The following is a 57,671-nucleotide window of genomic DNA, read 5'->3' as shown; positions in this document are numbered from 1 at the left end:
CTTCCTGTAGAGTAGGGACACAGAGGAAAGCGCAAAGGATCGCAAAGGAAATTTTTGTATTCCTCTGTAGGACTTTTGCGTTCCTTTGCGTTAAAAAAAGGATGCTATGGGTTCGCTAGATTTTATGATGTGCATTCCTGCTTCTGCAAATTTTGCAAACGCCGCATCTGCCTGTTCTGTGTAGTCCACAACACCGGGAACAACAACAGGGGAAGTGCAATCTTCTAGCAGATAAACTTTTTTAGCAAGGGCAGCATCTACCTGTTTAATTTCTGTTAATAAATCGTCGATTGTCCAGGCAACACAGTGACTTTTAGCTTGACCACCAATCATAACAGCATCAAATTCTAAAAGTTGCTTAATCAGGAGCGTGTTCTTTTGAGCAAGTGGACGTTGCTCAAAATCTTCCAACACTTCTGGACGTAAGATGGAATAGTTTTCTGTTAAGGGATTTTCACCTTTGATTTCAAATTGCGTCTGACTTTGACGAGCAATACCGTGGAAAAATATCGCTTCTTCTACCGATGGAACTAAAGCATGACCAATACCGCCCAACATAGAATGATAAGGCCAAACAGTGAGGGGATATTTCCCGTCTTGACTTAGTTGCTTAAGGTAATGGTAAGCATGTTTTTCTAATAATTCATAATCCCCATTAGTAACACTGTTAGCAACTGCTGGGTTAACTTTCCAGATACCTTGTTCAATATCTGCTGGTGTGATACTAGTCGCTGCTGGGGTGGGATGTTCTCCAGCGGCGTTTACCCAAAAGATGGGATGAAAAATTTGCGTTGCTGTGTGGGTGTCCAGGGTAGGTACAATTTTGGTAATTACTTCTAAGTTGCGATAGATAAACTCACATAACCTGACGTTATCATCTACTGCTGCATTACCGGATTTTCCACCTACAAATAATTCAAAACCAGGGATGCAGAAGGTGTTCTGGACATCAATTAATAGTAAGCAAATGCGAATTTTATCTAAAGATGCAGGTTTGATATCATGTTGTTTTGCCCAGATTTCAGCTTCAGCAGCACGTTCTTGGTAAGGTACGCGCCAGACTTCGCCCACTTCTTGAAGGTTAAAGTGTGGGGGAATTGGTAGTTGGGTTGTTGTTTGGGTGTTCATTTAAAATCTGTACTTATTTTTTAATTATTAGGCTTGCCTTAGTTAAAAATAATGGTGAATTTAGTAAACGTCATCATGAGAACCTAAAGTTAGCAACAAAATTTCTTCCTCTCGTGATTCAGGATTTGTAACAAATTTAAATAAAATTCGATTACGATAATCAATTGAGCATGAGTATCTACCTGATGAATCACATTTTAGCTTGTGACTACGTAAACTGAGTTGAAATGGGTCTTCAGCGATTTGTTGTAATATTTGCTCAATTTGAGAACGTAACTCTGGATTTTTCTTGACTAGACGCTTAAAAGCACGAACAAAAGTCGGACTCCAAACCAAATTTTTCACTCGTCTAACTCCGCCATCAAATCTGCAACTGAACCACGCCGGACATTACCTTGAGCATAATCACTCTCTGCTTGCGCGATTTCTTTTAATAAGTCATCCCGTCGCTGTTGTTTGAGGCGCTTTTGGATAATATCTACAAGAATAGCCTGAGCTTCTGGATCTAACGCTTCTACTGCTTCTATGGCTTTCTGGAATGTAGATGTTTTTTCTAGCATGGGCGTCAAAGAATTTGGTGATAAGTCTAATTTAGCTAGTAATGTATGTAATGTGTTTACTAAATAGTATATTTGTATTATGAAATAAATTTAGCGTTAGCGAAGCCTAACGTTCGCCTAGCGTCTCGCAGAGAAGTTATCGCTCTTATGAACCAAGATGAATTACTCAAACGCTATGCCGCAGGTGAGAGAGACTTTTCAGGAGTTGACCTAAGTGGTGTCAACCTAAAAGGTGTTGAGTTGTATGGTGTCAACCTCAGCAAGGCGAATCTAAGTAATGTCAAGTTAGGCTATGCTGACATCACTTGTAGCAACTTGCAAGAAGCTAACCTGAGTGGAGTAAACCTAGATCATACTCGAATTGATGAATGCAATTTAACAGGTGCTAACTTGAGAGGTATGGATGCATTTCAGTCATCTTTTTAAAATTCTAATTTAACTGGTGCTGATTTGAGTCAAGCTCTATTAACTTCAATCGGCTTGCATGGTGTAAATCTCAGTGATACTAACTGGGAAAAAGCAAATATTGATAGTTGGTTTGTAGTAAGATTTAAGCATTATTTGAAAAAAGTTTATCTTAAGCGAACTGTTTTATATGTTAATGATACCAATGAAATAAATAACTGTGGAGCAAATTTAACTGACGCTATTTACTACAATTCTGATGGTTTTAAAGACACAGCAGCAAATGATCCGCCAGGTATAATTCGCATATATCCCGGTGCTGACTTAAGTGGACTAGATTTTAGCGATTGTAATCTCAGTAATCTTGACTCTTAAGTGGACTAGATTTTAGCGATTGTAATCTCAGTAATCTTGACTTGAAAGGTGTAAATCTGAGTGGCAGTAATTTAAGAGGTGCTAACTTAATAAACACAGGCTTAAGGAATGCTAACCTCATAAATACAGACTTACGAGATACTTGTTTGAGATATAAAGACTTGCAGGGCACTATCTTCTGCAACACTATCATACCAGAAAAGAGAATTGAAGAAAATCAACAGCATGAGGTTGAAGATTATGAATTGGTTGATGAATCTATGTTAGAAATCGAGATGTTAAGTGATGACGAATTCACTGATTTTGATGATCAATAATTTATGCGTTTGACGAACGAAACCCAACATTGGATTCATGTTCATGTTGGGTTTCACTGCCCTTTAACCCAACCTACATTCATAGATTTTATTATAACTAATCACCCAAACTTGATATTACAGATATTGCAGGTTGGGTTATATAATAATTTCTAGATAGAGGTAGTATTTATAACTCAGTAAAAAAGCGATCGCTTCCTTAAGCTTTCCTGCTGAACGCTGCGCGATCGCTACTCAAACTACTCAGTTAAAAGGATTTTTAAGCAATATATCTTTACACATGAGCAAAACCTCTGAATAGCTCATTATTTATTCTGCTGCCTCATTCTCCATTTTTTTTCGACTTAATTGCCCAAAAAAGCCCTAGCTGTGGCAATCTGGGAAACAGAGATTTATCAAATCTGATATTTTAGCTACAGCAAATTTACCTGATAGGGTTATGCAAACTCTGCCGACTCTTACAACTTCTAACACCACAGTAGATCAACCCACTTTTGATACAACTATCAAGCGGCGTAAAACCCGTCCTGTAAAAGTGGGAAATGTCACCATTGGCGGCGGCTACCCTGTAGTGGTGCAGTCAATGATTAACGAAGACACTCTTGATATTGATGGTTCCGTGGCTGCTATTCGTCGTCTGCACGAAATTGGCTGCGAAATTGTCCGTGTCACAGTGCCGAGTATGGCTCATGCTAAAGCTTTAGCAGAAATTAAACAAAAATTAATTAAAACTTACCAAGACGTACCAGTTGTGGCTGATGTTCATCACAATGGGCTAAAAATCGCTCTGGAAGTCTCCAAGCATATAGAAAAAGTGCGGATTAATCCGGGCTTGTATGTCTTTGAAAAGCCAAACCTCAATCGAACTGAGTATACTAAAACCGAATTTGACGAAATTGGCGATAAAATCCGCGAAACCTTAGAACCTCTGGTAGTTTCTTTGCGAGATCAAGGAAAATCGATGCGAATTGGGGTAAATCACGGTTCCCTCGCTGAAAGGATGCTATTTACCTACGGTGACACCCCAGAGGGCATGGTGGAATCTGCCATAGAATTTATTCGCATCTGTGAATCTTTGGATTTCCACAATTTAGTTATTTCCATGAAAGCCTCACGAGTACCAGTGATGCTAGCCGCCTATCGTCTTATAGCCAAGCGCATGGATCAACTGGGTATGGATTATCCGCTACATTTAGGCGTTACAGAAGCAGGTGATGGCGAATACGGGCGAATTAAATCCACGGCTGGTATTGCTACCTTACTTGCTGATGGCATTGGCGATACAATTCGCGTGTCACTTACAGAAGCACCAGAAAAAGAAATTCCCGTCTGCTACAGCATTCTCCAAGCTTTGGGATTGCGAAAAACGATGGTGGAATACGTTGCTTGTCCTTCCTGTGGACGCACTTTGTTTAACCTAGAGGAAGTGCTGCACAAAGTTCGGGAAGCCACTAAACACTTAACTGGTCTTGATGTAGCAGTTATGGGTTGTATTGTCAATGGCCCTGGAGAAATGGCGGATGCCGACTATGGTTATGTTGGCAAAACACCTGGTTACATTTCTTTGTATCGTGGTCGAGAAGAAATTAAAAAAGTCCCAGAAGATAAAGGTGTGGAGGAATTAATTAACCTGATTAAGACAGATGGACGCTGGGTAGAACCTTAAAGGGAACAGAGGAGCAGGGCGGCAGAGGAGTAGGGGAAGCAGGGGAGATGAGGGGGACAAGGAGAATAACCAATGCCCAATTTTCAATGCCTCATACCCAATGCTCCATGCCCCATGCCCAATGCCCAAAAACTTTGTATCTTTCACCACTAAGGTTGCCGGATTGTCAAGTATTTTGTTTAAATTAGGAATACATGCTCGGTCTTTACAGTGGTAGCCTGTGTTAGATTGAGCATACTGACTATATATTTTTCCCCTGACGCAGCTGTCATTATGGTGATTACAAAAAGTAGGCTTGTTTTGGGTGCTACGGCAGTGACACTCTCCACGATCGCTGTTACTAGCCTTGGCATTCACTCGCGAGGTCAGGCTTTATTTAAAGCAAGTCCCAAAGAATTGGTAGATGAAGTTTGGCAAATTGTTCAGCGCCAATATGTAGACGGTACTTTTAATCAGGTAGATTGGCAGGCTGTTCGTAAGGAATACTTGAGCAAGTCCTACAGTAATCCGCAGGAAGCGTATAAATCCATTCGGGAAATGCTCAAAAAGCTACAAGACCCATATACCCGGTTTATGGACCCAGAGGAATTTAAGAGTATGCAAGTGGATACCTCTGGGGAACTAACAGGCATTGGGATCACGATCAGTCAGGATGAAAAAACGAAGCAACTGGTTGTAATTGCGCCAATCGAAGATACACCAGCTTTTAAAGCTGGGGTTTTAGCGAAAGATATTATCCTCAAAATCAACGGCAAAAACACCAAGGGGATGGATACCAATCAGGCAGTATCCTTGATTAGGGGTGAAGCAGGAACACAAGTCAGCCTGACTATTCAGCGCGATGCTCAGATAAAACAATTTGACATCAAACGGGCGCGGATTGAAATCCATCCAGTTAAGTTTTCCCAAAAGAAAACTCCAGCAGGTAACCTTGGCTACATTCGCTTGAACCAGTTCAGCGCTAATGCTGGTAAAGAAATGCAAACCGCCATCAAAAATTTAGAAACCAAACAGGTAGCTGGATATATTCTGGATCTGCGTGGTAATCCAGGCGGCTTACTCTTCTCAAGTGTGGATATTGCCCGGATGTGGATAGATAAAGGTAAGATTGTCTCCACCGTTGAACGCCAAGGAGAGGCAGAAAAGGAAGAGGCAAACGGACGAGCCTTGACAAATAAACCGTTGGTGGTGCTGGTAGATAAAGGTTCAGCCAGTGCAAGTGAAATCCTCTCAGGAGCTTTGCAGGATAATAAGCGTGCTACTTTGGTTGGGACTCAAACTTTTGGTAAGGGACTAGTACAATCGGTGCGTCCCTTGGAAGATGGTTCAGGATTGGCGGTAACAATTGCTCATTACTATACCCCCAACGGTACAGATATTAATCATAAAGGTATTGCTCCAGATGTGAAGGTAGATTTGACCAAAGCGCAGATGGAGGACTTGTGGCTTCATCAACGTGACAAACTCGCTACTTTAGCAGACCCCCAATTCGCGAAAGCAGTGGAAGTCATAGGTAAACAAATTGCTGCTAAGGGCACGCCTACAGCAGAAAAATGAAAAGTTAGAAGTGAATAGTGAATAGTGAGGAGTTAGAAATAAAAACGATCATTGTCAACTCATAACAGACGCGATTAATCGCGTCTCTACTCCTAACTCCTAACTTAAACTGGTTGGCACTTTCCAGCCCTAATAAGTCCGATACGCCGAGCGATCGCTTCCTCTTGCGAACTAAAAGGCCCCCACTGTTCTATAATCTTTAGATTATCGTCTCCAACTAGGTCGCTGGGAACGATTTCGCAATTTCCAATAGAATGCTTGACAATATACCAAGTTTGTGATTAATTCATAGTTGAAATAAAAACTTTGTTTTTTACATTAAGAATTTTACGGCATAGAGAAAAGATTTTCTTTTGGGTATGCAATGCCTACAGCAGGCTGCACCAAAGCGCCAAATCTGATTTAGCTATAGACTACACTCACGAACCAGTTTTGTAGAGTCATAAATCTGCTATTTGCCCTTGGCTACCCACTGATGAATTTTAATAAAAAGATAAAGTGTATTTAAACAATTAAATGAATTAATATATATAACCGACATTCCGCGCTTCAAGATGTAATACATCGATATTCAAGAATATTTCCTAATACTGCTCATTTATTAAGTATTAATATTAAGATTTATTGGTAATTTTTGATTAATATTTAACCACCATTAGCCAAATGTTGTAAACTTTCTTATATTACATAATGAAGTAAAAATGTAGGATACAATATTTTTAGTACTCAATGGATTCTTATGCGTTTACCTATTATTATCAGTGCCGGATTATTGCTATCTTTCGGTCTGAACCTACCAGTAATGTCCAAATCTCCCATAGAGATAGCACAAGCACAATCGCGAGAGAGTAATAACGGGAATTTAAGGCGATTACAAAAGCGATTAGAATTTAATCGCAGTTTCTGGAATCGGCGAAATATTTCCAACTATGAATATACATTGAGCAATAGTTGCTTTTGTATAGAGGATGCTAGAGGCCCAGTAGTCATTAAAGTACGTAATCGTCAAACAACTTCTGTCACTTCTGTAGCTACAGGTAAACCAGTTAATCCAGAATTTTTTCAAAGTTACAACACAATTCCTAAGCTGTTTGATGTGATTCAAGATGCTATCAACCGTAAAGCCTTCAGCCTGAATGTGGAGTACAGTGCTCAATTCGGCTATCCAGCCAAAATTAATATCGATTACAACAGTCAAATAGCTGATGAAGAAAAATATCTTACAATTGAGAATTTTAAGATAATTAAATAGCCACTGCTGTAACCAGAAAATTAGATATTAAGGCAATAAGTATGCTTACCTTGATCATTAGACTTCTTGCATAAATGCTTAAATTGTCATCCTGAGCGGAGCTAAACATCTGGTAAGATTCTTCTCTGCACTGCGTTCTGCTCAGAATGACATTCCTAATTTTTTGACTTTTGCAAGAGGTCTTTTCTAATCGCTGGGTATATTTGCTTTTATTTAGAAAAATTTCCAACCCGCTTACTAGCAAATAACGTATGGTGTGATGTATACATTACGTAGAATTGTGATTGTGTCAAGCGAAATTAGTAAACAAATTTATGTTTGCGATGCCTATGGTGGTTACTGAGCGGCTGGTGAACGCAATCGAACCATGTCGTAACCCTACAGGGAAGCAAGCTAGCAAGAGCGTCTCGTAGAGAAGTGCGGACTGCGCCAATGCGCCAGATTTGATTTGGCTATAGACTACACTATTGAAGCAGTTTCGCCCCTTGGAGAAGTTGATACAGCTTGGTAGCATTAACTTTATGGTGTTAAAAATTACGAATTACGGTGTCCAGTCTCTTTACTAGTTCTATCATCTCGGAATTATCATCCCCTACTTGGTTGCTGGCAATAATTTTGCGATTTCCAGTAATATGCTTGACAATAAACCTAGTTTGTGAATTTTTCATACTATAAGTAAAAATTTGGTTTTTTACAGTAAAAATTTTACGTCATACAGAAAATATCTTCGCGATCGCAAACCTGATTGCTAGGATCAGCATTAAGAATCTGCAATAAGCCAAGCTTATGCCTTCACCATTTCCAGGGATGAACCCCTATCTAGAAAATCCTGAACTGTGGCCAGAAGCTCACAGTCGATCAATTATTGCGATCGCAGATGCAATTGCTCCTCAACTACGACCCAAATATCGAGTAGCGGTTGAGAAACGGGTATATCAAATGATAGATGAAAATTCTATTCTAGTTGGTATTCCTGATGTGGTTGTCGGACGTTCTTTAACAAACACAGAAAAAGAACCGTCTAATATTGCAGTCGTCGCACCGCTTACAAAACCAATAACTGTCAATCTTCCTATTCTAGAAGAAGTGCGAGAAGGATACCTAGAAGTTCGGGAAGTGGGAACAGGAGAAGTTGTCACAGTGATTGAAATTCTGTCACCAAAAAATAAGCGGACTGGGGAAGGAAGAAAGGCATATGAAAGTAAACGTCAGCAAGTATTAGGTAGCTTGACTCATCTAATAGAAATAGACTTGTTGCGTGGCGGCGAACCCATGCCAATTTTAGGTAATCAAATTAAGTCAGACTATCGTATTTTGGTAAGTCGCACTGAATTTCGCCCCAAAGCAGAATTATATCCATTTGAACTACAAGAGCAGATTCCAGCTTTTTTGTTACCCCTACGTCGGGGTGATACAGAACCATTAGTAGACTTACAAGCATTAATACACAGCATATACGAGCGCGCCGGATTTGATTTGGCTATAGACTACACTTGTGAAGCAGTTCCGCCCCTTGGAGAAGTTTATTCAGCTTGGGTGAGCGAGTTGTTAAAAGAACAAGGGTTACATTAAGTTGGGTTGATTTGCTTTGTTACCCATTGACGAAATGCTCTAAGCGTTGGACTTCTACCTAAAGTTCGGCTCTGTTCGACAAACCGGGGAATAACTTCAACAATGGGCAAGTTGGGAAAAGTAGAACTAATTTCAGACTCAATGTATTTGCCATCCTGAAGAATATTAATTTGTAGCTTCCCATCTTCATATCGCCACAGTTCAGGAACTCTTAATGCTTCGTAAGCATCCAGTTGAGTTTTGGAAGTAACATCAACTTCAATTGCTAAGTCAGGTGGCGGATCAACTTTTAAGTCTATTCGCTCTTTACCAATCATTTGAACATGATTTTGAATGTAGAAAGAATCATCAGGCTCTACACCGAAAGCCATATCTTCACGTTTAAAGGTGGTTGAGCCAAATGTTTCACAGTCAATCTCTAACTCCTCCAGCAGAATTTTCACCAAATCGCCAATAATGACTTTGGCTTTCTCATGCTTCGGTAATGGCATTCTCATCTCCAAAGTTCCCTGGCTGTAAGCTAATCGAGCAGCTCGATGATCGCCAAGTTCTTCTAAAATCGCCTCAAATTCTTGCCAGCTAACATCGTGAAGTATTACTCTATGTCCCGGCGGAACACTTAATTGTCGCAATTGAAGTGTTACCATGTGAACCATTTATAATCTAAGGTTGAAATTTGCACAAGCCAGTATCAAACTATTGTAGCTCCCTATTTTTCAGACTATAATAAATGAAAAAACTATATGATCAATGAAAAATAATATGCCATTTGAACAATTCAACGATAGTTACTTAAAAAATAATAGATATTAAAAAATCTTGGAAAGATTTGTCAGAAAAATTCAAATGGCTTGGTATAAACCATGCACCTATTAAAGAAGAACACTTTCGTCTACTACATCGCTCTTTGTTAAAAGAAGCAGAGTCTTTCTTAGAAAAAATTTTGGAAAGATTGATCCCATAAAACCCCGTCTTCATATGGAACCACGTAAAGAGCATCTGATAAAAGCGATCGCCCAACAAGCGGGTATAAGTGAAGCAGAAATTATTCGCCAAGCCATTGACCTTCATCTTGGTGAAATAACTGCACCTCAAACCAACCTTGAAATGTGGGAAACAGAAAGAGAATTTATTGACCAAATCAAAACTCGACCTGCTCAACTTGGAGGTCGGGACTGGCAGCGTAAAGACCTCTATGAACAGTAGAGTTTTACAAATCCTTTTATAGATTGAAAAAGATCCCCGACTTCTTAAAGAAGTCGGGGATCTGAGCCTTGGAGCGATCGCAAAATTACTTGCTGTTACCGTTACCACCATTACCATTGCTGTGAATCACACGTTCAGCGAGTTTTTCCGGCACTTCCTGAAGATGGTCATATTCCCAGTGGAAGGAACCAACGCCAAGGGTGAGCGATCGCAGCTCTACAATAAAGTTTTGCATCTCTGCTTGTGGCAAGTATGCAGAGACATTATCCCAGCCTTGCCAATCGTTTTTACCCTCATAACCTAAAATTTGCCCCCGTCTACCACTCAACAGTTGCAGCACTTTGGAGGTAAATTCGCTAGGTGTGGTAACATCCACCCGCAGAATTGGTTCTAACAGCGTAGGTTCCGCTTGGGGTATCCCCGTTTGCATTGCTAATCGCGCAGCTTGCTTAAAGGCTTGTTCGGAACTATCAACGTTGTGATACGAACCATTAGTCAGAGTTACCGCCAAATCGACTATTGGGAAGCCCAAAGGCCCATGTGTTAGAAATTCCCGCACGCCCATTTCTACCCCAGGAATGTACTGTTTGGGAACCACGCCGCCGACAATGGTTTCATTGAAATTGAAACCTGTACCGCGTGGTAAAGGCTTGATATCGAGAAAAACATCACCAAACTGTCCGTGACCACCGCTTTGATGCTTGTAGCGCCCATGAACTGAAGCCACCGTTTTGCGGATGGTTTCTTTGTAAGGCACTTGCGGTAAATGGGTTGTCATCGGTAGGTTATATTTACGGCGCAGTCTGTCTAGGGTGACTTGCAAATGAATCTCGCCTTGACCCCACAAGATTACTTCGTGAGTATCGCCGTGTTGTTCCCAAGCAAGTGAGCAGTCTTCTTCCAATAACTTGGTAATGGCACCGCTGAGTTTAACTTCATCGTTGCGCTTTTCTGGTGTGATCGCCAGAGCATACACTGGTTCCAACTGTACAGCTTTGGGTAATTCTATTGCAGACTGCTGTTCTATAGAGATTGTATCCCCTGTATTGATTCCTTCTAAACGGCTCAATCCGACAATTTCACCAGCACTAACTTGGTTAACAAACTGCTGTTGTTGTCCCATGAGGCGGTAAATTCCACCAGTCCGAATCCCATTGAGGACAATACCATCAGTTAATTTGCCCCGCCAAACACGCACCAGAGAGAGTTTGCCACCTTGGGGAGTGTAGTAAGTTTTTAATACCTGCGCTAAGGCTGTATCACCTTTTAAGTTTTTTAAACGACGTTCTGCTGTGGTTTCTGGTTCGGGGGCTTCCCGTAACAAGGCTTCTAATAAAGGTCTAACACCATAATCTTGTTCTGCCACACCAAAAAAAACGGGCACTACCAAATCTGCCCCTAATTCCATTTTTAAATCTTTGAGGATTTCCTCTTGGGGTGGCTCAATGTCTTCTAAAAGTTCTTCGAGTAAGTGGTCGTCAAAATTTGCTAGAGCTTCGAGCATTTCTGCCCGTGCTATATGTTCTTCTTCTTTTAAGCTTTCGGGAAAGGGAATGGGGTCAGCTGGTGCGCCTGGATGATATTGATATGCCTGTTCACTCACCATATCAATAAAGCCGGTGAGTTGTTCCCCGTTCATGATCGGATATTGATGCGCTACCAAAGGACGGCTAGATACTGCTTTCAGGGCGTGCAATGTTTGCAAAACGTGAATATTTGCCCGATCCATTTTGTTGACAAAGACGAGGTGGGGAATTTCCCAATCGTCTAGGAATTTAAATAGAGGGGCGAGGGTGAGGACGCGTTCACGGATGGGTTCGCAAACTACAATTGCCGCATCCACTCCGATTAAAGCATTGTACGTTTCTTGGGCAAATTCTACACTTCCCGGACAGTCTATAAAAGTGAAGCGAATGCCGCTATACTCAGTGCTAGCAGCGCTGACTTCTACACTCATGTGGCGATCGCGCGACTCGGCAGCACTATCTCCCACTGTATTGCTGTCCTTAACACTCCCTTTGCGGGAAATTGCCCCTGTGACAAATAACAAGCTTTCTAGTAAAGTGGTTTTTCCACTTAAATAAGGCCCGACAATTGCAACATTCCGCGAACCCGATTTTACTTTTTCGTTCATAAAACCTCACTTGCGGTAAGTCTTTTATAACCGCATTATTCTGCTGTATATTTCAGGGATAAAAAATGGTTCTCTGAAGTCAAAATTACCCCTTCTTTAATTTGTTATTATCCTCCCTTTAATCGAAAGTTAAAAAAATTGTAGCCTGTTGTAAGATTTAGCTTAAGAAAAGTTAAGCATCACAAATTTTCCTAGCAAATTAAAAATTTTTGTAAAAAACTTTTTATAAAGTAAATTTAACTGAAAGTGTTGCGAGTCAGAAAAACAATGGGATTATCATTCTCTAAATATCGCATAGTAGGGTTAGTAAGTTTGACTTTACTGGTTGTTAGCATTTCCTCCCCTTCTCTTTCTCTATCTCCTTCTGTCCCCTCAAGGCTGGCACAATCTAATCCTAAAACTGCTATAGACTGGTTAAACCAAGGTTTACAGGCAATTCAAGCGGGAAGGGTACAAGATGCGATCGCTGCCTTTAAACAAGCAGCCCAATTAGATCCGACATTAGCACCAGCGCACTATAATTTAGGGCTAGCATTTCGACAAACGGGACAATTACAACCCTCTGCGGATGCATTTTATCAAGCGACGCAAGCCGATCCTAAATTTGCTCCAGCTTTTGCTAATTTAGGTGGAGCGTTGTTAGAAGGTAATAATTTACAGTTAGCTAACGATTATTTACAACGAGCGTTGGAACTTGATCCCAAACTAGGATTTGCCCACTATAACTTGGGATTGGTACGAGAGCAGCAACAAAATTGTGAGCAAGCGATCGCATCTTTTCAAAAAGCTATAGAATATAGCAAAAATGCACCAGAACCTCCCTATCATATGGGAATATGTTATCTCCAGCAAGGCAAAGTTGATCAAGCTAAAGATGCCTTTAGGAAGGCAGTTAAAATTAATCCAAAATATCCAGAAGCTTACTACAATCTTGGTTCGATTTGGTTCATACAACACAAATTACAAGAGGCATTAGAGGCTTTTAGAAAATCAGCCGTAGCTAACTCTAACTATCCCAACGCTTATTATGGTGCAGGGATAGTTTTTATGCAGTTACAGCAATATGGAGATGCAATACAAGTATTCCAATTTGCCAGAGATTTATACAATGCTCAGGGTAATCCCCAGTGGGCAAAAAATGCCGAACAATTGTTGCAACAGGCACAAAATTTAAATCACCAACCTCGCTGAGGCAGAAAAGCTTAATATTGCATAACATAAAACTATTGGGTTGGTTCGCTGGTGTTGTCTGAACTTGTCCTGATTGGAATGAAATGTACATGCAAAAGCGCCTGAAGAGTCGATTTTTATTTTCTGACCGCTGGCTTGATCGGCACTCAATTGTTCGCAACATGGAAGCCTTTCAAGACTTAATTGTGATTGTCTTGTGTTTGGCTTTGTTTGCCGTCATGCTGATGCAATTATGGGGGTTATTTATCGCCATTACGCAGCAGCTGGATTATAAACATGTAACTGCAAAAATTCTATTTGTATTGATTTTGGTCGAGTTATTTCGACTGTTAATGGTCTACTTGCAAGAACATAGTATCTCTGTGGGGGTAGCAGTTGAAGTAACAATTGTATCTCTATTGCGAGAAGTAGTAGTTCAGGGAGCGCTGGAAATTTCTTGGGTTAATACAGCTGCAATTTGTGGTTTGTTGTTTGTTTTGGGTGGGCTACTTGTGGTCTGTGCTAAAACACCACATATGGATTGTATGAGCGCTAACACTAAGTTGTGTCCAATTGTGTATAGAGGAGATAGAGAACGACAAAATGAGTTGGAATTGCAGTATTCACGTCAATGTGATGAAAATCAACCTCTTGGATAAACTTCTATGAAATTAAGGAGTGAGGAGTGGGAGAGCAGAGGAGAGAAAGTTGAAACCATATCGGTTTTTTGGAAGGCTGTTAAGCCAAAAGTATTAGTACCTAACTTACCCTCATCAGGTACTTCCGACGTATTGAACTATACTCTTTTTGAGAGATGAATCGCTCTTGAAGGGTGAGTATAAAGTTAATTAGAAATTCTAAAAGAGGGTCAAGCAATGACTACAAATACAGGTAACGGACAGTCTCAAGAACCAATTAGCAACTTAGAGTACGATTTTGTCACTGTGTTGCACAACAAGGCTGAAGCCGTTAAAGCTTATGATGTTTATATCAAAGATGCAGAGCAAGTAGGTTCTCAGCCTTGTGTAGAGTTGTTCCAAAAATTGCGCCAATCTGATATTGAACACGCACAAGAGGTTCGGCGACATCTACAAGAAGTACTGCAACACGGTAAGATGTAACCCAGGCGTTCAAGTGCGTAGGCGTAGCCTACGCACTTCATGTAAATAATTTTATTGATATCTTGCACACTTTGCTTAAGCAATTATACAGCAAGGTACAAGCTTCGCCGATTCTGGCAGCACTGAACAGGCAAACACCAAACAAAGTGCGTAGGCTAGCAAAAACTATAGGCATCGCGGTCGTTGTCTAAGCCATCACTGAAAATTAGCTGTATCTATTGCTGTGTAAAAATCTTGCCTCGACCGTGCCGATTAATTTTCATTGTCAGACTGGATACCCTGTATCACAGGATACATTTTAATTGTCTTAACTATCCTTGCGTCTTCGTCAAGATTTTGAGATATTAAATTGAAAAATTAATTCAGATAGAAACTTATGACAACCGAGCAAGAGCTTCAATCTCTTTTTAATAAATTAGATGGCGATCAAGACGGCAAAGTCTCCATTAATGATCTTTTTTTAAGTCCTGGCTTAAGTGCAATCATCACATCAGAAACAAATACCAGTAGTCCCCAGGAGTTACTAGTACAGTATGACTCAGACAAAGACGGTAGTATTACCTTTGAAGAGTTTAAGGAAGCAGTTGAGAAAGCAAAGAATTTGAACTAGCAGCCAAAAGATCAAAGTCACCTTCGCCCCCGACAACCCTACATAAACCCTGCTATTTCAACACTGTGTTGACCAATAGCAGGGTTTTATAAGTTATTGGATATCATTGACACTCCCCACAGATAAATTGGGAGGATTCTAGCATCACTGACGTTCTTTGTCTTTACAGAACTTGCGTCCTATAAAAGTGAAGTTTTCCAGATACCGTGAGAAATCAGGCGTCTGATTTGGCGTTAAAAAAAGCAGATGGTTGCTCCTATCTGCTTTAATAAAAAAATTCATCATTTCGTTTACTTAGATACCAACTGGTTAACTGGAGCAATCCCAGCCAAATCCAAAATTGACGCGATCGCATCTTCCCGTTTCACCGCCATCACATGGACACCCTGACACAATTGCCGTGCTATTTGCACTTGCTCGGCGGCAATTTTTATCCCTTCCTCAAAAGGGTCTTTGGCTTTTGCCAATTTATCAATAATATGTTGGGGAATATTTACACCCGGAACACATTTATTAATAAACTGGGCATTTTTTGCCGACTTCAACAGAAAAATTCCTGCCAAAATCGGTTTTTTATAGCCAGCGGCAATTGTGTCCATAAACTTTTCGAGCAGGTCAAAATCGGTAATCAACTGACTTTGAAAAAACTGCGCTCCTGCTTCAATTTTGCGTTCAAATCGACTTTGCAAACCCGACCAACTTTTACATTGTGGATCTACTGCTGCACCAACAAATAAATCTAGCGCTCCATCAGTCAGAGGTTTTTCGTTGCAATCAACGCCTTGATTCATCTTCCGAATCAGTTGCAGCAGTCGCACTGCTTCTAGGTCAAAAACTGCTTTGGCATCTGCATGATCGCCTGCTTTTACAGGGTCGCCAGTCAAAGCTAAAATATTTTGGATGCCCAAGGCATGAGCGCCCATCAAATCAGCTTGTAAACCAATGCGGTTGCGATCGCGGCAAGCAACTTGACAAATCGGCTCTATGCCGTTTTGTGACAAAATCACCGACGCCATTAATGAAGACATCCGTAACATTGCACGGCTACCATCAGTAACATTGACAGCATGAACCCTTCCCTTAAGAGTCGCCGCCATTTGAATCATGTGGGCTGGATCTCCCCCTTTCGGAGGTGCTACCTCGGCAGTAACTAGAAATTCACCTGCTTGTACAGCTCTCTTGAAGGCTGTGCGGCTATGGGTGTGATACATAAAATTAAGAATTTCCATTTATTAAATGGTATAGCAAATCACACCTGAAAGGAAAACCTATAAAGGAAGAGAGTAGCCTAAAGCAGTTTTTACTTGTGATAAAGTTTGATTTGCGATCGCTCTAGCTTTTTCCCCTCCATCCCGCAACACAGATTCCAAATAGCTTTTGTCTACCGTTATTGACTGATATTTTTCTTGGATTGGTTTTAGGGACTCAATTATCGTGTCCGTCAACAATGGCTTAAATTGTCCCCAGCCCATATCCTGACACTCAACTGCTACATCTTCTTTTCTCTTGCCAGAAAGCAATGTATAGAGCGTTAACAAGTTATTACACTCTGGACGCGCTGAATCATCAAAAGTCAGCCCACGAATCGGATCAGTTTTACAACGCTTAATCTTGTATTGAATCTGCTCTGGCGGATCTAGCAAATTAATCCGGCTTAATTCTGAAGGATCAGACTTTGACATTTTGCGTGTACCGTCCGCCAAACTCATTACCCTTGCCCCTTCCTTGCGAATCAAAGGGTCTGGTAACTTCAGAACTGGTTGATCTGGTTTACCAAATTGGTGATTTAACCGAGCTGCAATATCCCGTGTCAATTCCAAGTGTTGCTTTTGGTCTTCGCCCACTGGGACTTTATCGGCTTGGTAAAGCAAAATATCAGCCGCCATTAGCACAGGGTAATCCAATAAGCCTGCACTGACATTTTCTCCCTGCTTGAGTGCCTTTTCCTTGAACTGGATCATATCTTGCAGCCAGTTTAGAGGTGTAATGCAGTTGAGCAACCAGGTGAGTTCACTATGGGCCGAAACGTGGGATTGGACAAAGATGGTGGAGTGATTTAAATCAAGACCACAAGCTAGATAGAGCGCAGCGAGGGTGTAGGTATCAGCTGCCAACTGTTTTGGGTCGTGTGGCACTGTAATCGCGTGCAAATCAGCTACAAAAAGGTAATTTTCGTATTCGCTCTGACCTTCTACCCAGTTGCGAATTGCTCCCAAGTAGTTGCCTAGATGGTAATTGCCTGTTGGTTGAACTCCAGAAAGAACACGTTGCTTGCCCATAAATTTAAACTTAGTTATCTCAAATCCGCGCTAGTAAAGTGGCGATGTCTGGCGACAAGTCGCAACTCTTGGAGACGCTCTTGCTAGCTTGCTTCTCCGTAAAAGTATGCGCCTACGCAAAACTCATTTAATTTTGACATTTTCCTGGTCAACTCGCTGTTACAGGATTAGAGATTTTAACTCAACTGGGATTGGTCGAGAAACTCTTCATGAACAAAAACGATAACTTAGTGTGCTAACAACAGCTTGTAGGGTGAGCATTACAATCATTAGTGTAGTCTAGACAGAGCTTTGAAAGATTGCCTTGTTAAGAGCCTCAGGTCTTAATGCCTACCTACTGTGAGGCTTTGCCTTCCTTACTCGTGACACCGCAATAAGATGCATTTCCTTCTTAGACCTGGAAACAAGATTTTAAAAGCGTTTTGGTTTAAGTTGACACCAATGCATTGTAATGCCCACCCGACTGTAATCTGTAAATAAAAACTCGATACAATCGCATTGCAGGTCGATACAATCGCATTGTCAGCCAATACAATCGCATTGTCAGTCGATGCAATCGCATTGTAAATCGATGCAATCGCATTGTAAATCGATGCAATGCCATTGTAAGAGGTTGCATTTACATAGCACGGCAATACAAATACTAAGCTGCAAAACGCTGTAATAAACAGTTTTTCTCCTGATCAGAGCAGTTTATATACTTTTAATTTACAGAAATAGACAAAATTTAAGTTTTTGTCAGATAAAGTAGCAGTAACCTGGAAATTGTAAGTTAAATTTTTCACTCAGGAGAGTCTACTGATCAAAGCTTTACTACTGTGGCTGATAAAAATGCTCAATTATTTCTGGACTTACCAGGAGACGATTGATTTAGCAGTTTTTCGCTCCACAAATTCGCCATTAGGTTTTATTACAACGGCGGTAATCCTGCCAACTGACTGGAAAATCACCTTTGCAGATGCAAATGCCTGTCTAAAGACAGATAGAGGAAAAATGAAGATGGTGGGATTTTAGCATCATCTCTGCAATGATCATCCAAAACACAGATTTATCAAAAGTAAAAAATATTTCGACCAAAATTTAATTAAAGGACTACAGCAATGAAAGTACTTTTACTTTACCCGCACTTTCCCAAAACCTTTTGGTCTTACGACGAATTTATGAAAATAGCGGGACTTAAGGCAGTTATTCCGCCGCTAGGGATTCTGACTGTTGCCGCTATGCTACCAACAGACTGGGAAGTTAGGTTTTATGACCGCAATGTTAACCAAGAAACGAATGCTGATTGGCAATGGTGCGACATCGTGATTCTTTCTGCCATGCTTGCACAAAAAGAAGACTTTCTCGCCCAAATTCAGAAAGCAGCGCAACTGGGGAAAAAAGTTGCTGTGGGTGGGCCTTATCCAACCTCAGTACCAGAACCTGCTCAAAAAGCAGGAGCTAACTACTTGATTTTAGATGAAGGGGAGATTACAGTTCCACAGTTTTTAGAAGCGATCGCCAAAGGTGAAGAACAAGGAACCTTTCGCGCCCTGGAAAAACCAGATGTCAGCAAAAGCCCGATACCTCGCTTTGATTTACTCAAGCAAGATGATTACTTAATGATGGCAATCCAGTTTTCTCGCGGTTGTCCTTTTGAATGCGAATTCTGTGACATCATTAATCTTTACGGTCGCAAACCACGTACCAAAGAACCAAGTCAAACCTTAGCAGAACTCCAAACTCTCTATGACTTAGGCTGGCGCGGATCTCTGTTCGTAGTAGATGATAACTTCATTGGCAATAAGCGCAATGTTAAACGCCTCTTACAAGCACTAATTCCGTGGATGCAGGAACGCAATTATCCTTTCACCTTCATGACCGAAGCTTCTGTCAATCTAGCAGAAGATACTGAGCTATTAGAACTAATGGCTAAAGCTGGTTTTTACGCAGTCTTTTTAGGTATTGAAACACCAGATCAAGACAGCCTGCAAGTCACTCGCAAGTTTCAAAATACCCGCAATCCTTTATTAGAAGCCTGTCGTACCATCAATCAAGCCGGGTTACTAATCTATGCGGGATTTATCATTGGTTTTGATGGAGAAAAAACTGGTGCTGGGGAGCGAATTCAAGCTTTTGTCGAAGAAACCGGCATTCCTCAACCGATGCTAGGTATCCTGCAAGCCCTTCCTAATACTGCCCTCTGGGAAAGACTAAAAAAAGAGGAGCGATTATTAGCAGGATTTGGAGGTTTGGAGGTGGGGGATCAGAATTCCTTAATGAATTTTGTTCCTACGCGTCCGATGGCTGAAGTTGCTAAAGAATATTTAGAGGCAATTTGGAGAATGTACGAACCCAAAAACTATCTCCGACGTTGTTTTGAACAATGCCTCAAGATTACACCTAATCCCCAACTACAACAGACAATGTATTTTCCTCCTGGCAAAGGACTGCGACTACTTGCCCACTTACTCTGGCGTCAAGGCTGGCAACGGCAGGAAATCCGGGGTCAATTTTGGCAACAGCTTTGGGTTATTATCCGCACCAAGCCCCAATTCGTGAATATGTATTTGGGTTTATGTGCTGCTGGCGAGCATTTTTGGGAATACCGCGTTTTAGCCAGAGAGCGGATTACTGAGCAGTTAGGATTTGATCCGCTGACTACGCCTACCCCTGTTGAAAAACCATTAGTCACAATTTAAGATTGCTATATTAGTTTTCAGTTGTTAGTTGATTGTTGAGCGATCGCTAATGCATTTTTATAAATAGCGATCGCATTAATCTTGTTCATAAAAACCAAACTTTTACAGCAGTTTTCATGTATTTGAACCACATCTGTCGTCAGGGCACAGCATTGCTGTACCCCTACTGCGTGGTCTATTTACCTGAAAATAGCTGTAAATTCGATTTAGCTCTCTGCCAAACCCACCTGTCCTCCAATTAGCCCCAGAAATCCTGTTCCAAAGTGCTGAATCTCCAAAAAACTTGCTTGCTCCGGTGAGGTTTTGTAAATTCGGAATGTCTTCATAATTCCCAATGTAGCAGCACTTTCTAGAGGCCCAACAAAGCTAATATCGCGGTCGATAAAATAAGTTTTATTAGCCCATTGAGCCATCTGATTTGCATTCAAAAAGTAGCAGCCTGCATGAGGGTTGAGGGCACGACGAAAGGTAATTGGTGCATTCATAATTGTACCCTTGAGTTCCTGTTGCTCCTGCACATTTTGAAAGGGAGCAGTTACTCGTAAAGCCAAATCCCCATCAATGTAAGCTTTCTGAACCAAGCCGTAAGGGGAGACTTCGTAACGATTTGGCTGGAGCAAATTTAAGTCACCAGCTTGTTGGGTAAACCAGTTTAATTTTATAAAAAACCAAGGGTCATAGATAATTAGGTCATCTTCCAGAAAACAGTAATAATCATACTGACCGAGACAACTTTGCAGAATAGCTTGGCACTCAAACCCCAAAAGCAAAGGTTCTGCATTGCTAGAATGATGCCTATATAAATGAGATGGCAAGGGAAGCTGATTCAGGAGATGATCATCTTTGGTTGTACAAATAACAATATCTAGTTCGTGCGACTGCGGCTGGTTAGCAGGGAAAGCTAGTCGTTGAGCAATGTTAATCATACTTTGAGATTTACCAAATAATTGGTGTAAGGCGATAAGGCTTTTAGTTAACGCCTGCAAGCGGGGTTGCGGATCTTTATGTTGGGAAGCATGACGACCCTCACTGCTAGGTTTGAAAAAATGGGCAATAGTAAAAATAATTCGCATTGAGGCTATAGATTTATTTTTTATAAATATCCTTGTTTTATTAGTTTTTCCCAATCAAAAAATTTCAGTGTACCCAATTAAACTTCGGTAAACTCAACTCCAACTACTTATTTAATTCCTACCAAATCCTTTAGAATGTGGGCGATTTTTCAAACTATTAGAAATTTTACCAGCGAACATCCATTGCAAATGCTGTGGTAACAGTTTCGCTAAATCATAACGTTTGACAATTGTCTCTCGCGCATTCGCACGAATCGCTTTCATCTCCTGAGGATGATTCAGCACCTCTTCAACCCGATTAGCAATATTCTGGGGAGAAAAGAAATCTACCAGCAGTCCATTCACCCCATCCTGTACTACTTCCAATACTGGCGCAGTCTTAGAGGCTACTAGTAAACATCCTGCTGCCATTACTTCTAACATCGACCAGGATAAAACAAAAGGACGGGTTAAATAAATATGAGCAGAAGAAGCTTGTAAAACCTGAAGGTACTCATTGTAAGGAAGCCTATCTGTAAAGTGGAGCCTCGATAAATCCAAAGAAGATAATTTTTCCAACATTAATTGTTTATAAGTCTGACCATCGGGGAGATTCTTGCCATAAGCAACTCTATCTTCTCCCACAACTACCACATGACACTTAGGTCTTCGCTGCTGAATTAGCGCCGCCGCTTCCATAAACTGCGGAAAACCTCTATAAGGTTCCATCCCCCGTCCCACATAAGTTACCAACTCTTCCACATGGGAAAGATCAAGATTTATTCTTGGTAAAACTAACTTTGCGCCTGGTTTGGGAGCAAAAAATTTGGTATCAATACCATCATGAAGTACAGTGAGTTTGCTATGATACTCTTTAGGAAACTGCTGCCGCTGCCAATTCGTCGGACAAAGACCGCGATCGCAACTATATAAATCAGTCAAAATCGGCGTATTTTTCACGCGGATGCGGCATTCATCATCAGCAGTCAGTGGTTCATTAGGATCAAAATCTGCATCCGAACCGTGAGCATGGTAAAACCACTCGAAATAACACAATAATTCTGCTTTGGGGAAAACATCTTTCATAAATAAAGTTGGCCCCCAACCAGAATGACCATAAACTATATCTGGAACGAAACCCTCGGCTTTTAATTTTTCTGCCACCCGATAGACAGCCTGCGCGGTGAGAACAGCATTTTCCAGGTTGCGAACATAGTGGTGGGTTTGGGGAGCAACTTCACGAGAAGGCGTGTAAATAGCTTTATAAACGCCAGGTATTTCCCCTTCACGACGATTTGTCCCAAAGACGACTTTGTAATTAGCATCTTTACCTAAAACTGTCGCTAGGTTGCGAAATTGCGAGGGAAAATTGGGATGTAAAAATAAAATTTTCATTGGAATAATCTTGATTAATTTATTGCCAGATAAAATAAATTAAGACAAGCTGCTTAAGATTATAAGATTATTTATCACAATTTTTAGTAAGTAAATTTAGGTAAATGGTTGCCCGGAAATGCGAAAATAATCGCAAATTTGTGTTATGACAATGAAATTTATTGGCATTGATTTAGGCTGGAAATCACAACCAAGTGGACTGTGCTCCTTAGAATGGATAGATGGACAACTGCAACTACTTGATTTAGATCGCAAAGAAGCCATTGCAGACATCCTCACCTGGATCGATCAGAGCGTACAACCAGACGAGCCAGCTATCATTGCCGTAGATGCACCCACCCTCATACCCAATGCTAGCGGCAGTCGCCTTCCCGACAAACTTAGCCACAAGTACTTTGGCAAATATCATGCGGGATGCTACCCAGCTAATAAAAACCTACCCTTCGCAGAACGCACCATCAACTTTGGCTTAGAATTAGAATCACGCGGTTTTGCACACGCACCCACCATTGAACCGCAAAAACTTGGCAGATATCAAATAGAAGTCTTTCCCCACCCAGCAATCGTTCATCTATTCAACTTAGAACGCATCCTCAAATACAAAAAAGGACGCCTCAGTCAGCGCCGCCTAGAATTAATCAAACTCCAAAATTATCTTCTTGATATCTTACCCACCCTCGAGCCTGCTTGGCGTCCTTCTCTACCAGACGCTTTGCGTTCGCGTAGCGTTCCGTTGGTGCAGCCTCTCCAAGAGTTGGAAAGGCGCCTTGGCAGTTCGTTCCTTCTTGAAATCCCCACTACAGGCGCAGCCCTCAAAGCAATCGAAGATAAACTAGATAGCTTAATTTGCGCTTATGTTGCTGCATACTGGTGGTATTGGGGAGAAGAACGTAATCTTGTATTAGGCGATCGCACCACTGGCTACATTATCATCCCCCAGAGAATTTTAGCCTAAAATACTTCTCACTCATTGGGATAGATAATAAGGAAAATCAAAGATTTATTTGGTGGGGTTACAATATTATTGGGTATGCTTAGTGTGTAAAATATCGTCTAATTCTTATTTTGCCATTTTATAAAAAAAGGAACCGATTCTAACGTTAGGAGTGCTACAGTTTACGAGTCATATCAGGTTCGGTTAAACGCTTATAATATCTGTAGTTGAGGAACAAAACCCAACATTTACTTCTTGTTAATATTGGATTTCATTGGCGTTCAATCAATCTACATTGATAGATTTTATTATAACTAATCACTCGAACTTGATATCATTTAGTTAAAATCATCTGGGTGCATCCCACTTTTTATTTTGTAATGAAAGAATAACTATCATTGTGAGGAGTAACGACGAAGCAATCGCATGGACTCGCGCTTAGTTGGAGATTTTGCGATTGCTTTGCTTCATTTCGTTTCGCTCGCAATGACATGCAAAAAAGCGGCTAGATAACTTACCTAAATATTTTACCTGACCGAATTTACGATGTTTAAATTTTGGAAAATGGTATTGAATAAGACTTGTATTCCATTATTTAATGCATGTTTGTCCCTTGTGTATCTGGTAAAGTTGCCCCGTTTTCTTCGTGAGAATAATTCTATTTTTCCATTATCCTTGCATTAATTGACTTGCAAGTAACTTGATTGGTATGCTTCAATTCTTTAGTCTAAAATCGTTCGACTGAGCGTAGCGTTCCGCAGGAAAGCTCAAAATCCAAAATTGCTTGATTTTCCATATGCCGTGAAAAGTTAGAAAGTATCACAGACAACAAAACTTTTCTCAATTACCGCACCCAAGAAAACTTTTCGAGTTACTCAACACTGATAAGATTGACTCAAAGACTTGTGGAATCTGCTTTTCCTAAACAGACTGAATTTGCATAAATTACTATCAACAACTTTCGACTCACATCATGAACCGCTTTACCTCCATTTTTCTTGCCGGCTTGATAGCATCTGCATCAGCTTTGGCTATTTCTTCAAAAGCTGATGCTAAGACACCAGTGTCTTATCTTGCTGGGTTAGATAGCTACAGCTATGATCGCAACGATGAGGGTAACTACGAACGTCAGAGTCGTCACCATAGAGATGATGATTATGACCGCGAGAACTACCTGATCAACATTCGTGACAATGACTATCGTTATGAGCGTGATCATTATCGCCGCCATGACCGCGATTCTAATCGCCGCTATGAGCACGATTATAATCGTCGCTATGAGCGCGAGCATTATCGCCGTCATGACCGCGATAATAACCTTCGCAACATTCGTGACAATAACTATCGCTATGAGCACGATTATTATCGCCGCTATCACCGCGATAATAACATTCGTGATAATAACCGTCGGTATGAGCGCGAGCGTGACTGGGGTCGTGGTTAATCCCTCCGCCTTCATTTATTAAGCTTGGTTCCAGGTGAACTGAGCATTGATTCTACTTGGCGGTAGGACGGATACAATCTCTTTTTCCACTCATTCCAATAACTGACTTTTCACTCTTATCTAGAAAACCTTGCTTTCCTTCCCTAGTAAAGAAGTTTGCTCAGGGATTAGGTTTAGCGTTAGCTTTTTTACATGACGTGAAAAGTCAGAATATTGATGCTGGAAACTCTAGAAATTGCTTAGACAATGCTTATTGCGATCCGCAAGCCGCTTTACACCACAACAAATTTTCTCGATTTAATAACCGATGTAACTCGCGCACTGATGGTATTTGTCACCATAGTAGTGTTAATACTGCTGCCACCATTAGAGGTAAACCCAGAATCCGGTTGCGTAGTCTCAACTGCTAGATAGTACAACAGTCAATACTGCTAGGTTAAAAATATTTGTAGCGACTGTCTTGAATGTCAAGTGCGATCGGAAAAAAAAGCTGAAAACAAGTTGACGCAACTGGGGAAGCGCTTCGCTGATTCGGTGGTGCTTGGTACGGGCATCGAGATTTTGCTCCTGGCAGCAGAGATAGTCACAGCCTGCACCAGGCACTCCGCTGCGCCACGGAATCTTCCCCAGTTGCTGGATTTCTCCTGTCGGCAAAAAAAGAGCATGAAAAATTTACCCAAGTCATGCGTAGGTGTAGCCAAAGAGTAGACATCGCACAGCATATCCAAGTCAAGCGATCGCCTACTCCTTGGCGCGAGCAAAGTATAAAAACGTTTGCAAGCCTTACTCGTTAACAATTGATTTAAAGTTGTCTTTAATGCACCAAGGCAAATGATCGCGAACCATTGCATTTAAAATAACTAACATTTGATCAACGCAAGCGGTCAGAGCCAGCTTTTTGGATTTACCACGTTCAACAAGACGCTGATAAAAAGCTTTGATGACGGGATTATGACTCATTGCCACCACAGCACCGATATAAAGAGTGGCACGAACATGGGCGCGACCGCCATTACAGAGATATTTTCCATTTTCATTTCTCAACATTGCTAAAAAATATGTTGAATTCATCTCCTTGATTTCACTCATCCTTGCCCGATACGGACTATATACTTTAATATCAGTGTTTAAAGCTTTGACCCCGGCGACTGTTCGAGTTCTGTCTAGGAGATTGTTGTAGTGAACCATGCTACAAAGCGGTCTATAATGACCAAGGTTGGGACGGTCTACTACTATTTCTAAGATACAAGGTTGGGTTGTAGCTTGCTTCCACGTTCGCGTAGCGTCCCGCAGGGAAGTGGTACGGCAGTGAAACCCAACATGAACAAGGATAAAATGTTGGGTTTCGTTCCTCAAACACCACTTGCAACTCCTGCGGGGAGACGCTGCGCCAACAAGTTGGTAAACTGCAAGGGTGCAGTGGCTCCCCAACCTACAGATATTATAAGTGTTTAACCGAACCTGATATTACTCAAAAAATACACAAATATTCTTAAAAAACCTGAGTTCGACAAACCTCTGCCTGCTTTAAACTTTTTTCAAATCTCTCCCTCTCTGCATCGGAGAGGGACAGGTTTTATGTAGTAAAACCTCTTAGAGGTCTTCTTATTAGGCTGATTAGACGGATACTATATGAGCCGTTGAACTATATCAAAAAAGAATATATAAAGATACCAAAAATATTTAATATTGCATTGCTGAAGACTCTCAGTTTGGTGCTGGAACTTTTGCTAGCCCTGGGTAGTATAAATAACAAATATCTACATATTTATTAGTGCTTCGAGTGCCTTGATGATTGAAATCCTAGCCACACTTTCAGCCTCTGCGGCAGCAGGAATGAGAATAGGTACACCTCTGCTGATCATTGGATTGTTGCAAGGTAGTAACTTGTGGTCGCAAGTTCCAATTTTATCTCACATTTCTCCACCAATATTATTAGGCTGCCTTACCAGTTGGTCGTTAATTGAATTATTAGCCTCAAAAAAGCTACGGGGGCAAAGATTACTACAACTAGTTCAGTTATTAATGTCTCCCCTCGTGGGAGCAATTATGGGGTTAGGAGTAGCTACCGCAACAGCAACACCAAACTGGCTCATTGCCTTAATTGGGGGTTTGTTAGCTTTGGTACTACAGCTAGTTCAAGTTGGTTGGTTCTATCGCTTACGCGGCTTACCATTGTGGGCAGTCTTTCTTCAAGATAGCTTGTGTGTTGCTCTAGTACTTTTTGCCTTTGGTGCTCCTTGGCAAGGAGGATTAATTGCTTTAATACTGCTCTGGTTTGCAGTTCGTAGCGCAAAGCAGTGGTATGACTGGTATTGGCACAAAAGTTAGGAGTTAAAAGTGAGAAGTTAGGAATGAAGATAGAAGTTAAGGGTGAAAAGTTAGGGAGAAAATTTAAAACTCCTAACTCTGTCAATTTTAGATTTTGAATTTTGGATTGAAGAAAAAATCTAAAATCTAAAATCTAAAATCCAAAATTGAATGACTCCTAACTCCTAACTCGTTTCATTTACTGCAAAAGTCCAATCATATGCAAGAAGCCGTGACCAGTAATCAGCTCGATGATTAAGGCAATGAAGCCCAGCATGGCAATCCGACCATTCCATACTTCAGCGCTAGTAGTCAGACCCCATTCCCAAGGCTCTTGGGGATACATTTTCACCATTTTTTTCATTTGGGCAGCTTGCGAAAGCTTGAAACTTGGGTTTTTCAGCGCATCAATCACTAGCTCTGCCAGTGCATTAATAAATACTGGATGGGTGTTGGGAGCAGGAACACGACGGAAGTTGTGAATTCCTGATTCTTCTGCTACTTCCCGATACTCAATATCAATTTCTTGTAGTGTCTCAATATGCTCTGAGACAAAACTGATCGGCACGACAACCAAATCTTTGACGCCTTCTGCACCTAGTTTTTTGAGGGCATCCTCAGTATAGGGTTGGAGCCATTCTACTGGGCCGACGCGACTTTGGTAAGCTAAGGTGTGGACATTGGGGCGATTCAGGGTCTGCATAATCAGGGCAGTACATTCCTCAATTTCTTGCTCGTAAGGGTCGCCAGCCTCTTCAACGTAGCTTTTAGGAACGCCGTGAGCACTGAAGAAAATATGAACCTCGTCTGGATTAGGAAACTGCTCGAGTTCCTGAGCTACGAGTTCCGCTATTGCTTGGAGATAGCCTGGTTGTTTGTACCAAGAAGGAATGACGGTGTAATCAATGCGTTGAAGTTTTGGATCTTCTTGCCAAAGCTTTTCTAAAAGCCGGAAGCTGGAACCACTGGTACTGATAGAAAACTGGGGATAAAGTGGTAAGATTACCAGGTGTTCTATATTATCTTGGGTGATCTGTGCGATCGCTTCTTCTGTATAGGGATGCCAATAACGCATTCCTACGTAAATATTGGCTTCTTGTCCCAAATAACCCAACTGTTCTTTTAGGGCTTCTCCTTGCGCTTCTGTAATCCGCCGCAGTGGGGAACCACCACCAATTTGCTTATAGTTTCCTTCAGATATTCTGGTTCGCCGCGTGGCAATAAACCAAGCTAGGGGCTTTTGCAACCAGCGAAACGGTAGGCGAATAATTTCCGGATCGGAAAATAGGTTGTACAAGAACGGCCCAACATCCTCTAGCTTATCGGGGCCACCGAGATTGAGTAATAAGACGCCTACACGACCCATAATAGTTACTTTCCCCCAATCTTTTCAGGTTTTTTACTAATGTTAACAATATATCTTTATTAAATATAAAGCTAAATAGCAAGGAAATATGCAATGGCAACAATTTTAAGGGATTGGAGTTACCGCTATCAGTGGCTGTATGATGGTATTTCACGTTTAGCAGCTCTAAGTGTAGGTGGTGAAGCCCGTTTTCGGCAACTTGCTTTACAAGGCTTAACAATTAACTCAGATACTCAGGTCTTAGATTTATGTTGCGGCAGTGGTCAAACAACGGAATTTTTGGTAAGATTTTCACAAAATGTAACAGGATTGGACGCTTCACCCAAGTCTTTGCAACGGGCGCGGCAAAATGTACCATTAGCTTCTTATGTTGAAGCCTTTGCTGAGAAGATGCCATTTGCAGATAATCTGTTTGATGTGGTGCATACCAGCGTTGCATTACACGAGATGCAGCCTGAGCAATTGCGAAAAATTATTAATGAAGTTTATCGGGTGTTGAAGCCAGGAGGGGTATTTACACTGGTGGATTTTCATACTCCTACGAATCTGATATTTTGGCCTGGGGTATCAGTGTTTTTGTTGTTGTTTGAGACGGAAACAGCTTGGGAATTGCTGAAAACTGATTTAGCTGAGTTGTTAACTGAGACTGGGTTTGAAGTGAGTAAGTCTACTTTATATGCAGGTGGGAGTTTGCAAGTGATACAGGCGAATAAGTGAACAATACTACTTTATTAATGGCAGTTAAGAGACTCTGCTATTAATAAAGTATAGGTTGTTTTCATATAGTCCTTAAGCAGATAGGCGGTGAAAAAAATGACGCAGGAACTAATAGATATCAAAAAGAGTATTTTAGAAGGATGTTATGCAGATGCCTTAGCAATTGTAGATGAATTAGAAGGCATGAGTAAACAAGCTATTCTGCGGAATATCCAAGTTTATTTAAAGATTCTGCTAATTCATTTGATTGAAAACCAAGTAGAACAACGATTAACCAGTTCATGAGCAGGTTCTATTCGTGATTCAATCTGATAAATTAAAAGCCTGAATATCAAAGATAATAAAACATCTTACTATATTAATTTAGGTGAGTAGGAGAGTTTGATAGAAAAGGAAATTATTGAGGATGCGATCGCTGATGCGAGTGAGGAAGTGATGAATGGTAAATTTACTCGCTCTCAGTTATCAGCGATGTTAGATAAAAACCAGATTATAATTACAGCCACTAGTTTCCTGGCTTTAATATATACTTATTCGCCAAAGGAATTACCAGCGATTATGGATGATTACCTTAGTCAGTTAACTGGTGGAGAAGATTGGATAAATCGGGAAAAATAAGGCGATCGCTCTTTGTTCAGCATTGATGTCAAGTGTTAAATTCAGATTATCACTGTCAACTTTTGAAGGGAATACAAATTACAGCAGATAATACTGTAAAATACTAAATCTTCAAGGTAGTAGAGGAAATGTCCCAGGATGTTACTTTTAAGGAAGTGATGGAACATCTTTTTATATAGCGATCGCTATTTCTATACAGGCGAAAACTGAGGTAGCAAACGAAGCTAATATTACGGTAAACTGATTTATAAACCGTAGTATTTACATTGTAGTACTGTACGTATAACAAAAAATAAAGTTTTCGCCAATTGTAAAGTAGAGATGATGAAAGAAATAACGCGCCGCAAATTTATTGCAACAGCCACCGTGGCGACGGGTTTTGCCCTCGCAGTACAACCTATTTCTGCCGAAGTCATCACCACCGATGCCAAGGGATTGGTAGCTGGTGCGGTGAAAATTCCTGTTAAAGATGGGGAAATTCCTGCCTATAGAGCAGCACCTGCAAGGGGTGAAAATTTCCCCATTGTTCTGGTGATCCAAGAAATCTTTGGTGTACACGAGTATATTCAGGATATCACCCGTCGCTTTGCCAAGTTGGGGTATTTAGCGATCGCACCCGAATTATTCATTCGTCAGGGGGATGTCTCGAAGTTAAGCAGCGTAGACCAAATTCGCCCAATTGTAGCCAAAGTGCCAGATACTCAAGTGCTATCTGATCTCGATGCCACGGTAGACTGGGCGGTGAAATCAGCTAAAGGTAATGCCGATAAATTGGCAATTACAGGCTTCTGTTGGGGAGGCCGGATTACCTGGTTATATGTAGCTCACAATTCCAAGCTCAAGGCAGGTGTAGCATGGTATGGAAGACTCGTGGGCGATGCTACCGAACTTCAGCCCAAGTATCCCATCGATATTGCCTCAAAACTGACAGTCCCAGTTCTCGGACTCTATGGTGGCAAAGATCCGAGTATTCCCCTTGATACAGTAGAGCAGATGCGCGCTCGCTTAAAGTCTGGCAGCAGCAAATCTGAAATTATCGTCTACCCTGATGCAGCCCACGCATTTTTTGCCGATTATCGCCCCTCCTACCGCGAGAAAGAAGCTAAGGAAGGTTGGAAACGTCTTCTGGCATGGTTTAAGGAGCATGGGGTGTAAGTCTGCGGAACAAAAAAAGCCTCCCGGCATGGGAGGCTTAATAGTTAGCGGAGAAAACTTGTTAAACTACGGCCTTGCAGCGATCGCTCCTCCTAATGCAGAGAAAACTGCGGAAACGGATGCTGTGGCAAATAGCCACCAAGCGGCTGTAGCTGCGGCTTTGCGGGTTTCTTCAGCTTGCCGCTGTGCTTGATGCTTCACCTGTTCTAGGCGGCGTTGTGCTTCTTGCTGTATGCGTTCTGCACGTTGCAATACTGTATTGCGGGCCCGTTCAATTTGGTCGATGATGCCGTTGGCATCTTCCTCAGAGATGTCCTCACGAGAACTCATAATTGCCACTAGGGTCTCACGATCAAAAGAAGATAGGCGATCGCGCAGGGCATCAAACCCCGCTTGGGGATCGTCAAAAACAGTGCGAATATCGCGCTTGATACTATCATAGTTAAGTTCCGGGCGATCTAACGAGTTGAGATAGTTACGGATGCGGGCGAAAACCCCATCAATTGCATCTTGAATGCCTCGTTGGATGTTCCGCACTTGTTCTACAAATTGATCCCTTACGGACACCATGTTATCGGCAATTCGCGCCGCTTCCTCATCGGAAATATCTTCACGAATTTTCAGCAGGGCGATGATCGTAGAACGGTCAAAATGGGAAAGGCGATCGCTAAAAGTTTCCACCCCAACTCGTGGATCGTGCAACAATAATTGCAAGTCGCGCTTGATACCTTCTGGGTTGAGTTCTTCTTTGCCAGTTTGCCGCAGATACTCTTCCAGATTACCTTTGAATGTTTCCATTCTTTGCTGTGTGCGGGTAGCTAGGCGACGAGGCGCACGTACAAAGTTGCGAATCGAATTTTGTGTGGAATCAATGATTTCATTGACTTGTTCTTCACTTAAATCTTGGCGTTGACTGACCAACTTCACCAGTGTATCTCGGTCTAACTGTGACAACCGACGCCGCAGTGCGACGGCTCCCTCTTTGGGATTTTCAAACAATCTGGTCAAATCTCGCTGGATACCTTCTGGGTTCAGTTCTTGTTTACCAGTATTCCGCAGATAATCTGCGATCGTGGTGGTAACAGAGTCATATTGCTCTTTGGCTTTATCCACTACAGCTTGCGGTGTGTGGCGAATACTATGCCACGACTCCTCAGCAGCATTGATGGCTTGATTAACTTGATCTTCACTCAAATCTTCCCGCTGACTCAACAATTGCACTAAGGTATCGCGGTCAAAGCGAGACAAGCGGGCCCGAATTGAGGTAATTCCAGCTTGAGGATCTTCCAGTAGCTTTTTGAATTCTGCGCGGATGGCATCAGGATTCAGTTCTGATTTACCTGTATTACGCAGATATGATTCTACATTCAGCCATAGGGTTTCTGCTTGATATTGTGCCTGTTCTGCTAGTCCTTTGGATTCTACCAAGACGCGATCGCGTTGTTTTTCCAACTCATCCAGAATGCTATCTACTTCATATAGCTGGACATCATTACGTTGCAGCAATATCTCCCGGATCTCCTGACGTTCAAGGAGCGCCAGTCGCAATGTCAGGGTTTCATGATCTGCCTCTGAGTCTTGCAACAGTGGTTTAAAATTCTTCTCAATGCCTTCGGCTGTCAAATCTGCTTTCGGGGTAACGAGCAGATAACTTTCCACCGCCCGTTGCAAGTCTTGGACTATCTCTCTTTCTTCAACAGCTGTCACTGTCACCAGCACCTCTTTGCAGACAGCTTCTAGCTGATTTGCAATCCGCTGAATTTGGGTTTGGGTAAGTAGTCCCCGCTGTTGCAGGATGTTGACGAAATCGTTGCGCGATAGTCGTTCTACTTCTCTCTTGACTATTCCTGAATCAGCTGCTGGGTCGTAGATGACATCACGAAATTCTTGAGCGATTTTTTCCGGACTCAGTTGCCAAGCATAAGTGTTGTGCAGGTAGTTTTCGACATCAGCTCGAATTGGGCTATAGGGCTGTGAAGGTGTTGGCAACCCTAGCTTATCGGCTTGTTGAGTTACTTTATCTTTGGCAGTGGTGAGGCTACCTAAGATTTTTTCTACATCCAAATCAGGCAAATCTGTCCGTCCCAACACAGTGGCGCTTAAGGCAGATAGTCCTTGCTGGAGTGTACTTTGAATTAGCCCTGGAGCCGCCTTTTGGTCAGCTTGTTTGGAATCACGCTTTTCTGCTACTAACCGATCCAGTTTGGCGTTAAGTTCATCTGTCTTGCTTTGTCCTGCTGGAACTGATTTTAGATAATCCATTAACTCACCCAGACCGTCTGGGGTGGGTGATTGCTGACTCACCACTTGCTGCCAAACTTTATACAATGTATCAGCAATGCGGCTAACGTCTTTTTTGGAAAGGTCGGTGCGACTGCTGACTAACTCGATAAACTTTTCGCGGTTGATGTTGCGAATATCTGAAGTCCCAGCGATCGCTTTTAATTGCGGATCGTTGAGTAAATTTTCAAAGTCACCCCGAATTTTCGACAAATCTAACTCTGGTGGACGGAGCTTTTCTAAGTAATCTTCTATGTTCTCCCGGATACTTGTAGGGTCGATGGCGCTCCCTAGTTCCCGACGGATAGCGCTAGCGGCAGCTTCAGCCGTCGCTACAACTTGGTTATTGACAGCTTTTGCGCCCAATGCGGCGGTGGCTGTCCCCATAATCGCCTGAAACCCAGAAGTTGCCGTATTGACGACTGAGCCAATTAAGGAACCTACGGTGGTGGAACTTACCCAAACGAGGATCAAAAAGTAAGCACCCCAAATTACCAAGCCGAGAATCGCTCCCAATGCTGGGTCTAAGATTACAAGGCTCAATTTCACCGCTAGAAAAGAAGCGATTAATAAGGCGATCGTCACAGTGACTAATGTCCAAATCCCCACTGCGGTGCCGATTTTGCGAATACTACCGCCCAAACTTCCGACTTCTCCAGAATCTGAATCCGAGTCAGATGAGTGCCCCAGATAGGAAATACCGGCTGCAAGGGAGAGATTAGTTAGAACTAATTGGAAAGCAAAGGCTAGGATTACACCGGAGATTAAAGCCACAAAAAAGCGCGGCCCGGAAGTGAGAACCGATGCCTGTGCTGGCGTGACGTTTGAGGATTCTACTGGAACCTGTGCTAACCACAATAGTGGTTTGTAGAGTCCCACCATGATTTCCGTACTTTGGAACATTGTATTTCCTTGTTCTAAGTTTTAATTTAGGGAATTAAGAATTTCTTGAGAAGCAACTCTTAGTATGTATTTATGTCTGTATCTATGGCAATACCTAACTCTGTTTAGCTCAGAATCGTAGACTTTAGCTGTTTTAAGCATCTCCCCAAAGGCTGAAAACTATATCCAGCAGAAGATATAAGTTTTACTATCTAACTGTGAAAATGTTCACTATGAACTTAAAAAGCTGGCTAATTCTTGGCTGCCACTTTTTAATTTTAATCGCTGTAATCACAACGATTGATTTTTCTGCAATTGTAGTTTAATTACTAAAAAGTTACATTTCTTTACATTTTGATTTTTATCACCCTCTGAGGGTGGATTTGTCTGCACGAATATGTTGTTGATTATGTGCCTGTAGTTTGTGCCTACAGGCAGAAAGCAGTTTAGTTATTAATAGCTACATTAAAGTTAACAAACGATTTGTTAAGGATAACAAAGATGGCAACTTGTTCTTCCAGACAGAGATTTGTGAATAATTGCAGCAGAAAGTAATGGTTGCGATCGCAATGATTTTCTGTTTGGCTAGACTACTTAAGCCGAAATCTGAAACTGTCGTTTAGCAATCATTGGCTTCCTTTCCTATTTACTTTGGGATTTAGTCGGCTATAGCGTCCTGCGTGACGTTTTACATCTGATTGGCTACTAGATAGAAATTAAACACCTAAAAAGCTACTAAATTTTGGAGAAACAAATGGCAACTCAAGAAACTCGGCCTTCTACTGATTTACCACCTGTTGCAACAGAATACAACGGCGTAGATCGCAATGCTTTTCTATTTGGCTTGACTCCTCAAGCCGAAATTTGGAACGGTCGCTTGGCGGCTATTGGCTTCCTTGCCTATTTACTGTGGGACTTAGCCGGTTATAGTGTCCTGCGCGATGTTTTACATTTGATTGGCTAATAGATAGAAATTAAACACCTAAAAAGCTACTAAATTTTGGAGAAACAAATGGCGACTAAAGAAACTCGGCCTTCTACTGATTTACCACCTGTTGCAACAGAATACAACGGCGTAGATCGCAATGCTTTTCTATTTGGCTTGACTCCTCAAGCCGAAATTTGGAACGGTCGCTTGGCGGCTATTGGCTTCCTTGCCTATTTACTGTGGGACTTAGCCGGTTATAGTGTCCTGCGCGATGTTTTACATTTGATTGGCTAATAGATAGAAATTAAACACCTAAAAAGCTACTAAATTTTGGAGAAACAAATGGCGACTAAAGAAACTCGGCCTTCTACTGATTTACCACCTGTTGCAACAGAATACAACGGCGTAGATCGCAATGCTTTTCTGTTTGGCTTGACTCCTCAAGCTGAAATTTGGAACGGTCGCTTGGCGGCTATTGGCTTCCTTGCCTATTTACTGTGGGACTTAGCCGGTTATAGTGTCCTGCGTGACGTTTTACATCTGATTGGCTACTAGAAACTAAACACCTCAAAAGCTACTAGACTTTGGAGGAAAAAATAACAACTAGAGAAACTCACTCTAGTGACAATTCTTAACTCCTCACTAATCTCGGTTTTGGTAGGCTGAACCAAAATCGAGAAATTCTTTTTAGATAGGTCACCAACAAATCTCATGACGCTGAGGATTGCTTCCTAGTTTCTCCACTTTACCTCCTTAAGTTTAATTAGTTGCATAGTAGCAAAAAAAGCCACCTAGTTATAGGTGACTTATGTATGATTACAATTTGATAAAAATTATTAAAATTCTGAACAGCGATTATTCATCAATACAACTAGGAATGCCCAAAACAGCACAGGGGAAATTAGAACCTAATGCCTCAATCATCGGATGATTGACAGATTTGCAACCTAGAAACAGAATATCGGCAGCTTCTGATTTAACAACTTTGTTAAGTTCTGTGGAAATGCAGCCAAACCGCAAATGAGATTTGAAGGAACCCTGCCATTCTTCAGCTAGACTTCGGGCTTGCCAGAGAATTATATCTGCTTGTTGCAGGGGAGTTACCACTGTCTGCAATTTGGGTTGAGTTAATACCAGTGTGACAGACTTTGAGACTTCACTGATTTGACATTCCAATGGAGGTTGTTGTTCTGGAAAGCTCAAGATGTTTGGATACTGACTGCTTTGATTGTCTTCCACCACATAAACAGCTTGAACTGTGACTTGTGCATTAGTGGCTAAACGCGTTTGATGGGCAATCCAAAAGGCAATATCTAGTGCCGTATGACTGTTAGGAGATGCGTCATATGCAACAATTAAGTTAACTGCTTTTTCTATTTGAGGTTTTTTAGAAAAAGGTTTTTTTGATTCTGGCAACAGTACCATTTGTTCAATTAAGTCATTTCGACCTGTGGCACTTTGCAGACGTGCTAACATTGGCTTGATTTGCACAGCTTTACTTCTCCCAATCAAATGAATTAACAATGAGAAGCAGGGCGACCAATTTTAGATTTTGCACTTCGGCTTACCTTGACTTTGCTACTTCGACACCACCCTTACTTCGACACCGCTTACTACAAGTTGGCTACGCTCAGGACAAGATCAGTACAAGTCAGTACAAGTCGCTCAGTCGAACGATTTTGGATTTTAGATTGAGTGACGATAACCAAAATTTCAAATCTGAAATTAGTCAAGGAAACCCCAATAATAACTGTATTACAGCCAAGGTCTTGGGGGTTCCTTCCATTGCCTACGGAGTTAGCTGACGGGCTAAGACTGGAAGGTGTCTCTCGTAAGATTAGCCCCAAACATTGGTTCCTCCGTTCCAAATCCAGCTTTCATGAATTTGAATTAGGCTACCCACTAAAAAAAATGATAATCTAATTTACTCGTCTTGGGCAAAATATCGATCAAGGAAATTTAGGGCGTAGTTGCGGAATTCAAAATATGCTTTAGAGTTTCGCATAGCAGCGCGAGCCTCTTTCAGAGGAGCTTCTCCTGACGGAGACGCTTTGCAAACGCTAACACATGGACGCTTAAAAGGAACTTCCAATATCTCCCCTATACTAGCAGCCGGGCCATTGGTCATCAAGACGATGCGATCGGACATATAAATTGCTTCATCTACATCGTGGGTAATCATCATCACTGCTTGCCGATTATTTTCCCAAATATCTAATACTTGCCGCTCCAATTTGCCACGAGTTAGTGCATCTAGTGCGCCAAAAGGTTCATGCATCAGCAACATTTTGGGCTGAATTGCTAAAGCTCTGGCAATACCTACTCGTTGTTTCATACCTCCAGAAATTTCATCAGGATATTTGTCAGCCGCCGCCGTCAAGTTTACCATTGCTAAGTGCTGATTTACAATGCTAATTTTTTCAGCCCGATTAGCATTTTTTAACACTTCATCCACGGCTAAACGGATATTTTCTCGTACTGTTAACCAAGGTAACAGCGAATAGTTCTGAAATACCACCATCCTTTCGGCTCCTGGCTGACGAATTTCTTGTCCATCTAGCCTGACTGAGCCGGAAGTAGCTTTTTCTAACCCAGCTACTATCTTTAGTAGAGTTGGTTTTCCACAACCTGAGTGACCAATTACAGAAATATATTCATCTTCACCAATCGTCAGATTAACCCCATCTAAAACGACAAAGTTATCTTTATCAGGTGTCGGATAAGACTTGACTAAATTTTCAATTTCCAAAAATCTAAGGCAGGGCAGAACTTCTGTTTGGGTATTAATAGGTAATGAGGTATATTCCATCATCAAATGCTCCGGAAATAATTTAGTCATCAAACAATTTTGGATTTTAGATTTGCAATTTTGGATTGTTTCCGTCCAAAAGGGTGCTGGGCTGCTGATAGCGCAGCGTTAGCATTAGCGCAGCGTCTCGTAGAGAAGCGGTAGCGATAGCGTAGCGTTAGCGACGTAGGAGCGTCGGAACGAGCGTCTGTAGGAGTGTCGGATTTTAGATTGCTTCCGCCCACAATGAGCAAGGTATAAACCAAAGAACCACAATCCAAAATCCGAAATTGGTAGGGATTTAAGACATGAAAAAGTTGGTGGGAGCATTAGCCCTGATGGCAAAACTATTCAGATAGCCCACAGGATCACTGGAGTCGAAGCCTTTCTTATCTATAAATACTTCTGGTGGTTCGACCTTGTAATCTATCCTTGGGACACTTGATGCCCATTTCAGATGCTATCTCCCGATATAAATCTGTTCGATCTGGACATGCCAATTAGAAACCCAGAGGAATCGCTACTACCGCACCTAATAAAAAGCCTAGTAATACTCGATGCAGACTTGCGATCAACAACCAACCAATTCCTAAGTTGCCGGGGCCTCTTTGGCAGAAGGGACTTAAGATGTAGTCTAGATTAGCGATTAGCGCTTCTGGTGGGGTGAGCATCAATTCAGGGTTGGCAAGTGCAACAATCCACCACAGCACAATTATTCCCAAGAAGCCCAATACAGGTAGAAAGAAGACATCTCTAAGAGGATGTCTGAGAAGTATCAAATATTTGTTGATCTCCCCTAACCCCCCTTAAAAAAGGGGGAATAAGAGTCTCAAAGTCCCCCTTAAAAAGGGGGATTTAGGGGGATCTCCAAGGGTTAGGTGTATACAAAAAAACTTTTCAGACATCCTCTAAGGATGACAGGTTTTGCCTTTTTCCAAAGGGATTGTTTTGCGATCGCTGCGATCGCAGTCAAATTTAGTTGAAATATCATTTACGACCTCAACAGATTTAAGTGCAGGTACAAAAAATTTGAAGTACCAGCCTTGGACACCGATGAGATCGAAACATTAGAATAATGCCGTCTCTTCAGTCTCCTCTCAATGCCTACGAAGTTAGCTGACGGGCTAGGGCTGAGAGATGCCCTTCTGAAGAAAGTTAAGAGTTATGAATTATCAGTTATGAGTTAAATATTAATAACTTCTAACTGTAAAGACGCGACTAATCGCGTCTCTCCTAACTCCTCACTTTCTATGAGATACGCCCCACAATTTGGTTCCTCCGCTCCAACGTCACGCACTCTGATCTGCTGGATTAGGCTGACTTACTCTAATGGATACTAGTTATCGACAATATAACATCAATGCTCAGTAAAAGCCAACTGTATTATGATAAGTGTTGTTTATTTTAATACCTCAATTAAGTGCTTACCTTTACTTTTCGGTAATTAATAAAATTTATAATTTTTTATGATTTTAGCTGCGTTGTGAGTAAACTTATTGCACAGACAGTCAAACAACAATAGTCGAGTCAGGCATCAAGTTCGTTAGCTGCTTTTTTAACATTTCTTAATAAATATTATATTATTTACAAGTTTTCTAAACAGATAGTTAATTCAGTAAATAAAAAATAAAATCTGTTCCTTTTGGTAGGTGAACTAAATCGCTAAATTTGATTAAAGACTACTGCACTCGCTAAACTAATTGCATATGGAAGTTTACTCATCTATCTCTTAGCTGAATTTAACAAAATGGATTTTAGTCAAGTACTGGCTGAAAAAACAGACACCATCATAGATAAATGGATTGCAGCAGTTCGCAAGGATAGACGGATTGAAAGTGCCGATGACCTATCTTATACAGCGGTAAAGGATCATATCCCTGATGTTTTGAAAGCAATGGTAACGGTGCTTTCAAAACATCAGGATAATGATATTAAGTCAATAGTTACTGCCAGTTTTCAGCATGGAGCTATTCGAGCCGAACAAGGCTTTGATGCAGCAGAAATTGCCAGAGAATATCATCTGCTGCGAACAGTAACATTTGATGCTTTACAAGCAGATTTATTGAGTGGAACACCTGTAGAGATAATTCGTTCTATGCGTTTGATTGACGCTATCATAGATGAAGCGATCGCTCGGTGTTTCAAGAGTTATGTTGAGGAGAGGTTGCGAGAATTACAGCAGTTGCAGTCATCACTAACACTCCATAATCAAGAACTCACGCGCTTAATGAGCGCTAATCAAGAGTATCTTTCGCAACTAGCCCATGAATTGAAACATCCTCTAACTTCCATTATTGGTTACTCGGATTTGTTTTTACGCCAACAACGACGAAAGACTCGGCTAAAAGACACTTCTGTGAATCTAGAACATATTGAGCGCGTACTACGCAATGGTAGACAATTACTCCACCTGATTAATGATGTATTAGAACTTTCGCGGTATGACGCAGGGCAGATAAAACTCCAACTAGCACCCACTAATGTGCGTGAATTAATCAGTAATGTGTGTGAAATGTTGGAACCTTTAGCTGGTGGAAAAAATTTAAAAATCGTAGTAGATTGCGATCGCGTTCCCAAAGAATTAATCACAGATTCTTTTCAATTCCAACAGATTGTCACAAATCTTATTAGTAATGCGATTCGCTATACAGAGTCGGGGACTGTTATTATAATGTCTCAGGTGTTGGAGAACCAGAGATGGGCGATCGCAGTTTCTGACACAGGAATTGGCATTGCACCTGAAAACCAAGCCCAGATATTTGAACCCTACTTTCGCGTCAGTGCTAGCGATCGTCCCTATCTTCCTGATAGTACTGGATTGGGGTTAGCGATCGTTTCCCGCTTGGTGAAATTACTGCAAGGTCAAATTAACCTAGTCTCTGAGGTGGGCATTGGTTCTACTTTCACCGTAATTTTGCCCTTAGAAGTGAAGATGTAAGAAAGTTTTTCTACAGCTATTTTTTTAGTTCCTTGTTCTGCGGCTAAGAGTTGTTTAACTCCTAAATCTACATACATATCTTTTTGACCCCACTTTAAATGTAGGGGATCATCTGTAATTATCCAGCCTTCTTGAATTAAAGCATTCCTAACAGCATCACGATAAATATCTCTGGCAGATATATCAAAGTATCTTAATTAAAACAACTTTCCTTAGACTGGTTATGATTTAGTTTCTGCGCCTCTGCTTGAAATAAAAAAACATTTTACAACAACTCTTGTTTTTTCAACTTAGCTAGCGCGTCTTCAGCAGCAGCTTTCTCTGCATCTTTTTTATTGCGTCCCTTACCTTCGCCATAAATTGTTGCATCTACCAATACTTTTGCTATGAATTCTGGTGCGTGAGAAGGGCCTCCTATTTGTTCTGTGAAATATTTGGGAGGAGTTGGAGTAACATTGCGTTGCACCCATTCTTGAAAGCGATTTTTTGAGTCTACATTAGAACGAGACACAACTATATGCTTAGGATCTACAGAATCAAATAGCGGTTTTACAATTGCGCGAGCTGCTTCAATATTGGAATCATTATCTAAATAGTAAGCACCCAGGACTGCTTCAAAGGTGCTACTGAGCAAATTAGGATTTTGGTAGCCTCCATCTCGAATTGCACCTTTTCCTAACCGGATTCTAAAGTCTAAACCTACCTCCTCGGCGAACTTTGCCAATTGCTTCTCATCTACCAGCGCCGAACGTCGCCGGGTTAATTCATCTTCTCCCATTTCTGGGTGACAACTATATAAATACTCGCCACTTAAGAAATTCAGCAAAGCATCACCGAGGAATTCTAAGCGTTCATTGTGTTCGCCTTCTCCGGGGTTTTCATGGACATAAGAACGGTGGGTAAGTGCTTGTCGCAGAAATTTTTCATTATGGAATATTAGGATTTTGTGCATTTTATCTTGTGGATTACTGCGTAAATTGACTGTTGGGGAACTTTACGAGTGCTATTGTCTTCAGACATGAAAAAACCGCAAACAGCGGTGTTGGTAAAACCCAGCCTTTACTCAACTGGGTTTTTAAAAGCTCTTTTAAGCAGCTAGTTTGTCTAACTGAACTAAAAACAATTCCTGACCTTGGTTTTTAACTTTGCCATCCTTTACAGCAATATCAATAAACTGACTAAAACTCTTAAATTTCTTGCCATCAGGCATTGAAATAGATGAGCATCCTTGATAGTTAGCACAACGTTGACGCATCAATTTATCAATGCAACCAAATATGGTAGGCTTACCTTGGCTTAAGGCAGTGTTGATAGCTTCAATTAGATACTCTATAGCTTCATTGTAATTAATCTGAGACACAATACCCGTATTTTGAGGTTGAGTCTTATTGCTATTGCCAACTAACTGAGGTAATTCATCTACAAAGTAGAAGTTTTCATTACCAACTAGTTTAATCAACTTTGGATTTTCACTACCTCTTTGAGCAAAGACAATGACTTTTTTACCTAAAGCCTTTAAAATACAAATTAAACCAGCATAGTCCCAGTCTCCTAACACGAAGATAATTATCTTAACAGAAGGATTAAAGGCAACCCAATTAATACAGTCACTTATCAATCTATAATCTGCACTATTCTCTGAATGCTCAGGAACATTAACACCCTTTATACCAAGATTTTCTAGCTCATTTTTGATAGAAACTTGGTCTATGTAGTGTAAATTATAGTAGACATTTTTGCAGCCTATACGCCCCTTAGATTGAGCAAATTCCAGCAAAAGATGACCCTTTCCTTTAATTGAAGAGACGTTCTGAATATCGGCAAAAATACCTATATAATTTTGATGCTGGCTTGTTTGTTTTTTGGAAGATTGATCAGGGTGTGTCATTGTAATGTATCCAGTATTCTTTGGTGAACTGGACAGCTTCAACAAATTACACATCTAGCAGTAGCAGGGCTTTATACAAGGAATTTGTACTCAAAAAGTACTTCCCTGCGATAAAGCTCTCTACCGTCGCTTTTGTTTGGTTCAAGTCTCAGCCGTAGAACTCCTGGCTTCCTACCAAGTTTCGCGTCATCCTTTCCCCTGAACATTCATCCAAACATCTTGTCTTCCCGTTGAAAGTCTAGTCAATCAGTTTACCTGACATTGGACTGAATACTCAGCCGAAGGGATGACACGAAGCTCGGCAGGAAATTAGGAATTCTGCTGCTGAGACAACACCAAAAACCTGCGCTTTAGAGTGCGGTTATTTCGCTGTCGCTAAATATACATTGGCATACCTGTTGCTAGATGTCAATATAGTTATTCCTGAAGATTCGTAAAAGCGTAGATGCGTAGTAGCTTGTCGTTAGACATCGCACTTATCAATCAACTTTAAAAATCATTTATGTTTTTTTTGCAAAGCTAGTATTTATTTAAAAAATATTCTAGCTAATAAATAATTTACGGTTTACTTTGCGCGATCGCACTATATAAAATACCTAAAATTTTCTTAATATCCTTAATATAATATTCACTCAAATCAATTGCAACTACATTACCTTCAAGCTTGAGAAATTGCCAGATAGTACCGATAGTAACAGCACCATATATAGCTTTGATTTGATTTCCACCTCTCTCGTTAAATAACTGAGCAGCTACCATTTCGGCAATACATTGCGCTAAACCAGACCTTAAATTCTCATTTTTACTTTCTACTAAGACAATCACCGGACTACGTACAAGCAACTGCTCCGAAGAAAGACTCAAAATAAAATCACAAAAGCCATTTAGTCCTCTCTGGCTATCAACAGTAAAATCAACTCCAGAAAAAAAGCTTATTTCATAATTAAATTTGCGTCTAATTTCTAACAAAATGGGACTTATTATCATTTCACTCCGAGCTTTCTCCGAACTTATAGCTACTGCTAAATCAACATTTTCCTTAAGAATAGTAGATAATAAATCACTACATTCTTGCTCCTGTACATTTGCGAATAGTCCAGATGACTCGTGGATAACTAAACCAAAAGAATCAATAATTTCAATAAGTTTAAAATCACTATAAGCCATAAAACTTACTTCTTTGTATTATGATTTAATCCTATCTCATCACTATGGCAAGGTTTGAAAATTAAACTTGGGTGGAAACACCCTCACTAAATCAATAGATAAATCAGGAAAGCAAGGAAAAGTTATTACTTGATTTGATAAAAAAACTTGCTTATTTAAATAACCATATTTACCTTGATAATCTTGATATGGTTCACTGAAAACTTCCAAATAATTATCAAATAAATTGAATATCCAATAATCAGTAATACCTGCTTTAGCATAGAGAAGTATTTTCACATTTTGGTCATAATCTAAAGAAGAATCTGAAACCTCTATCACCAATAACACATCAGCAGGTTGAGGATGACCAGAAAAATAATTATCATCTCGGTTTTAAAGAATAGCAAAATCCGGTTTAGGTTCGCTATTAGGTGGCAAAGCAATCGGAGCTTGAGATTGCAAAGTTGCCCGCTCACCTACAAGTTTTGGAAGTTCCCGCAACAAGTTTCGCAAACAAGTTTCATGGGCTGTACCTTTGGATGCCATTTCAATAATTTCCCCGTTGATTAATTCAATATGGTCATCTTCATGGAAAAAGCCCAATTCAGTAAGCCTGTGGTATTCAGCTAGTGTGAAGCGTTTAGCCTGAGCAATACTCATGAATTTTCCTCCCAAGGGAAATGCAATGGTGTAACCGCCTGCCAGAGGCGATCGCCCTTATATTCTAAATGTGCCAGAAATTGGTATGCTAAAGGCCAAGACTCGCTATTTTGCCAACCATGCCTGCGCCTACTATCAATCCCACGATCACTGCCTTTCCCTTGAGTGCCGTAGTCGGTCAAGAAGCAATTAAATTAGCCTTGCTGTTAGCCGCAGTTGATCCTGGTTTGGGGGGAGTAGCGATCGCAGGTCGTCGCGGTACGGCAAAATCTGTGATGGCTCGTGCTATCCACGCTCTACTACCGCCGATTGAAGTTGTCAAAGGCTCAATTAGTAATTGTGATCCCAACCACCCAGAAGAATGGGATGATCAACTTTTGGCGGAGTATGCAGATAAAGACATTCAAGATGTTCCTGTCGAAATTATTCCCGCGCCTTTTTTACAAATTCCTCTAGGTATCACAGAAGACCGACTATTAGGTTCTGTAGATGTTGAAAAGTCGGTAAAACAAGGTGATACCATTTTTCAGCCAGGGTTACTTGCTACAGCAAACCGAGGTGTACTGTACGTAGATGAAATTAATTTATTAGATGATCAAATATCAAATCAGCTTCTAACAGTATTATCTGAGGGACGCAACCAAATTGAACGGGAAGGGATTAGTTTTCAGCATCCGTGCAAATCCCTATTTATTGCCACCTACAACCCAGAAGAAGGTGGATTACGGGAGCATTTGCTAGATAGAATTGCGATCGCCCTCTCTGCTGACGGTGTACTCGGCTTAGATCAAAGAGTAGCAGCAGTTGAGGTTGCGATCGCCTATTCTAAATCTCCCCAAGACTTTCTTCAACAGTACAACGAAGACTTAGACTCCCTCAAAACCCAAATCATCTTGGCACGGGAATGGTTGAAAGAAGTAACCATCACCCATGAACAAATTGCCTACTTAGTAGATGAGGCGATTCGCGGAGGAGTTCAGGGACATCGCGCCGAGTTATTCGCCACCCGGGTTGCCAAAGCTGCTGCGGCTTTGGAGGGACGGACAACAGTTAATGCCGAAGATTTGCGCCGTGCTGTGGAACTGGTGATTGTACCACGCGCCACAATTGTGCAGACACCGCCACCAGAACAACAAGCACCACCGCCTCCACCCCCGCCACAGAATCAAGAAGAACCCCAAGACGAATCAGAACAGGAAGAAGAGGAACCAGAAGAACAGGAAGAAAATCAAGAGCAAGAACCCCCTAGCATCCCGGAAGAATTCATTTTTGATCCAGAAGGGGTAATCCTTGATGACAGCGTACTGTATTTTACCCAAATGGCGAAGCGGCAAGGTAAATCTGGTAGTCGCAGTGTCATATTTTCTGATGACAGGGGACGCTACATTAAGCCAATGTTGCCCAAGGGGAAAGCGCGACGCATAGCAGTAGATGCCACCCTGAGAGCTGCGGCTCCTTATCAAAAAGCCCGAAGAGAAAGACGCCCAGATAGAAAAGTTATTGTCGAACAGGCTGATATTCGCTCGAAACGCCTGGTACGTAAGGCAGGGGCGTTGGTAGTATTTGTGGTAGATGCTTCTGGCTCAATGGCCCTGAATCGAATGCAATCGGCTAAAGGTGCAGTGATGCAACTGTTGACAGAAGCTTATCAAAACCGCGACCAAATAGCATTGATTCCCTTCCGAGGAGAACAGGCAGAGGTGTTATTGCCTCCAACACGTTCTATTGCCTTGGCGCGTAACCGCTTGGAAAGGTTACCCTGTGGTGGGGGTTCGCCCTTAGCGCATGGTTTAACCCAAGCTGTGCGGGTTGGCTTAAATGCCCAGATGAGCGGAGATATTGGGCAAGTTGTGCTTGTAGCAATCACTGATGGACGGGGTAATATTCCCTTAGCGCGTTCTTTAGGTGAACAACTAGAACCAGGAGAAAAGCCAGATATCAAAGGGGAATTATTAGAAATTGCTGCCAGAATCCGGGCTTTAGGTATGCAACTATTAGTAATTGATACGGAAAGTAAATTTGTGTCCACTGGCTTTGCTAAGGAATTATCGCAAACAGCAGGCGGTAAATATTATCATTTGCCAAAAGCGACAGATCAAGCTATTGCTGCTATGACCAAAGGTGCGATCGCTGATTTAAAATCTCGATAATTAGTTATTAGTTATTTGTCATTTGTCAGTTGCTTTTCTACTAACCACTGACTATTGACTAATGACATCAAGAGCCAGTGGGCATTACCTGTGGTTGCAAATAGTAAATCAAATCCTGGATTCCCTTTTGCAGATACCGCGTTACCGTCATTGGACTAGTGCCAATATTCTTAGCAGCATCCTTGCGAGAAAGTTCCTTTAAAAATACCATTTCAACTGCCATGCGGGGCTTTTCTTCTAACATATTTATTGCGCCTTGGAGTTGTTGCCGTTCTTCTTCTTCTTGCAAAAGAACATGAGAACGAGGACAAGGAAGTGCTTCACCCAAGGTTATTTGGCAATCAACATAGTTAACTGCGGTCGCATCTAAACTCAAAGGCATACGGTTTTGAGCAGCTAACTTGGTTTCTTGCCATTCTTGCAGAGATACTCGAAGTTGGCTGGCAATTTCAGCATCCCTGGGTGGGCGACCCAAAGACATTGATAAGTCCTTACGAATTTTTTGCCCTTCATTGTACAGTTCTTGCCAACGACGAGGAATTTTTAATAGAGTACTGCGATCGCGCAAAAAGTGCAGCATCTCACCGCGAATATATGGCACAGCAAAGGAGCTAAAAGCATATCCCTGACTAGGGTCAAAGCGCTCAATTGCCCTAATTAAACCAAAATAACCGATTTGTTCTAAATCTTCATAAGGTTCATTACATTGATGACTGAACTTATGAGCCATCTTCCGCACTAAGCCAGTATGTAACTGTACAAGTTTATTACGAAGTTTAATAGAAGGATTTTGGTGGTACAAGTGTAATAATTCTATACCATCAGTTCGTAAAGAGGACTCACTTGTTGCCATATACATTCCCTTGTTGTAACTCTTATTCCTGAGAAAATGGAGCTGCGTATATTTTCTTCTAAGCTGTCATTATTTTCCTTAGTCAAAGCTGAATAAGCCATCGTCGTTTCACTGAACTTATCAGGGGTCGCACTCCACAATTCAGTATTTGTACGCATGATTTTGTTACTCTCTGTGTTGCAGGTTATTTTTATTTTTTAGATAAACATTTCAACCTTGCATAATCTTTTTTGTTTAGTTGTTTTCTAGCTTGCATAACCCCTTCCTGGTTTATCACCCTAAATCTTGGTAAGAATAGGAATAAGTAGAACGTTTTCCTAAAAAACAGTTTTTCAATATGAGCAATACCAGTAATTTTCGTGAAGCTATCCGTGAGGCTAAATCTCACGCCCTCGTTGGCCCAAACGTGATTGCCAACGCCCTGCCCTACGTCGGTGGTGGATTAGTGCTAACGGCATTAGGAACCTACGGCGGTTTGGGAGTTATCCGGACTAACCCCGGAATATTCTTTCCCACCTTCATTGGTGCGGTGATTTTGGAATTAATTTTGTTCTTTGTTGCCCAAAATGTTGCCCAAAAAGGTAATAAGGGACTTGCATTACCCCTGTTGGCAACCTACAGCCTCTTGTCTGGATATACTCTCAGTGGCTTGATATTTGTCGCTTTGAGATCCCAAGGTGTTGGTATTCAAGGTATTGGGTTGGCTGCCCTTGGTTGTGGCGTCACTTTTATTTTCGCCCGTCAAATTGGTTCAAATCTCTCTGAACAAGACGGCATGGCTTTGACGAAAACCATCAATCTCGGTGTCATTGCCTTGGTGGTTGTGTGCCTTGCCCAATTTGGATTTTCCATGTTTGGTGTTTACACGCCAAATTGGTTAGAAATCGCCATTTCCGGTTTGGGGGTGTTCCTGTTTGTTGGGGTTTCTGTTGTCGATTTCTACATCTTGCCCCGCACTTACAGTGATGATCAGTATCTACCTGCTGCTTTGTCGATGTACCTAACTTACATCAACTTGTTTGTCTTTATCTTGCGGTTGCTAATTGCCATAAATGGCCGCGATTAATTATCTGTAGGTACTTACAAAAGTAAAGTTTTATAAAGTAAAAACCGTGGTAAAATTTCAGCAACCACGGTTTTTTTCAGCGTTTTAATAGTAGAATATGTAGATAAGTTCAGCCTTAAGTGAGCAAAACTATGCTAGAACTCTTAAATATCAAAAGTGAAGTAGAAAGGTTGTATAATATCTTGACCAAGGCTGAAGGCTGTCTTTAACCTCCGAGAACTGAGTGTAAGAATCAAGGACTTGGATCAATTAATTTCTCAACCTACTTTCTGGGATAATTCTGTCATTTTCTATCAGAAACTTCAAGAAATTGAATCCCTCAACGCTAAAAAGAAACAATATCAGCGATCGCACTTCATTCTAGAAGATATCAAGGCTGCACTAGAACTACTAGAATTATCTGCTGATCAGGAATTGTTACCAGAGGCGCAAACCAATCTTACCCAACTCCAACAAGAACTCGAAACAGTAGAAATACAACAATTACTGTCTTACCCCCACGACCAAAAGGGGGCATTTTTGGCAATTACAGCTAAGGTTGGAGGTATAGATGCTCAAGACTGGGCATTTATTTTATTACGGCTATACCATCGTTGGGCAGTAAATCATAATCATAAAGCAAAGCCTATCTGCAACAGCCAAATCAAACCACTTCAGTGAGCATAGAAGCGCTTGATAATTCCAAGTAATTTTTGTAACTTATCCAACTAGTGCCGAGAGAATTTGTCCAAATACAGCTAAAATTAATAAATGTAAGTAGAATAAAGAGCAATTTTCCAATCTAAAGCGCTCTATCGATTATTACAGCAAGCACTATGGAAGTTTTAGAACTCAAACGCGAAATCGAAACGTTGTCTGGCCGCCTGGGTAAAACCCAGGACTATCTTTGACGTACCTGCACTGACAGCCAAAATTCAAGACCTGGAAAAAATATCCGCTCAACCAGAATTTTGGAATGACCAAACCCAAGCCCAACAAACGCTGCAAGAACTCAATGACCTGAAAGCCCACCTTCAGCAATATGATCAGTGGCAATCTAATTTAGAAGATACAAAGGCTGTTGTTGAGTTATTAGAGTTAGAAACCGATGAGGCACTACTCCAAGAAGCGGAATCTACCATCACTAAACTGAATCGTGACCTTGACCAATGGGAGTTACAACAGTTACTTTCTGGCCCCTATGATGCGGAAGGTGCTGTACTGACAATTAGTGCTGGGGCTGGCGGCACAGATGCTCAAGACTGGGCATTTATGCTAATGCGGATGTACACCCGTTGGGGCGAAGCTCACGGCTATAAGGTAACTTTAGCTGAAGAGTCGGAGGGTGATGAAGCCGGAATTAAATCGGCAACTCTAGAAATTACCGGTCGCTATGCCTATGGTTACTTGCGTTCAGAAATGGGTACACATCGCTTAGTGCGGATTTCACCTTTTAATGCCAACGGCAAGCGACAAACCAGTTTTGCGGGGGTGGAAGTGATGCCGCAGATTGATAACTCTGTGCAGTTGGACATTCCAGACAAGGATTTGGAAATCACCACAACTCGCTCTGGTGGAAAAGGTGGACAAAACGTCAACAAAGTAGAAACGGCAGTACGAGTTGTTCACCTTCCCACGGGTCTTGCCGTGCGCTGTACAGAAGAGCGATCGCAGCTGCAAAATAAAGAAAAAGCCCTAAATCGCCTCAAAGCAAAGCTGTTGGTCATAGCCAAGGAGCAACGTGCCCAAGAAATTGCCGAAATTCGTGGCGATATGGTGGAAGCCTCCTGGGGAAACCAAATCCGAAACTATGTGTTTCACCCTTACCAGATGGTGAAAGATTTACGTACAACTACAGAAACAACGGCGATTGGCGATGTGATGAATGGTGAACTTGATACATTCATCCAAGCTTATCTGCGCCAAGAAAATAAATTAGTAGAAAACACTCCTGCATAATTGAGGATTAGTCATAGTTACTAGTACACTGTGGCGTCAGTTTGCCTACCTTTAACAAGGGGCAAATGCCCCTTGTTGTCTAGTTAATTGAGATGGTAGCTGGATTTATGCGCCCGCTCTACTAGGCAATTTTTTGACCATTATTTGGTATCGATGATTTATTTTCTCGTATTTGAGATGAGCGTGTAGGCGTAGCCCGTCGTAGACATCGCATAGTACCCCTTATAGTTGCTTCCTTTTCACAGAAATTCCTTAGCAACATACAGGCGATCGCAATTCTATGCTAGACCAACTGTTACAGTTATAAAAGAGTCTGTGGACAAATAACTATGAGCAACTCTCCTTCAACAGAACCTCAACCTAGCTACGTAAAACTCGCCATGCGAAACATGGTACGCAAGGGTGGGACTTCCCTGAAACATTTTGCGTTGACTGCTGTAGGGCTTTTAGCTCTCCTTGTTGGTCTTGCTTACCTAACTCACTAACGACAAACCGTCACCTCAGACTAGGAGACTGTGTGCCCCTGAGAGTTGAACTATATGTGGAGGAGTATTTTTACGAGTTGTCCCCGACAACATCTGTAAAGACTGGCGACACTCATGCCAGAATTACTCCTGAAATTTGGGAAAACTGGTTTAATCACTGGTTGGAAATACTTCACCCTCATATTCCGCCAGCGCCAAGTTATGAAATCGGGCTGCGTTTGACAGATGACTTGCAAATTCAAGAACTGAATGCTCAGTATCGTCAACAAAATAAACCTACAGACGTTTTAGCCTTTGCTGCTTTGGAGGTGGATTTTCCTCAAAGTGAAGAAATACTTACCTCTGTACCATTATATTTAGGTGATATTATTGTGTCTGTAGATACAGCACAACGTCAAGCTCAACAGCAGGAACATAGCTTACCAACTGAGCTAGCCTGGTTAGCTGCTCACGGCTTATTGCACCTGTTGGGCTGGGATCATCCTGATGAAGAAAGTTTGGGGCGAATGTTAGAACAGCAAGTGAGATTGCTGAACGCAATAGGTATTGCTATTGACATGGAATAGCAGAAGTTGGTGTATCCCTTAGTGTTTATTTGGGGTAATACTTTTATAATACTTCTGTGGAAAATTGCTTAAAGATTGCCTCAAAGTTAATTACGCCATTAAGATCGGCGAATATTCCCACTGTAGCAACTCTGTTCTTGTGTTTTTAAGTCTATGTCCCAAAAAATTTCTCCATCACCAACGCCCACCTCGTTACAAACACTGGTGTCTAACGAACGGGAATTCTCCTGGAAAGTAGCCTCTAATTTATTTGTTAGTTTTAAATATGCTTGGGCTGGAATCAGCTATAGTTTTCAAACTCAACGTAATTTTCGCATCCACATAAGTGTTTGTGTAATGGCGATCGCTTTAAGCGTTTTTTTGCATCTACAAGCGGTGGAAATAGTGGTAATTGGTGTAACTAGTGGTTTAGTTTTGGCATTAGAGTTACTAAATACAGCGATCGAGTCCCTTGTGGACTTAACCGTTAAGCAGACATACCATGATTTGGCAAAAATTGCTAAAGATTGTGCGGCTGGTGCAGTCCTTGTCTCTGCTTTGGTAGCGGTGCTAGTGGCTGGTATGCTCTTGCTCCCTCCTCTGGTAAAGTTAATTATATCGGCTTTGTAGACGTGATTTGCGACGCCGATAGCGAAGCGTTAGCGAGTATTCGTTCGCGCAGCGTCTCGTAGAGAGCGTCATAGCCCGCCACAGGCATCGCCAAGTAGACTTGGTAAGAGGATCACGCTCTGTCCGATCCCTTTTGGAGAACACACCATCAGCAATTCCAAATTTAAGTTATGCGATCGTGCCAAGTATCCTGGCTAAAGAGTTACTTGCTAATCTTTAGGAAGTAGCTTGTCGCAAAGTAGCTGCTTTATATTTACGCATTCAGATCAGCGTTATTTTTACATCTAGCAGATAAATAACATGAGATATCTGTCTATGCTTTTTGCAACTAAATAGTGGTAAAAACCAGGAGTGATCAGCTTTGATTATAGTTATCGACAATTACGATAGTTTTACATATAATTTAGTCCAGTATCTGGGAGAATTGGCAGCAGAATTCCCAGTGGCAGATGATATTCAAGTTTTTCGTAACGACAAGATATCCATAGATGAGATTCGGGCATTAAAGCCGGAAGCCGTGGTTATTTCTCCTGGGCCTGGTCGCCCGGAAGATGCCGGCATTTCTTTAGAATTGATTGAACAGCTAGGACAAGAGTTGCCAATCTTGGGTGTCTGTTTGGGACATCAAAGCATCGGTCAAGTATTCGGTGGTAAAATAATTTCTGCTCCAGAGTTGATGCATGGCAAAACCTCTCAGGTGTCTCACACTGGGGTGGGGGTTTTCCGGGGATTAGAAAATCCTCTAACCGCCACCAGGTATCATAGTTTGGTAATCGAACGTCAAACTTGCCCAGATGTGTTAGAAATCACCGCTTGGGTTGAAGATAACACCATTATGGGAGTGCGACACCGGAACTATCCTCACATTCAGGGCGTCCAGTTTCACCCAGAGAGTGTCCTGACATCTTCAGGAAAACAGTTATTGCGAAATTTTCTCCAACAGTTACAGTTAAGAGCATAATTAATGAAACGACGACAGTTGATGGGCTATGCTGGGGCGGGGTTGGTCACAGCTTTAGTTACTACCTTGGGTTCTGAATCTCAAGCTGACGCACAATCTAGCGGTTTATCAGTTCAGTGGTTGGGTCATACTTGCTTTCTTTTTACTGGTGGCGGTGCGAAAATTCTCGTTAATCCATTTCGGGCGGTCGGCTGTACTGCTAAATATCGTCCACCAAAAGTTGCAGCAGATTTAGTACTGATTAGCAGTCAACTGCTAGATGAAGGGGCTGTGGACGTCCTACCAGGAAATGCAAAACTCATCTACGAACCAGGAGTTTACGAATTCAAAGGCATTAAGTTCCAAGGAATTGCCATAGACCACGATCGCAAAGGTGGTAAGCAGTTTGGCTCAAATACCGCTTGGAGTTGGAAGCAAGGCGGAATTAATATCCTCCACTTAGGGGGAGCTGCTGCACCCATTTCCATTGAGCAAAAAATTCTCCTGGGGCGTCCTGATGTGGCATTCATTCCAGTGGGAGGCAGTGCAAAAGCCTACAATGCTGAGGAAGCAAAGCAGGCTGTTCAAATATTAAATCCCAAGCTGATTATTCCCACTCATTACCGGACACAAGCAGCTGATGCTGCTAAGTGCGATATTTCACCACTCGATAATTTTCTGACCTTGATGCAAGGTATAACAGTACGGCGTAGCAATGGGGATACTATTTCCATTAACCCTAAAGATTTGCCGGAAAATAGCGTGATTCAAGTTTTGAGTTACAAGTTTTAAGGAGCAGGGGGAGAATAATGACTCCTGCCTCCTAAATTCTCAATTCTGAATTCTGATTTTAGAATGTTACCCACTCTGGACCAAGCTTATCTGGATCGCTGATGGGAGTCTCAACCGCTGTCGTTCCATCTATAGTCCAAATTTTGTCTGCACCTGCTGTCTTATCGCGCCAGTAGATGTCGGTCTTACCATCGCCGTTGAAGTCGCCAAGGGATGGTGTCAAGGACGCGTCATTAGTTGGTAAAAAAGCTTCAGTAGCAACTGTTGTGCCATCCATCTCCCAAGCGGTGTTCTGACCAGTTGTGTCATTGTGCCAGAAGATGTCGGTCTTGCCATCGCCGTTGAAATCACCAATTTTAGAAGTCCAGCCTGGGTCAAGTGTCTTCAGAGCACCCTCTGTGACTAAGATCCCATTCATCGTCCAAACCTTGTTTTCACCTGTTTGAGCGTTTCTCCACAGAATGTCAGTCTTATAGTCGCCGTTGAAATCACCAAGGGTAGGAGTCCAGGCGGGGTCTTGTGATTGCAGTGAAAGTTCAGTCTTTTGCGTACCATCCATAAACCAAGCGCCGTTAGCACCGGTTGCCGCATTGCGCCAGAAAATATCGCTCTTACCATTACCGTCGAAATCAACAATAGTAGGAGTTAGTGCTGGGTCTGTTTTATCTAAAACAGTTGCATTTAGAACTGTTGTACCATCCATCTCCCAAATAGCGTTTTCACCGGTTGTACTATTATGCCAGAAGATATCGGTTTTGCGATCGCCATTGAAATCGCCAATCTGAGGAGTCCAAGCTGGGTCAACGCTGGTTAGAGCAGCCGTATTAGCAACTTTGGTTCCATCCATCAGCGCAATGGTATTCTCACCGGTTGTCTTATTGCGTAATAAGAAGTCGGTTTTACCATCACCATTGAAGTCAGCAATTTTGTAATCATAGGCGGATAGGTCGAATTTACCTAGAGAACCCTGGTCGAGAACTTTTGTTCCATCCATCAACCGAATGATAATCTCACCGGTTGCAGAATTGACCCAAACTTTGTCCGTTTTGCCATCACCGTTAAAGTCGGGAGTAATCGCCGCACTAGTTAAGTAAGGATTAGGATTGGGATTTGCTGACGTTTTGACAGGCTGGGGCTGGGTCAACGGTTCATTTTGTAGTGCATATGAGGCACTCTTATTCCCAAATCCCAAATCATAATTTAAATCCTCAAAAGAAGATGTTAAGATTTTTGATTTTGCAAAAGAGTCTGCTGCCCATTTAGATGTATTCAAACTTAAGGGTAAGGAATTTGTACTTCCAGACATGGTGTATTTTTATGATTGGTTGTCATATTTTTTTAACTTTTTTTGACAAGCTTTTTCTGTAACCCAATAACATTTACCAGGGTTTCAAGATTTCTTTATAACTATTTTTTATTTATTAATGTCATTCTTTGAAGATAAATATCTGTTTGTTTTAAACGATTAATAGAAAATTTTCAAGTTCTATACAAGCAATTACAAAATAGTTTTTGTATTTTATATATATGATTATTTATAGATAAAGTTTTGCGATTTTATATCATTTAATAAAATATCTTTTACAGATACATGAGTAGTGACGTACAGATGTACGCCCTTACAGCCAATTCCTATATTGCAAAGGTTTTTTCAATAGTATTATCTGTTTCATTTGACATTGAAAATATTGAATTAAAACATACACATTTATGTAATTGTTACTCAGTTACATAAATATATTTACACTATCCAATCCTGGGGTTATTACATAGTTGTTTGGATAGCAAGTCTAAATTATTGATTATTCATCAATAATTTATGCCTTGAGTTGAAACAAATATTGGCTAGAATAACTTAGATTAGCAACTACAGAGAAGCATGATCTGTGCATCCTCTAGTTGTCAAAAGTGTAAAATAACACAAAACTTTAATACATACATCAGCTATGCAAGCAGAATATCGGCAGCGTCGCGAGCAGTTAATGGCAAAAATTGGTGATGGCACTGCTATTTTTCGGAGTGCGCCAATGGCAGTGATGCACAACGATGTCGAGTATGTTTATCGCCAAGACAGTGATTTCTTCTACCTGACTGGTTTTAACGAACCACAGGCAGTTGCAGTGTTAGCGCCGCATCATTCAGAACATCGGTTTGTGCTGTTTGTCCAACCGAAGGATCGCGAAAAGGAAGTATGGACTGGTTATCTTTGTGGGGTAGATGCAGCGAAGGAAATTTATGGTGCTGATGAAGCCTACCCGATTAGCGAGTTAGATGAAAAGTTGCCACAGTATTTAGAAAAAGCTAGCCGCATTTACTATCACTTAGGACGCGATCGCACTTTTAATGACCAAATCCTGGGACATTACCAAAGTTTACTGCGGACTTATCCTAAACGTGGTACAGGGCCGATCGCCATTGAAGATACTGGCCCTGTTCTCAACAGCATGAGATTGGTTAAAAGTGAAGCTGAGTTGGGATTGATGCGTCAAGCAGTAGCGATCGCAACTGAAGCACACAATTACGCACAAGAAATCGCCGCACCTGGACGTTATGAGTACGAAATACAGGCGGAGATGGAACGTATCTTTCGAGTGCGAGGTGGGTTAGGCCCGGCTTATCCTTCAATTGTGGCTTCTGGCATGAATGCTTGCGTACTCCACTACATTGAAAATAATCGTCAAATGCAGGATGGAGAATTACTGCTAATTGATGCCGGTTGTGCCTACGGTTATTACAACTCCGATATTACCCGGACGTTTCCTGTTGGGGGTAAATTTACGCCAGAACAAAAGACGCTGTATGAGATTGTTTTGGAGGCGCAAAAACAAGCGATCGCCCAAATACAACCAGGTAATCCCTTCAAATTAGTTCATGATACAGCAGTGCGCGTCCTCACAGAAGGTTTAGTCGAACTTGGCATTCTCAAAGGCGAAATTGATAAGTTAATTGAAGAAGAAAAATATAAGCCATATTATATGCACCGCACCAGTCATTGGTTAGGGTTGGATGTTCATGATGTGGGGGTTTACCAGTACGGTGAAGATAAACCACAGATTTTGCAACCAGGTCAAATTTTGACAGTGGAACCGGGATTATATATTGTGCCAGATACCAAACTAGCAGAAGACCAACCAGAGACTGATTCTCGATGGATTGGTATTGGCATTCGTATTGAGGATGATGTGTTAGTTACATCTGGGGGACATGAGGTGTTAACTGCGGGAGTTCCCAAAGCAGTAGATGAAGTGGAACGATAAAAAAGGGAGCATCCCAATTTGGTAAAAAGATACAGGACTGACACAAAAATCCTTTTAAATCTTCTTCCCTTTGTGTCCTTTGTGGTTCATTTTTCATCCTCTTGGGTAAGTTACAATCCCGTATGTAAATTAAACTTGCACATTTGGGATGCTCCCATAAAAAATGGGGATGGTGTGTATTATCCACAAACTAAAATTGCGGACAAGCCATCAAAGTCGTTGTCAGAATTCCTAAAATTTTGTCTATTTCTTTAATAAAGTCATCGTTCTTATCGATAAAGATGGTATTGTCACAAAGTTTGAGGAATTTCCAATCTATTCCTGTTGTGACTACACCATAAATTTCATTGATAATATTTCCTTGTTGCTGGTTAATGGGACTTATACCAATTCACGAAAAACCTGATACAAATAAAGCATCAAGAATAAAACCCCAACCTGTAATTGAAGCAATGATTGATGTGTTTAATTTCTCAAG

The 57,671-nt window shown here is 41.4% G+C and carries 54 protein-coding genes, 6 pseudogenes and 2 riboswitches; of the genes and pseudogenes, 35 read left to right on the top strand and 25 right to left on the bottom strand.

What is annotated here, in order from left to right:
* Positions 1-90 precede the first annotated feature (90 nt).
* Genes V7K48_RS19655 through V7K48_RS19645 form a run of 3 tightly spaced genes read right to left on the bottom strand, consistent with a single transcriptional unit; the run spans position 91 to position 1,688 of the window.
* Positions 91-1,128, bottom strand: coding sequence for an isochorismatase (locus V7K48_RS19655; RefSeq protein ID WP_335074889.1), 1,038 nt, complete (start codon positions 1,126-1,128; stop codon positions 91-93).
* 60 nt (positions 1,129-1,188) lie between these two features.
* Positions 1,189-1,473, bottom strand: coding sequence for a type II toxin-antitoxin system RelE/ParE family toxin (locus tag V7K48_RS19650; RefSeq protein WP_335074888.1), 285 nt, complete (start codon positions 1,471-1,473; stop codon positions 1,189-1,191).
* On the bottom strand, positions 1,470-1,688 hold the full coding sequence (locus V7K48_RS19645) for a hypothetical protein (protein WP_118163017.1): 219 nt from the start codon (positions 1,686-1,688) through the stop codon (positions 1,470-1,472). Before V7K48_RS19645 ends, V7K48_RS19650 begins: the two co-directional genes overlap by 4 nt.
* Before the next feature lie 147 nt (positions 1,689-1,835).
* Between V7K48_RS19645 and V7K48_RS19640 the strand changes: the two genes are divergently transcribed.
* From V7K48_RS19640 to ctpC, 5 genes and pseudogenes are all read left to right on the top strand, one after another.
* A complete protein-coding gene (locus V7K48_RS19640) occupies positions 1,836-2,114 on the top strand; it encodes a pentapeptide repeat-containing protein (RefSeq protein ID WP_335074887.1) in 279 nt (92 codons plus the stop codon).
* Between the two features lie 12 nt (positions 2,115-2,126).
* Positions 2,127-2,468 (top strand): annotated as a pseudogene (locus V7K48_RS19635) (hypothetical protein); the annotation flags it as partial.
* Positions 2,469-2,509: 41 nt separating this feature from the next.
* Positions 2,510-2,785, top strand: a complete 276-nt coding sequence (locus V7K48_RS19630) for a pentapeptide repeat-containing protein (RefSeq protein ID WP_442949451.1) — start codon at positions 2,510-2,512, stop codon at positions 2,783-2,785.
* Between the two features lie 439 nt (positions 2,786-3,224).
* On the top strand, positions 3,225-4,451 hold the full coding sequence (gene ispG, locus V7K48_RS19625; RefSeq protein WP_335074886.1) for a (E)-4-hydroxy-3-methylbut-2-enyl-diphosphate synthase: 1,227 nt from the start codon (positions 3,225-3,227) through the stop codon (positions 4,449-4,451).
* A gap of 273 nt (positions 4,452-4,724) precedes the next feature.
* Positions 4,725-6,008, top strand: a complete 1,284-nt coding sequence (ctpC, locus tag V7K48_RS19620) for a carboxyl-terminal processing protease CtpC (RefSeq protein WP_335074885.1) — start codon at positions 4,725-4,727, stop codon at positions 6,006-6,008.
* Between the two features lie 104 nt (positions 6,009-6,112).
* On the opposite strand, the gene V7K48_RS19615 is transcribed toward ctpC, so the two are convergent.
* Complete coding sequence (locus V7K48_RS19615; protein ID WP_335074977.1) at positions 6,113-6,274, bottom strand: DDE transposase family protein; 162 nt, start codon at positions 6,272-6,274, stop codon at positions 6,113-6,115.
* 473 nt (positions 6,275-6,747) lie between these two features.
* On the opposite strand from V7K48_RS19615, the gene V7K48_RS19610 reads away from it, so the two are divergent.
* Together V7K48_RS19610 and V7K48_RS19605 are read left to right on the top strand one after the other, a co-directional pair.
* A complete protein-coding gene (locus V7K48_RS19610; protein ID WP_335074884.1) occupies positions 6,748-7,260 on the top strand; it encodes a DUF6174 domain-containing protein in 513 nt (170 codons plus the stop codon).
* Positions 7,261-8,046: 786 nt separating this feature from the next.
* Positions 8,047-8,832, top strand: a complete 786-nt coding sequence (locus V7K48_RS19605; RefSeq protein WP_335074883.1) for a DUF4058 family protein — start codon at positions 8,047-8,049, stop codon at positions 8,830-8,832.
* Here the strand turns inward: V7K48_RS19605 and V7K48_RS19600 are convergent.
* Positions 8,829-9,479, bottom strand: a complete 651-nt coding sequence (locus tag V7K48_RS19600; RefSeq protein WP_335074882.1) for a Uma2 family endonuclease — start codon at positions 9,477-9,479, stop codon at positions 8,829-8,831. The genes V7K48_RS19605 and V7K48_RS19600 overlap by 4 nt on opposite strands.
* Positions 9,480-9,810: 331 nt before the next feature.
* Between V7K48_RS19600 and V7K48_RS19595 the strand changes: the two genes are divergently transcribed.
* The gene (locus V7K48_RS19595) at positions 9,811-10,038 is read left to right on the top strand and encodes a hypothetical protein (RefSeq protein ID WP_335074881.1); all 228 of its coding nucleotides are present in this window, start codon (positions 9,811-9,813) and stop codon (positions 10,036-10,038) included.
* Positions 10,039-10,123: 85 nt separating this feature from the next.
* Here the strand turns inward: V7K48_RS19595 and V7K48_RS19590 are convergent, their stop codons facing one another.
* The gene (locus V7K48_RS19590; protein WP_335074880.1) at positions 10,124-12,172 is read right to left on the bottom strand and encodes an elongation factor G; all 2,049 of its coding nucleotides are present in this window, start codon (positions 12,170-12,172) and stop codon (positions 10,124-10,126) included.
* A gap of 267 nt (positions 12,173-12,439) precedes the next feature.
* Between V7K48_RS19590 and V7K48_RS19585 the strand changes: the two genes are divergently transcribed.
* From V7K48_RS19585 to V7K48_RS19570, 4 genes are all read left to right on the top strand, one after another.
* Positions 12,440-13,363: a tetratricopeptide repeat protein gene (locus V7K48_RS19585; RefSeq protein ID WP_335074879.1), complete on the top strand. Its 924-nt coding sequence runs from the start codon at positions 12,440-12,442 to the stop codon at positions 13,361-13,363.
* A gap of 83 nt (positions 13,364-13,446) precedes the next feature.
* Complete coding sequence (locus V7K48_RS19580) at positions 13,447-14,001, top strand: phosphate-starvation-inducible PsiE family protein (RefSeq protein WP_334971075.1); 555 nt, start codon at positions 13,447-13,449, stop codon at positions 13,999-14,001.
* A 216-nt stretch (positions 14,002-14,217) separates the two neighbouring features.
* Complete coding sequence (locus V7K48_RS19575; RefSeq protein WP_335074878.1) at positions 14,218-14,463, top strand: hypothetical protein; 246 nt, start codon at positions 14,218-14,220, stop codon at positions 14,461-14,463.
* 376 nt (positions 14,464-14,839) lie between these two features.
* Positions 14,840-15,073: an EF-hand domain-containing protein gene (locus tag V7K48_RS19570; RefSeq protein WP_335074876.1), complete on the top strand. Its 234-nt coding sequence runs from the start codon at positions 14,840-14,842 to the stop codon at positions 15,071-15,073.
* A 290-nt stretch (positions 15,074-15,363) separates the two neighbouring features.
* Here V7K48_RS19570 and V7K48_RS19565 read toward each other — a convergent pair whose 3' ends face one another.
* Both V7K48_RS19565 and trpS read right to left on the bottom strand, forming a co-directional pair.
* Complete coding sequence (locus tag V7K48_RS19565) at positions 15,364-16,284, bottom strand: methylenetetrahydrofolate reductase (RefSeq protein WP_335074976.1); 921 nt, start codon at positions 16,282-16,284, stop codon at positions 15,364-15,366.
* A 57-nt stretch (positions 16,285-16,341) separates the two neighbouring features.
* Positions 16,342-17,352: a tryptophan--tRNA ligase gene (gene trpS, locus V7K48_RS19560; RefSeq protein WP_335074875.1), complete on the bottom strand. Its 1,011-nt coding sequence runs from the start codon at positions 17,350-17,352 to the stop codon at positions 16,342-16,344.
* An 831-nt stretch (positions 17,353-18,183) separates the two neighbouring features.
* On the opposite strand from trpS, the gene V7K48_RS19555 reads away from it, so the two are divergent.
* Complete coding sequence (locus V7K48_RS19555) at positions 18,184-18,366, top strand: hypothetical protein (protein WP_335074874.1); 183 nt, start codon at positions 18,184-18,186, stop codon at positions 18,364-18,366.
* 86 nt (positions 18,367-18,452) lie between these two features.
* Positions 18,453-20,033 carry a B12-binding domain-containing radical SAM protein gene (locus V7K48_RS19550; RefSeq protein ID WP_335074873.1) on the top strand — a complete coding sequence of 527 codons (1,581 nt, stop codon included), beginning with the start codon at positions 18,453-18,455 and terminating at the stop codon, positions 20,031-20,033.
* A gap of 206 nt (positions 20,034-20,239) precedes the next feature.
* On the opposite strand, the gene V7K48_RS19545 is transcribed toward V7K48_RS19550, so the two are convergent.
* Both V7K48_RS19545 and V7K48_RS19540 read right to left on the bottom strand, forming a co-directional pair.
* The gene (locus V7K48_RS19545; protein ID WP_335074872.1) at positions 20,240-21,106 is read right to left on the bottom strand and encodes a calcium-binding protein; all 867 of its coding nucleotides are present in this window, start codon (positions 21,104-21,106) and stop codon (positions 20,240-20,242) included.
* Positions 21,107-21,217: 111 nt separating this feature from the next.
* On the bottom strand, positions 21,218-22,480 hold the full coding sequence (locus V7K48_RS19540) for a glycosyltransferase family 4 protein (protein WP_335074871.1): 1,263 nt from the start codon (positions 22,478-22,480) through the stop codon (positions 21,218-21,220).
* A gap of 151 nt (positions 22,481-22,631) precedes the next feature.
* Between V7K48_RS19540 and V7K48_RS19535 the strand changes: the two genes are divergently transcribed.
* The 3 genes from V7K48_RS19535 (at position 22,632) to V7K48_RS19525 (ending at position 25,272) form a co-directional block, all read left to right on the top strand.
* Complete coding sequence (locus tag V7K48_RS19535) at positions 22,632-23,435, top strand: DUF429 domain-containing protein (RefSeq protein ID WP_335074975.1); 804 nt, start codon at positions 22,632-22,634, stop codon at positions 23,433-23,435.
* A 952-nt stretch (positions 23,436-24,387) separates the two neighbouring features.
* A complete protein-coding gene (locus V7K48_RS19530; RefSeq protein WP_335074870.1) occupies positions 24,388-24,858 on the top strand; it encodes a hypothetical protein in 471 nt (156 codons plus the stop codon).
* Positions 24,859-25,104: 246 nt separating this feature from the next.
* Positions 25,105-25,272 carry a hypothetical protein gene (locus tag V7K48_RS19525; RefSeq protein ID WP_335074982.1) on the top strand — a complete coding sequence of 56 codons (168 nt, stop codon included), beginning with the start codon at positions 25,105-25,107 and terminating at the stop codon, positions 25,270-25,272.
* Here the strand turns inward: V7K48_RS19525 and V7K48_RS19520 are convergent.
* Positions 25,258-25,512 carry a hypothetical protein gene (locus tag V7K48_RS19520; protein WP_335074869.1) on the bottom strand — a complete coding sequence of 85 codons (255 nt, stop codon included), beginning with the start codon at positions 25,510-25,512 and terminating at the stop codon, positions 25,258-25,260. The two genes, V7K48_RS19525 and V7K48_RS19520, sit on opposite strands and share 15 nt — an antisense overlap.
* Before the next feature lie 129 nt (positions 25,513-25,641).
* Positions 25,642-25,887, bottom strand: a pseudogene (locus tag V7K48_RS35075) (transposase); the annotation flags it as partial.
* Positions 25,888-26,649: 762 nt separating this feature from the next.
* On the opposite strand from V7K48_RS35075, the gene V7K48_RS19510 reads away from it, so the two are divergent.
* A complete protein-coding gene (locus tag V7K48_RS19510) occupies positions 26,650-27,189 on the top strand; it encodes a DUF4126 domain-containing protein (protein WP_334978330.1) in 540 nt (179 codons plus the stop codon).
* A 178-nt stretch (positions 27,190-27,367) separates the two neighbouring features.
* Here the strand turns inward: V7K48_RS19510 and hemH are convergent, their stop codons facing one another.
* Positions 27,368-28,534, bottom strand: a complete 1,167-nt coding sequence (hemH, locus tag V7K48_RS19505; RefSeq protein ID WP_335074867.1) for a ferrochelatase — start codon at positions 28,532-28,534, stop codon at positions 27,368-27,370.
* A gap of 93 nt (positions 28,535-28,627) precedes the next feature.
* On the opposite strand from hemH, the gene V7K48_RS19500 reads away from it, so the two are divergent.
* From V7K48_RS19500 to V7K48_RS19490, 3 genes and pseudogenes are all read left to right on the top strand, one after another.
* Positions 28,628-29,251, top strand: coding sequence for a class I SAM-dependent methyltransferase (locus V7K48_RS19500; protein WP_335074866.1), 624 nt, complete (start codon positions 28,628-28,630; stop codon positions 29,249-29,251).
* Positions 29,252-29,347: 96 nt separating this feature from the next.
* Positions 29,348-29,869 (top strand): annotated as a pseudogene (locus V7K48_RS19495) (hypothetical protein).
* A gap of 324 nt (positions 29,870-30,193) precedes the next feature.
* Positions 30,194-31,024 carry a dienelactone hydrolase family protein gene (locus V7K48_RS19490; RefSeq protein WP_335074974.1) on the top strand — a complete coding sequence of 277 codons (831 nt, stop codon included), beginning with the start codon at positions 30,194-30,196 and terminating at the stop codon, positions 31,022-31,024.
* A 66-nt stretch (positions 31,025-31,090) separates the two neighbouring features.
* On the opposite strand, the gene V7K48_RS19485 is transcribed toward V7K48_RS19490, so the two are convergent.
* The gene (locus tag V7K48_RS19485; protein WP_335074865.1) at positions 31,091-34,207 is read right to left on the bottom strand and encodes an MFS transporter; all 3,117 of its coding nucleotides are present in this window, start codon (positions 34,205-34,207) and stop codon (positions 31,091-31,093) included.
* Positions 34,208-34,940: 733 nt separating this feature from the next.
* On the opposite strand from V7K48_RS19485, the gene V7K48_RS19475 reads away from it, so the two are divergent.
* Genes V7K48_RS19475 through V7K48_RS19465 form a run of 3 tightly spaced genes read left to right on the top strand, consistent with a single transcriptional unit; the run spans position 34,941 to position 35,669 of the window.
* The gene (locus V7K48_RS19475; RefSeq protein WP_335074864.1) at positions 34,941-35,150 is read left to right on the top strand and encodes a high light inducible protein; all 210 of its coding nucleotides are present in this window, start codon (positions 34,941-34,943) and stop codon (positions 35,148-35,150) included.
* Between the two features lie 48 nt (positions 35,151-35,198).
* Positions 35,199-35,408 (top strand): high light inducible protein, encoded by a 210-nt coding sequence (locus V7K48_RS19470; RefSeq protein ID WP_335074863.1) that lies wholly within the window; start codon positions 35,199-35,201, stop codon positions 35,406-35,408.
* Between the two features lie 48 nt (positions 35,409-35,456).
* A complete protein-coding gene (locus V7K48_RS19465) occupies positions 35,457-35,669 on the top strand; it encodes a high light inducible protein (protein WP_335074862.1) in 213 nt (70 codons plus the stop codon).
* A gap of 300 nt (positions 35,670-35,969) precedes the next feature.
* Here the strand turns inward: V7K48_RS19465 and V7K48_RS19460 are convergent, their stop codons facing one another.
* The 4 genes and pseudogenes from V7K48_RS19460 to V7K48_RS19445 form a co-directional block, all read right to left on the bottom strand.
* On the bottom strand, positions 35,970-36,590 hold the full coding sequence (locus V7K48_RS19460) for a universal stress protein (protein ID WP_335074972.1): 621 nt from the start codon (positions 36,588-36,590) through the stop codon (positions 35,970-35,972).
* A 295-nt stretch (positions 36,591-36,885) separates the two neighbouring features.
* Positions 36,886-37,021, bottom strand: a riboswitch (cyclic di-AMP (ydaO/yuaA leader).
* 17 nt (positions 37,022-37,038) lie between these two features.
* Positions 37,039-37,923, bottom strand: coding sequence for an ABC transporter ATP-binding protein (locus tag V7K48_RS19455; RefSeq protein ID WP_335074971.1), 885 nt, complete (start codon positions 37,921-37,923; stop codon positions 37,039-37,041).
* Positions 37,924-38,203: 280 nt separating this feature from the next.
* Positions 38,204-38,387: pseudogene (locus tag V7K48_RS19450) on the bottom strand (twin-arginine translocation pathway signal protein); the annotation flags it as partial.
* A pseudogene (locus tag V7K48_RS19445) lies at positions 38,386-38,660 on the bottom strand (nitrate ABC transporter permease); the annotation flags it as partial. The pseudogenes V7K48_RS19445 and V7K48_RS19450, both read right to left, overlap by 2 nt.
* 328 nt (positions 38,661-38,988) lie before the next feature.
* Positions 38,989-39,230: riboswitch (cyclic di-AMP (ydaO/yuaA leader) on the bottom strand.
* A 419-nt stretch (positions 39,231-39,649) separates the two neighbouring features.
* On the opposite strand from V7K48_RS19445, the gene V7K48_RS19440 reads away from it, so the two are divergent.
* Positions 39,650-40,840 carry a sensor histidine kinase gene (locus V7K48_RS19440; RefSeq protein ID WP_335074861.1) on the top strand — a complete coding sequence of 397 codons (1,191 nt, stop codon included), beginning with the start codon at positions 39,650-39,652 and terminating at the stop codon, positions 40,838-40,840.
* On the opposite strand, the gene V7K48_RS19435 is transcribed toward V7K48_RS19440, so the two are convergent.
* The 5 genes and pseudogenes from V7K48_RS19435 to V7K48_RS19415 all read right to left on the bottom strand — a co-directional run bounded on the left by V7K48_RS19435 (position 40,765) and on the right by V7K48_RS19415 (position 44,537).
* Positions 40,765-40,959: an element excision factor XisH family protein gene (locus V7K48_RS19435; RefSeq protein ID WP_335074970.1), complete on the bottom strand. Its 195-nt coding sequence runs from the start codon at positions 40,957-40,959 to the stop codon at positions 40,765-40,767. The genes V7K48_RS19440 and V7K48_RS19435 overlap by 76 nt on opposite strands.
* Before the next feature lie 146 nt (positions 40,960-41,105).
* A complete protein-coding gene (rnc, locus tag V7K48_RS19430) occupies positions 41,106-41,792 on the bottom strand; it encodes a ribonuclease III (protein ID WP_335074860.1) in 687 nt (228 codons plus the stop codon).
* Between the two features lie 135 nt (positions 41,793-41,927).
* The gene (locus tag V7K48_RS19425; RefSeq protein ID WP_335074859.1) at positions 41,928-42,728 is read right to left on the bottom strand and encodes an NYN domain-containing protein; all 801 of its coding nucleotides are present in this window, start codon (positions 42,726-42,728) and stop codon (positions 41,928-41,930) included.
* A 558-nt stretch (positions 42,729-43,286) separates the two neighbouring features.
* Positions 43,287-43,895, bottom strand: a complete 609-nt coding sequence (locus tag V7K48_RS19420; RefSeq protein ID WP_335074858.1) for a hypothetical protein — start codon at positions 43,893-43,895, stop codon at positions 43,287-43,289.
* Between the two features lie 42 nt (positions 43,896-43,937).
* A pseudogene (locus tag V7K48_RS19415) lies at positions 43,938-44,537 on the bottom strand (Uma2 family endonuclease).
* 119 nt (positions 44,538-44,656) lie between these two features.
* On the opposite strand from V7K48_RS19415, the gene bchD reads away from it, so the two are divergent.
* Entirely contained in the window at positions 44,657-46,687 is a 2,031-nt protein-coding gene (gene bchD, locus V7K48_RS19410; RefSeq protein ID WP_335074857.1) for a magnesium chelatase ATPase subunit D, read from the top strand.
* Positions 46,688-46,754: 67 nt separating this feature from the next.
* Here the strand turns inward: bchD and V7K48_RS19405 are convergent, their stop codons facing one another.
* Positions 46,755-47,540, bottom strand: coding sequence for an RNA polymerase sigma factor SigF (locus V7K48_RS19405; RefSeq protein ID WP_335074856.1), 786 nt, complete (start codon positions 47,538-47,540; stop codon positions 46,755-46,757).
* Between the two features lie 337 nt (positions 47,541-47,877).
* Here V7K48_RS19405 and V7K48_RS19400 point away from each other — a divergent pair, with 337 nt between their 5' ends.
* The 8 genes from V7K48_RS19400 (at position 47,878) to V7K48_RS19365 (ending at position 53,936) form a co-directional block, all read left to right on the top strand.
* Positions 47,878-48,606: a Bax inhibitor-1/YccA family protein gene (locus V7K48_RS19400; protein WP_335074855.1), complete on the top strand. Its 729-nt coding sequence runs from the start codon at positions 47,878-47,880 to the stop codon at positions 48,604-48,606.
* 192 nt (positions 48,607-48,798) lie between these two features.
* The gene (locus tag V7K48_RS19395) at positions 48,799-49,266 is read left to right on the top strand and encodes a PCRF domain-containing protein (RefSeq protein WP_335074969.1); all 468 of its coding nucleotides are present in this window, start codon (positions 48,799-48,801) and stop codon (positions 49,264-49,266) included.
* Positions 49,267-49,421: 155 nt separating this feature from the next.
* Positions 49,422-50,544, top strand: a protein-coding gene (gene prfB, locus V7K48_RS19390) for a peptide chain release factor 2 (protein ID WP_334974068.1) whose coding sequence is annotated in 2 segments (ribosomal slippage) — positions 49,422-49,493 and positions 49,495-50,544 — 1,122 coding nt in all. Because the reading frame shifts where the segments join, the coding sequence is not laid out codon by codon here.
* Positions 50,545-50,873: 329 nt separating this feature from the next.
* Positions 50,874-51,029 carry a DUF3285 domain-containing protein gene (locus tag V7K48_RS19385; RefSeq protein ID WP_104904774.1) on the top strand — a complete coding sequence of 52 codons (156 nt, stop codon included), beginning with the start codon at positions 50,874-50,876 and terminating at the stop codon, positions 51,027-51,029.
* A gap of 38 nt (positions 51,030-51,067) precedes the next feature.
* A complete protein-coding gene (gene ybeY, locus V7K48_RS19380) occupies positions 51,068-51,595 on the top strand; it encodes an rRNA maturation RNase YbeY (RefSeq protein WP_335074968.1) in 528 nt (175 codons plus the stop codon).
* A gap of 153 nt (positions 51,596-51,748) precedes the next feature.
* On the top strand, positions 51,749-52,204 hold the full coding sequence (locus V7K48_RS19375) for a diacylglycerol kinase family protein (protein WP_335074854.1): 456 nt from the start codon (positions 51,749-51,751) through the stop codon (positions 52,202-52,204).
* 361 nt (positions 52,205-52,565) lie between these two features.
* Positions 52,566-53,165 carry an anthranilate synthase component II gene (locus V7K48_RS19370; protein ID WP_335074853.1) on the top strand — a complete coding sequence of 200 codons (600 nt, stop codon included), beginning with the start codon at positions 52,566-52,568 and terminating at the stop codon, positions 53,163-53,165.
* A 3-nt stretch (positions 53,166-53,168) separates the two neighbouring features.
* Positions 53,169-53,936 carry an MBL fold metallo-hydrolase gene (locus V7K48_RS19365; RefSeq protein WP_335074852.1) on the top strand — a complete coding sequence of 256 codons (768 nt, stop codon included), beginning with the start codon at positions 53,169-53,171 and terminating at the stop codon, positions 53,934-53,936.
* A 58-nt stretch (positions 53,937-53,994) separates the two neighbouring features.
* Here the strand turns inward: V7K48_RS19365 and V7K48_RS19360 are convergent, their stop codons facing one another.
* Complete coding sequence (locus V7K48_RS19360; RefSeq protein WP_335074851.1) at positions 53,995-55,242, bottom strand: FG-GAP repeat domain-containing protein; 1,248 nt, start codon at positions 55,240-55,242, stop codon at positions 53,995-53,997.
* Between the two features lie 640 nt (positions 55,243-55,882).
* Here V7K48_RS19360 and V7K48_RS19355 point away from each other — a divergent pair.
* Positions 55,883-57,193 carry an aminopeptidase P N-terminal domain-containing protein gene (locus V7K48_RS19355; RefSeq protein ID WP_335074850.1) on the top strand — a complete coding sequence of 437 codons (1,311 nt, stop codon included), beginning with the start codon at positions 55,883-55,885 and terminating at the stop codon, positions 57,191-57,193.
* Positions 57,194-57,671 lie beyond the last annotated feature (478 nt).

This window comes from Nostoc sp., from assembly GCF_036919615.1.
Taxonomy (GTDB): domain Bacteria; phylum Cyanobacteriota; class Cyanobacteriia; order Cyanobacteriales; family Nostocaceae; genus Nostoc.
The sequence above is the reverse complement of the archived record's forward strand: the minus strand, read 5'-3'. Positions and strand labels throughout refer to the sequence as shown.

Coding starts and splice junctions, on each gene's coding strand:
- V7K48_RS19580 (WP_334971075.1), top strand. CDS start 13,447: ATGTACATGCAAAAGCGCCTGAAGAGTCGATTTTTATTTTCTGACCGC.
- V7K48_RS19530 (WP_335074870.1), top strand. CDS start 24,388: ATGAACCGCTTTACCTCCATTTTTCTTGCCGGCTTGATAGCATCTGCA.
- V7K48_RS19510 (WP_334978330.1), top strand. CDS start 26,650: ATGATTGAAATCCTAGCCACACTTTCAGCCTCTGCGGCAGCAGGAATG.
- V7K48_RS19555 (WP_335074874.1), top strand. CDS start 18,184: ATGCTCAATTATTTCTGGACTTACCAGGAGACGATTGATTTAGCAGTT.
- V7K48_RS19640 (WP_335074887.1), top strand. CDS start 1,836: ATGAACCAAGATGAATTACTCAAACGCTATGCCGCAGGTGAGAGAGAC.
- ispG (WP_335074886.1), top strand. CDS start 3,225: ATGCAAACTCTGCCGACTCTTACAACTTCTAACACCACAGTAGATCAA.
- V7K48_RS19540 (WP_335074871.1), bottom strand. CDS start 22,480: ATGAAAATTTTATTTTTACATCCCAATTTTCCCTCGCAATTTCGCAAC.
- V7K48_RS19470 (WP_335074863.1), top strand. CDS start 35,199: ATGGCGACTAAAGAAACTCGGCCTTCTACTGATTTACCACCTGTTGCA.
- V7K48_RS19465 (WP_335074862.1), top strand. CDS start 35,457: ATGGCGACTAAAGAAACTCGGCCTTCTACTGATTTACCACCTGTTGCA.
- V7K48_RS19655 (WP_335074889.1), bottom strand. CDS start 1,128: ATGAACACCCAAACAACAACCCAACTACCAATTCCCCCACACTTTAAC.
- V7K48_RS19595 (WP_335074881.1), top strand. CDS start 9,811: ATGGAACCACGTAAAGAGCATCTGATAAAAGCGATCGCCCAACAAGCG.
- ctpC (WP_335074885.1), top strand. CDS start 4,725: ATGGTGATTACAAAAAGTAGGCTTGTTTTGGGTGCTACGGCAGTGACA.
- V7K48_RS19385 (WP_104904774.1), top strand. CDS start 50,874: ATGAGCAACTCTCCTTCAACAGAACCTCAACCTAGCTACGTAAAACTC.
- trpS (WP_335074875.1), bottom strand. CDS start 17,352: ATGGGCAAGCAACGTGTTCTTTCTGGAGTTCAACCAACAGGCAATTAC.
- V7K48_RS19420 (WP_335074858.1), bottom strand. CDS start 43,895: ATGGCTTATAGTGATTTTAAACTTATTGAAATTATTGATTCTTTTGGT.
- V7K48_RS19500 (WP_335074866.1), top strand. CDS start 28,628: ATGGCAACAATTTTAAGGGATTGGAGTTACCGCTATCAGTGGCTGTAT.
- V7K48_RS19605 (WP_335074883.1), top strand. CDS start 8,047: ATGCCTTCACCATTTCCAGGGATGAACCCCTATCTAGAAAATCCTGAA.
- V7K48_RS19355 (WP_335074850.1), top strand. CDS start 55,883: ATGCAAGCAGAATATCGGCAGCGTCGCGAGCAGTTAATGGCAAAAATT.
- V7K48_RS19460 (WP_335074972.1), bottom strand. CDS start 36,590: ATGTTAGCACGTCTGCAAAGTGCCACAGGTCGAAATGACTTAATTGAA.
- V7K48_RS19600 (WP_335074882.1), bottom strand. CDS start 9,479: ATGGTAACACTTCAATTGCGACAATTAAGTGTTCCGCCGGGACATAGA.
- V7K48_RS19545 (WP_335074872.1), bottom strand. CDS start 21,106: ATGCGAATTATTTTTACTATTGCCCATTTTTTCAAACCTAGCAGTGAG.
- bchD (WP_335074857.1), top strand. CDS start 44,657: ATGCCTGCGCCTACTATCAATCCCACGATCACTGCCTTTCCCTTGAGT.
- V7K48_RS19590 (WP_335074880.1), bottom strand. CDS start 12,172: ATGAACGAAAAAGTAAAATCGGGTTCGCGGAATGTTGCAATTGTCGGG.
- V7K48_RS19455 (WP_335074971.1), bottom strand. CDS start 37,923: ATGGAATATACCTCATTACCTATTAATACCCAAACAGAAGTTCTGCCC.
- V7K48_RS19585 (WP_335074879.1), top strand. CDS start 12,440: ATGGGATTATCATTCTCTAAATATCGCATAGTAGGGTTAGTAAGTTTG.
- V7K48_RS19425 (WP_335074859.1), bottom strand. CDS start 42,728: ATGACACACCCTGATCAATCTTCCAAAAAACAAACAAGCCAGCATCAA.
- V7K48_RS19610 (WP_335074884.1), top strand. CDS start 6,748: ATGCGTTTACCTATTATTATCAGTGCCGGATTATTGCTATCTTTCGGT.
- V7K48_RS19360 (WP_335074851.1), bottom strand. CDS start 55,242: ATGTCTGGAAGTACAAATTCCTTACCCTTAAGTTTGAATACATCTAAA.
- V7K48_RS19440 (WP_335074861.1), top strand. CDS start 39,650: ATGGATTTTAGTCAAGTACTGGCTGAAAAAACAGACACCATCATAGAT.
- V7K48_RS19565 (WP_335074976.1), bottom strand. CDS start 16,284: ATGTATCACACCCATAGCCGCACAGCCTTCAAGAGAGCTGTACAAGCA.
- V7K48_RS19525 (WP_335074982.1), top strand. CDS start 25,105: ATGCTTATTGCGATCCGCAAGCCGCTTTACACCACAACAAATTTTCTC.
- V7K48_RS19400 (WP_335074855.1), top strand. CDS start 47,878: ATGAGCAATACCAGTAATTTTCGTGAAGCTATCCGTGAGGCTAAATCT.
- V7K48_RS19405 (WP_335074856.1), bottom strand. CDS start 47,540: ATGGCAACAAGTGAGTCCTCTTTACGAACTGATGGTATAGAATTATTA.
- V7K48_RS19550 (WP_335074873.1), top strand. CDS start 18,453: ATGAAAGTACTTTTACTTTACCCGCACTTTCCCAAAACCTTTTGGTCT.
- V7K48_RS19645 (WP_118163017.1), bottom strand. CDS start 1,688: ATGCTAGAAAAAACATCTACATTCCAGAAAGCCATAGAAGCAGTAGAA.
- rnc (WP_335074860.1), bottom strand. CDS start 41,792: ATGCACAAAATCCTAATATTCCATAATGAAAAATTTCTGCGACAAGCA.
- hemH (WP_335074867.1), bottom strand. CDS start 28,534: ATGGGTCGTGTAGGCGTCTTATTACTCAATCTCGGTGGCCCCGATAAG.
- V7K48_RS19485 (WP_335074865.1), bottom strand. CDS start 34,207: ATGTTCCAAAGTACGGAAATCATGGTGGGACTCTACAAACCACTATTG.
- V7K48_RS19375 (WP_335074854.1), top strand. CDS start 51,749: ATGTCCCAAAAAATTTCTCCATCACCAACGCCCACCTCGTTACAAACA.
- V7K48_RS19475 (WP_335074864.1), top strand. CDS start 34,941: ATGGCAACTCAAGAAACTCGGCCTTCTACTGATTTACCACCTGTTGCA.
- V7K48_RS19365 (WP_335074852.1), top strand. CDS start 53,169: ATGAAACGACGACAGTTGATGGGCTATGCTGGGGCGGGGTTGGTCACA.
- V7K48_RS19575 (WP_335074878.1), top strand. CDS start 14,218: ATGACTACAAATACAGGTAACGGACAGTCTCAAGAACCAATTAGCAAC.
- V7K48_RS19535 (WP_335074975.1), top strand. CDS start 22,632: ATGAAATTTATTGGCATTGATTTAGGCTGGAAATCACAACCAAGTGGA.
- V7K48_RS19570 (WP_335074876.1), top strand. CDS start 14,840: ATGACAACCGAGCAAGAGCTTCAATCTCTTTTTAATAAATTAGATGGC.
- V7K48_RS19490 (WP_335074974.1), top strand. CDS start 30,194: ATGAAAGAAATAACGCGCCGCAAATTTATTGCAACAGCCACCGTGGCG.